General features: G+C 73.2%; 56 protein-coding genes and 1 tRNA gene (2 of these 57 only partly in view). 23 read left to right on the plus strand and 34 right to left on the minus strand.

The annotated features are described in order from the left end of the window. Window positions 1-77: the 3' portion of a hypothetical protein gene (locus ABC795_RS13420; protein ID WP_347057691.1), read on the plus strand. The gene continues 802 nt to the left of window position 1, outside the view; 77 of the gene's 879 nt are visible here — the last part of the coding sequence; its start codon lies beyond the left edge, outside the window; its stop codon occupies window positions 75-77. An 88-nt stretch (window positions 78-165) separates the two neighbouring features. On the opposite strand, the gene ABC795_RS13425 is transcribed toward ABC795_RS13420, so the two are convergent. The 3 genes from ABC795_RS13425 to ABC795_RS13435 form a co-directional block, all read right to left on the minus strand. Then, window positions 166-1,491 (minus strand): dicarboxylate/amino acid:cation symporter, encoded by a 1,326-nt coding sequence (locus ABC795_RS13425; RefSeq protein WP_347057692.1) that lies wholly within the window; start codon window positions 1,489-1,491, stop codon window positions 166-168. A gap of 260 nt (window positions 1,492-1,751) precedes the next feature. Next, a complete protein-coding gene (locus ABC795_RS13430) occupies window positions 1,752-2,522 on the minus strand; it encodes an enoyl-CoA hydratase-related protein (RefSeq protein ID WP_347057693.1) in 771 nt (256 codons plus the stop codon). A 54-nt stretch (window positions 2,523-2,576) separates the two neighbouring features. Next, window positions 2,577-4,595 carry a protein meaA gene (locus tag ABC795_RS13435; RefSeq protein ID WP_347057694.1) on the minus strand — a complete coding sequence of 673 codons (2,019 nt, stop codon included), beginning with the start codon at window positions 4,593-4,595 and terminating at the stop codon, window positions 2,577-2,579. Window positions 4,596-4,689: 94 nt separating this feature from the next. On the opposite strand from ABC795_RS13435, the gene ABC795_RS13440 reads away from it, so the two are divergent. Then, entirely contained in the window at window positions 4,690-5,028 is a 339-nt protein-coding gene (locus ABC795_RS13440; RefSeq protein WP_347057695.1) for a hypothetical protein, read from the plus strand. A gap of 16 nt (window positions 5,029-5,044) precedes the next feature. Here ABC795_RS13440 and murA read toward each other — a convergent pair whose 3' ends face one another. Beyond that, entirely contained in the window at window positions 5,045-6,322 is a 1,278-nt protein-coding gene (gene murA, locus ABC795_RS13445) for a UDP-N-acetylglucosamine 1-carboxyvinyltransferase (protein WP_347057696.1), read from the minus strand. Between the two features lie 68 nt (window positions 6,323-6,390). On the opposite strand from murA, the gene ABC795_RS13450 reads away from it, so the two are divergent. Beyond that, complete coding sequence (locus tag ABC795_RS13450) at window positions 6,391-7,008, plus strand: cob(I)yrinic acid a,c-diamide adenosyltransferase (protein ID WP_347057697.1); 618 nt, start codon at window positions 6,391-6,393, stop codon at window positions 7,006-7,008. Window positions 7,009-7,032: 24 nt separating this feature from the next. Here ABC795_RS13450 and ABC795_RS13455 read toward each other — a convergent pair whose 3' ends face one another. The 23 genes from ABC795_RS13455 to argS form a co-directional block, all read right to left on the minus strand. Beyond that, window positions 7,033-7,434, minus strand: coding sequence for a DUF2550 domain-containing protein (locus tag ABC795_RS13455; RefSeq protein ID WP_347057698.1), 402 nt, complete (start codon window positions 7,432-7,434; stop codon window positions 7,033-7,035). A 22-nt stretch (window positions 7,435-7,456) separates the two neighbouring features. Continuing rightward, a complete protein-coding gene (locus tag ABC795_RS13460; RefSeq protein WP_347057699.1) occupies window positions 7,457-7,846 on the minus strand; it encodes a F0F1 ATP synthase subunit epsilon in 390 nt (129 codons plus the stop codon). Between the two features lie 507 nt (window positions 7,847-8,353). Next, window positions 8,354-9,799 (minus strand): F0F1 ATP synthase subunit beta, encoded by a 1,446-nt coding sequence (gene atpD / locus ABC795_RS13465; protein ID WP_347057700.1) that lies wholly within the window; start codon window positions 9,797-9,799, stop codon window positions 8,354-8,356. A 49-nt stretch (window positions 9,800-9,848) separates the two neighbouring features. Further along, window positions 9,849-10,820 carry a F0F1 ATP synthase subunit gamma gene (locus ABC795_RS13470; protein ID WP_347057701.1) on the minus strand — a complete coding sequence of 324 codons (972 nt, stop codon included), beginning with the start codon at window positions 10,818-10,820 and terminating at the stop codon, window positions 9,849-9,851. A gap of 3 nt (window positions 10,821-10,823) precedes the next feature. Continuing rightward, window positions 10,824-12,461, minus strand: a complete 1,638-nt coding sequence (atpA, locus tag ABC795_RS13475) for a F0F1 ATP synthase subunit alpha (protein WP_347057702.1) — start codon at window positions 12,459-12,461, stop codon at window positions 10,824-10,826. Between the two features lie 49 nt (window positions 12,462-12,510). Next, window positions 12,511-13,383: a F0F1 ATP synthase subunit delta gene (locus tag ABC795_RS13480; protein ID WP_347057703.1), complete on the minus strand. Its 873-nt coding sequence runs from the start codon at window positions 13,381-13,383 to the stop codon at window positions 12,511-12,513. Then, window positions 13,383-13,955 (minus strand): F0F1 ATP synthase subunit B, encoded by a 573-nt coding sequence (locus ABC795_RS13485; RefSeq protein WP_347057704.1) that lies wholly within the window; start codon window positions 13,953-13,955, stop codon window positions 13,383-13,385. Before ABC795_RS13485 ends, ABC795_RS13480 begins: the two co-directional genes overlap by 1 nt. A 47-nt stretch (window positions 13,956-14,002) precedes the next feature. Then, window positions 14,003-14,230, minus strand: coding sequence for an ATP synthase F0 subunit C (atpE, locus tag ABC795_RS13490; RefSeq protein WP_347057705.1), 228 nt, complete (start codon window positions 14,228-14,230; stop codon window positions 14,003-14,005). A gap of 98 nt (window positions 14,231-14,328) precedes the next feature. Further along, a complete protein-coding gene (gene atpB / locus ABC795_RS13495) occupies window positions 14,329-15,156 on the minus strand; it encodes a F0F1 ATP synthase subunit A (protein WP_347057706.1) in 828 nt (275 codons plus the stop codon). Next, window positions 15,153-15,401, minus strand: a complete 249-nt coding sequence (locus ABC795_RS13500) for a hypothetical protein (RefSeq protein WP_347057707.1) — start codon at window positions 15,399-15,401, stop codon at window positions 15,153-15,155. The genes atpB and ABC795_RS13500 overlap by 4 nt, the downstream gene beginning before the upstream one ends. Window positions 15,402-15,493: 92 nt before the next feature. Then, complete coding sequence (locus ABC795_RS13505; RefSeq protein WP_347057708.1) at window positions 15,494-15,976, minus strand: hypothetical protein; 483 nt, start codon at window positions 15,974-15,976, stop codon at window positions 15,494-15,496. Then, a complete protein-coding gene (locus ABC795_RS13510; protein WP_347057709.1) occupies window positions 15,973-17,229 on the minus strand; it encodes an MraY family glycosyltransferase in 1,257 nt (418 codons plus the stop codon). The genes ABC795_RS13505 and ABC795_RS13510 overlap by 4 nt, the downstream gene beginning before the upstream one ends. Window positions 17,230-17,232: 3 nt before the next feature. Continuing rightward, window positions 17,233-18,510, minus strand: coding sequence for a serine hydroxymethyltransferase (gene glyA, locus ABC795_RS13515; protein WP_347057710.1), 1,278 nt, complete (start codon window positions 18,508-18,510; stop codon window positions 17,233-17,235). A 253-nt stretch (window positions 18,511-18,763) separates the two neighbouring features. Continuing rightward, window positions 18,764-19,405: an L-threonylcarbamoyladenylate synthase gene (locus ABC795_RS13520; protein WP_347057711.1), complete on the minus strand. Its 642-nt coding sequence runs from the start codon at window positions 19,403-19,405 to the stop codon at window positions 18,764-18,766. Between the two features lie 23 nt (window positions 19,406-19,428). After that, window positions 19,429-20,286 (minus strand): peptide chain release factor N(5)-glutamine methyltransferase, encoded by an 858-nt coding sequence (prmC, locus tag ABC795_RS13525; protein WP_347060723.1) that lies wholly within the window; start codon window positions 20,284-20,286, stop codon window positions 19,429-19,431. Next, a complete protein-coding gene (prfA, locus tag ABC795_RS13530) occupies window positions 20,283-21,362 on the minus strand; it encodes a peptide chain release factor 1 (protein ID WP_347057712.1) in 1,080 nt (359 codons plus the stop codon). Before prfA ends, prmC begins: the two co-directional genes overlap by 4 nt. Before the next feature lie 88 nt (window positions 21,363-21,450). After that, on the minus strand, window positions 21,451-21,687 hold the full coding sequence (gene rpmE / locus ABC795_RS13535) for a 50S ribosomal protein L31 (RefSeq protein ID WP_347057713.1): 237 nt from the start codon (window positions 21,685-21,687) through the stop codon (window positions 21,451-21,453). A 136-nt stretch (window positions 21,688-21,823) separates the two neighbouring features. After that, window positions 21,824-23,929: a transcription termination factor Rho gene (rho, locus tag ABC795_RS13540; RefSeq protein WP_347060724.1), complete on the minus strand. Its 2,106-nt coding sequence runs from the start codon at window positions 23,927-23,929 to the stop codon at window positions 21,824-21,826. 372 nt (window positions 23,930-24,301) lie between these two features. Continuing rightward, a complete protein-coding gene (gene thrB / locus ABC795_RS13545; RefSeq protein ID WP_347057714.1) occupies window positions 24,302-25,255 on the minus strand; it encodes a homoserine kinase in 954 nt (317 codons plus the stop codon). Continuing rightward, window positions 25,252-26,313, minus strand: coding sequence for a threonine synthase (gene thrC, locus ABC795_RS13550; protein ID WP_347057715.1), 1,062 nt, complete (start codon window positions 26,311-26,313; stop codon window positions 25,252-25,254). The genes thrB and thrC overlap by 4 nt, the downstream gene beginning before the upstream one ends. Further along, a complete protein-coding gene (locus ABC795_RS13555) occupies window positions 26,310-27,608 on the minus strand; it encodes a homoserine dehydrogenase (RefSeq protein ID WP_347057716.1) in 1,299 nt (432 codons plus the stop codon). The genes thrC and ABC795_RS13555 overlap by 4 nt, the downstream gene beginning before the upstream one ends. Further along, the gene (gene lysA / locus ABC795_RS13560) at window positions 27,605-29,098 is read right to left on the minus strand and encodes a diaminopimelate decarboxylase (protein ID WP_347057717.1); all 1,494 of its coding nucleotides are present in this window, start codon (window positions 29,096-29,098) and stop codon (window positions 27,605-27,607) included. The genes ABC795_RS13555 and lysA overlap by 4 nt, the downstream gene beginning before the upstream one ends. Continuing rightward, on the minus strand, window positions 29,095-30,756 hold the full coding sequence (argS, locus tag ABC795_RS13565; protein ID WP_347057718.1) for an arginine--tRNA ligase: 1,662 nt from the start codon (window positions 30,754-30,756) through the stop codon (window positions 29,095-29,097). The genes lysA and argS overlap by 4 nt, the downstream gene beginning before the upstream one ends. Before the next feature lie 160 nt (window positions 30,757-30,916). Here argS and ABC795_RS13570 point away from each other — a divergent pair, with 160 nt between their 5' ends. The 6 genes from ABC795_RS13570 to ABC795_RS13595 all read left to right on the plus strand — a co-directional run bounded on the left by ABC795_RS13570 (window position 30,917) and on the right by ABC795_RS13595 (window position 34,862). Next, complete coding sequence (locus ABC795_RS13570; RefSeq protein ID WP_347057719.1) at window positions 30,917-31,642, plus strand: DUF3105 domain-containing protein; 726 nt, start codon at window positions 30,917-30,919, stop codon at window positions 31,640-31,642. 54 nt (window positions 31,643-31,696) lie between these two features. Further along, entirely contained in the window at window positions 31,697-32,371 is a 675-nt protein-coding gene (locus tag ABC795_RS13575) for a DUF305 domain-containing protein (RefSeq protein ID WP_347057720.1), read from the plus strand. A gap of 70 nt (window positions 32,372-32,441) precedes the next feature. Further along, window positions 32,442-32,516, plus strand: a tRNA-Arg gene (locus ABC795_RS13580). Window positions 32,517-32,775: 259 nt separating this feature from the next. Continuing rightward, window positions 32,776-34,401, plus strand: coding sequence for a sodium-dependent transporter (locus ABC795_RS13585; RefSeq protein WP_347057721.1), 1,626 nt, complete (start codon window positions 32,776-32,778; stop codon window positions 34,399-34,401). After that, on the plus strand, window positions 34,398-34,532 hold the full coding sequence (locus tag ABC795_RS13590; RefSeq protein WP_347057722.1) for a methionine/alanine import family NSS transporter small subunit: 135 nt from the start codon (window positions 34,398-34,400) through the stop codon (window positions 34,530-34,532). The genes ABC795_RS13585 and ABC795_RS13590 overlap by 4 nt, the downstream gene beginning before the upstream one ends. 108 nt (window positions 34,533-34,640) lie before the next feature. Next, window positions 34,641-34,862 (plus strand): hypothetical protein, encoded by a 222-nt coding sequence (locus ABC795_RS13595; RefSeq protein WP_347057723.1) that lies wholly within the window; start codon window positions 34,641-34,643, stop codon window positions 34,860-34,862. Between the two features lie 177 nt (window positions 34,863-35,039). Here the strand turns inward: ABC795_RS13595 and ABC795_RS13600 are convergent, their stop codons facing one another. Next, the gene (locus ABC795_RS13600; RefSeq protein ID WP_347057724.1) at window positions 35,040-35,810 is read right to left on the minus strand and encodes a 3-oxoacyl-ACP reductase family protein; all 771 of its coding nucleotides are present in this window, start codon (window positions 35,808-35,810) and stop codon (window positions 35,040-35,042) included. Between the two features lie 123 nt (window positions 35,811-35,933). Here ABC795_RS13600 and ABC795_RS13605 point away from each other — a divergent pair, with 123 nt between their 5' ends. From ABC795_RS13605 to ABC795_RS13620, 4 genes are read left to right on the plus strand one after another with little or no spacing between them, the layout of a single operon-like run. Further along, window positions 35,934-37,436 carry a long-chain fatty acid--CoA ligase gene (locus ABC795_RS13605; RefSeq protein WP_347057725.1) on the plus strand — a complete coding sequence of 501 codons (1,503 nt, stop codon included), beginning with the start codon at window positions 35,934-35,936 and terminating at the stop codon, window positions 37,434-37,436. Next, the gene (locus tag ABC795_RS13610) at window positions 37,433-37,891 is read left to right on the plus strand and encodes a hypothetical protein (RefSeq protein WP_347057726.1); all 459 of its coding nucleotides are present in this window, start codon (window positions 37,433-37,435) and stop codon (window positions 37,889-37,891) included. Before ABC795_RS13605 ends, ABC795_RS13610 begins: the two co-directional genes overlap by 4 nt. After that, window positions 37,839-38,933 (plus strand): alpha/beta fold hydrolase, encoded by a 1,095-nt coding sequence (locus ABC795_RS13615; protein WP_347057727.1) that lies wholly within the window; start codon window positions 37,839-37,841, stop codon window positions 38,931-38,933. The genes ABC795_RS13610 and ABC795_RS13615 overlap by 53 nt, the downstream gene beginning before the upstream one ends. A 1-nt stretch (window position 38,934) precedes the next feature. Further along, window positions 38,935-39,477 carry a GNAT family N-acetyltransferase gene (locus tag ABC795_RS13620; protein ID WP_347057728.1) on the plus strand — a complete coding sequence of 181 codons (543 nt, stop codon included), beginning with the start codon at window positions 38,935-38,937 and terminating at the stop codon, window positions 39,475-39,477. A 36-nt stretch (window positions 39,478-39,513) separates the two neighbouring features. Here ABC795_RS13620 and ABC795_RS13625 read toward each other — a convergent pair whose 3' ends face one another. The 4 genes from ABC795_RS13625 to ABC795_RS13640 all read right to left on the minus strand — a co-directional run bounded on the left by ABC795_RS13625 (window position 39,514) and on the right by ABC795_RS13640 (window position 43,963). Next, the gene (locus ABC795_RS13625; protein ID WP_347057729.1) at window positions 39,514-41,151 is read right to left on the minus strand and encodes an ABC-F family ATP-binding cassette domain-containing protein; all 1,638 of its coding nucleotides are present in this window, start codon (window positions 41,149-41,151) and stop codon (window positions 39,514-39,516) included. A gap of 70 nt (window positions 41,152-41,221) precedes the next feature. Further along, entirely contained in the window at window positions 41,222-42,301 is a 1,080-nt protein-coding gene (locus ABC795_RS13630; protein WP_347057730.1) for an adenylate/guanylate cyclase domain-containing protein, read from the minus strand. Window positions 42,302-42,315: 14 nt separating this feature from the next. After that, window positions 42,316-42,786, minus strand: a complete 471-nt coding sequence (locus ABC795_RS13635) for a universal stress protein (RefSeq protein WP_347057731.1) — start codon at window positions 42,784-42,786, stop codon at window positions 42,316-42,318. A gap of 10 nt (window positions 42,787-42,796) precedes the next feature. Then, on the minus strand, window positions 42,797-43,963 hold the full coding sequence (locus tag ABC795_RS13640) for an MFS transporter (protein WP_347057732.1): 1,167 nt from the start codon (window positions 43,961-43,963) through the stop codon (window positions 42,797-42,799). 240 nt (window positions 43,964-44,203) lie between these two features. Between ABC795_RS13640 and ABC795_RS13645 the strand changes: the two genes are divergently transcribed. From ABC795_RS13645 to ABC795_RS13675, 7 genes are all read left to right on the plus strand, one after another. Beyond that, window positions 44,204-45,100, plus strand: coding sequence for an ATP-binding cassette domain-containing protein (locus ABC795_RS13645; RefSeq protein ID WP_347057733.1), 897 nt, complete (start codon window positions 44,204-44,206; stop codon window positions 45,098-45,100). Further along, window positions 45,097-45,852 carry an ABC transporter permease gene (locus tag ABC795_RS13650; protein ID WP_347057734.1) on the plus strand — a complete coding sequence of 252 codons (756 nt, stop codon included), beginning with the start codon at window positions 45,097-45,099 and terminating at the stop codon, window positions 45,850-45,852. Before ABC795_RS13645 ends, ABC795_RS13650 begins: the two co-directional genes overlap by 4 nt. Window positions 45,853-45,928: 76 nt before the next feature. Then, window positions 45,929-46,738 carry an ankyrin repeat domain-containing protein gene (locus ABC795_RS13655; protein ID WP_347057735.1) on the plus strand — a complete coding sequence of 270 codons (810 nt, stop codon included), beginning with the start codon at window positions 45,929-45,931 and terminating at the stop codon, window positions 46,736-46,738. A gap of 139 nt (window positions 46,739-46,877) precedes the next feature. Beyond that, entirely contained in the window at window positions 46,878-50,681 is a 3,804-nt protein-coding gene (locus ABC795_RS13660; protein WP_347057736.1) for a multifunctional oxoglutarate decarboxylase/oxoglutarate dehydrogenase thiamine pyrophosphate-binding subunit/dihydrolipoyllysine-residue succinyltransferase subunit, read from the plus strand. 81 nt (window positions 50,682-50,762) lie between these two features. Further along, a complete protein-coding gene (locus tag ABC795_RS13665; protein ID WP_091928837.1) occupies window positions 50,763-50,951 on the plus strand; it encodes a DUF6104 family protein in 189 nt (62 codons plus the stop codon). 216 nt (window positions 50,952-51,167) lie between these two features. After that, complete coding sequence (locus ABC795_RS13670; protein WP_347057737.1) at window positions 51,168-51,290, plus strand: hypothetical protein; 123 nt, start codon at window positions 51,168-51,170, stop codon at window positions 51,288-51,290. A gap of 62 nt (window positions 51,291-51,352) precedes the next feature. Further along, window positions 51,353-52,066 (plus strand): metal-dependent hydrolase, encoded by a 714-nt coding sequence (locus ABC795_RS13675; RefSeq protein ID WP_347057738.1) that lies wholly within the window; start codon window positions 51,353-51,355, stop codon window positions 52,064-52,066. Between the two features lie 12 nt (window positions 52,067-52,078). On the opposite strand, the gene ABC795_RS13680 is transcribed toward ABC795_RS13675, so the two are convergent. Next, window positions 52,079-52,375, minus strand: coding sequence for a hypothetical protein (locus tag ABC795_RS13680; RefSeq protein WP_347057739.1), 297 nt, complete (start codon window positions 52,373-52,375; stop codon window positions 52,079-52,081). A 76-nt stretch (window positions 52,376-52,451) separates the two neighbouring features. On the opposite strand from ABC795_RS13680, the gene ABC795_RS13685 reads away from it, so the two are divergent. Next, entirely contained in the window at window positions 52,452-53,639 is a 1,188-nt protein-coding gene (locus ABC795_RS13685) for an RtcB family protein (protein ID WP_347057740.1), read from the plus strand. Between the two features lie 109 nt (window positions 53,640-53,748). Next, entirely contained in the window at window positions 53,749-55,089 is a 1,341-nt protein-coding gene (locus ABC795_RS13690) for an aminotransferase class V-fold PLP-dependent enzyme (RefSeq protein WP_347057741.1), read from the plus strand. On the opposite strand, the gene ABC795_RS13695 is transcribed toward ABC795_RS13690, so the two are convergent. Continuing rightward, window positions 54,996-56,192, minus strand: a complete 1,197-nt coding sequence (locus ABC795_RS13695) for an NADP-dependent malic enzyme (protein WP_347057742.1) — start codon at window positions 56,190-56,192, stop codon at window positions 54,996-54,998. The genes ABC795_RS13690 and ABC795_RS13695 overlap by 94 nt on opposite strands. 53 nt (window positions 56,193-56,245) lie before the next feature. On the opposite strand from ABC795_RS13695, the gene rfbC reads away from it, so the two are divergent. Continuing rightward, on the plus strand, window positions 56,246-56,578 hold the 5' portion of the coding sequence (rfbC, locus tag ABC795_RS13700; protein WP_347057743.1) for a dTDP-4-dehydrorhamnose 3,5-epimerase. It continues 270 nt past the right edge of the window; 333 of the gene's 603 nt are visible here — the first part of the coding sequence; its start codon is at window positions 56,246-56,248; its stop codon lies beyond the right edge, outside the window.

Genomic DNA, 56,578 nt, shown 5'->3' on the forward strand with positions numbered 1-56,578 from the left:
ACGGGACCCGCTGGTCGGTGCTCCTCCGGCCGCTGCTGCCCCACGAGACGGGCTGCGCGGACCTGATCGCGGGATGACGGCGGGCCCGGACCTTCCGGCGAGGTCCGGGCCCGGCCCCCTGCAGGGCCCCGGCGGGAGCCTGCGAGTGACGGGGCGGGGAGTGCTTCAGGCGGTGGCCGGCTCCCGCAGGTCGGCGTCGACGCCGCCACGGTCCTCGACCGGGGCGAGCGGGTCGATCGTCCTCGTCGAGCGGTACCGCTCGAGGTCGAGGATGCCCTCGCGCTTGGCCACGATCGTGGGCACGAGCGCCTGACCGGCGACGTTCACCGCGGTGCGCCCCATGTCCAGGATCGGGTCGACGGCCAGCAGCAGACCGACGCCGGCCAGCGGCAGGCCAAGGGTCGAGAGGGTGAGGGTCAGCATCACGACCGCACCGGTGACGCCCGCGGTGGCCGCCGAGCCGACGACCGAGACCAGGACGATGAGCAGGTAGTCGGTGATGCCGAGGTCCACCCCGAAGAACTGGGCGACGAAGATCGCCGCGAGCGCGGGGTAGATCGCCGCGCAGCCGTCCATCTTCGTCGTCGCGCCCAGCGGGACGGCGAACGAGGCGTAGGACCGCGGAACGCCCAGGTTCTGCTCGGTGACCCGCTCGGTCACCGGCAGCGTGCCGATGGACGAGCGTGACACGAAGGCCAGCTGGATGGCCGGCCAGGCACCGGCGAACCACCGCAGCGGCGAGAGTCCGTGCAGCCGCAGGAGCACCGGGTAGACGACGAACAGCACCAGCGCCAGACCGGCGTAGACGGCGCCGGCGAAGGCCCCGAGCGAGCCGAGGGACTCCCAGCCGTAGCTGGCGACGGCGTTGCCGATCAGGCCGACGGTGCCCAGCGGCGCCAGCAGGATGACCCACCACAGCACCTTCTGCACGACGGCCAGCGCGGAGCGGACCAGACCGAGGAACGGCTCGGCCGCCTCACCGACCTTCAGCACCGCGATGCCGGTCGCCGCGGCGATGACGATCAGCTGCAGGACGTTGAACGACAGGTCCCCCTCGGCCGACGACTGCAGGCCGAAGACGTTGCCCGGGACGATGCCGCCCAGGAAGTCGAACCAGGAGCCGGTCCGGGTCGGGTCCTCCTGCGCCGCGGCGTCGACCGAGCTGTTGCGACCCGGCTCGGTGAGCAGCCCGAGGGTGATGCCGATGCCGACGGCGATCAGCGCGGTGATGGCGAACCACAGCAGGGTCTGCCCGGCCAGGCGCGCAGCGTTCGAGACCTGCTTGAGGTTGGCGATGCTGACGATCACCGCGGTGACGATCAGCGGCGGGACGAGCGTCTTCAACAGCGTGACGAAGGTGCTGCCGATGGTCTGGAGGGTGCTGGTCAGCCAGTTGGGCGATCCGTCGGCCACGGGGCCGAGGTCGCGGGCGACCAGTCCGAGCGCGATGCCGACCACGAGACCCAGCAGTACCTGGGCCGCGAAGGGCACGCGGCGGAGACGAGCGAGCACGAGGGTGTTTCCGTTCTGGGTGAGGGATGACCGGGCGGGAGGCGGCGTCAGCCGCGACAGCGGTCCACCGTCACGCGGCCGAAGTCGACGGTCCGCCGCCGAGTCAGCCCCCACATGTTCTGCACGGGCAGATCAGTACTCCCGCGGGCCCGGGCATTCCGGCTGTGGCCGGCTTCACCCGTGGCACCGTCCGGGAACTCACCCCGCGCTGCGAAGGGCGAGCCGGACGGGGTCCTCCTTCAGTCGGTCCAGACGGGGCGCCGCTTGTCCAGGAACGAGGCCATGCCCTCGCGGGCACCGGGCAGTTGGCTGGCCGCGGCCATGACCTCGATCGCGGTCGCGTAGGCATCCCGCTCGGGCCGGTCCAGCTGGGCGTACATCGTCTGCTTGCCCCACGCCTTGCTCGCCCGGGAGCCACGGGTGGCCCGGTCCATCAGCTCGTCGACGGCGGTGTCCAGGTCGGCGTCGGGCACCACCCGGTTCACCAGACCCCAGTCCAGCGCCGTCGCCGCGTCGATGACGTCGCCGGTCAGCGCCAGCTCCATCGCCCGCTTGCGGCCGACGTTCCGGGCGATGGCGACCATCGGCGTGTGGCAGAACCAGCCGCCCTTGCCGCCAGGAGCGGCGAAGCCGGCCGACTCCGCCGCGACGGCGAGGTCGCAGGAGGCCACCAGCTGGCAGCCGGCGGCCGTGGCCAGGGCGTGCACCCGTGCGACGACGACCTGCGGCACGTCCTGGAGCGTCTGCATGAGCTCGGTGCACAGCCGCAGCAGGCTGCGGACCTCCGGCAGCGGGGCGCCCGCGACATCGGCGAAGTCGTGGCCGGCGCTGAACACCGGCCCCTCGGCGCCGAGCACGATGCCCGCGGCGTCGCTCCGCCCCGCCCCGGTCACGGCGGCGAGCAGCTGCGTCAGGTGCTCACGGGAGAGGGCGTTGCGCTTCGCCGCGCGTGTCATCGTGATCCGGACGACGTCGCCGTCGCGCTCGATCCGGGGCGCACCGTCAGCCATGCACCGACGCTAGAGGAGATCCGCGGTCGTGACACCCGCGGATCTCCTCCCCGATCACGCCGGAGCGGGGACCAACTCCTGCAGGCCGTTGGCCTCGCGGACCACGTCGACGACCTGGCCCATGATGTCGTTGAGCCCGAAGTCCTTGGGGGTGAAGACGCGGGCGACGCCCTGCTCGCGCAGCCGCCGCGCGTCGCTCTCCGGGATGATCCCGCCGACGACGACCGGGACGTCGTCGAGCCCGGCCTCCCGCAGCCCGCGCAGCACCGCGGGCACGACCTGCAGGTGCGAACCGGAGAGCACCGACAGGCCGACGACGTGCACGTCCTCCTCGACGGCCGCCGAGACGATCTGCTCCGGGGTCAGCCGGATGCCCTGGTAGATGACCTCGAACCCCGCGTCGCGGGCGCGCACGGCGATCTGCTCGGCGCCGTTGGAGTGCCCGTCCAGACCCGGTTTGCCCACCAGGAACCGCAGCCGGCCCCCGATCTCCTCGCCGGTGGCCCGCACCCGCTCGCGGACGCCGGTGAGGTTTCCGTCGGCCGCACCGCCGCCGGCGGCCGCGGCCACGCCCGTGGGCGCCCGGTACTCGCCGAACACCTCGCGCAGCACCCCGGCCCACTCCCCCGTCGTCACCCCGGCCCGGGCGCAGTCGAGCGTGGCGGGCATGAGGTTGCAGTCGGAGGACGCCGCCTCGCGGAGCGCGTCGAGGGCCTTCCGCACCGGGTCCGGTTCCCGCTCGGCGCGCCACCTCTGCACGGCCTCCCGGGCGGCGGCCTCGACGGCCGGGTCCACGACCATGATCGCCGTGTCCAGGTCGGCGGTCAGCGGGTTGGGCTCGGTCGTGTCGAACTTGTTGACCCCGACGACGACGTCCTCGCCGCTCTCCATCCGGCGCCGGCGCTCGGCCAGCGAGGCGACCAGCTCCCCCTTCATGTATCCGGACTCGACGGCCGGAACGGCGCCGCCCATCTCCTGCACGCGGGCGATCTCGCCGCGCGCGCCCTCGACGAGCTCGGCGACCTTCTTCTCCACCACGACGGAGCCGGTGAACAGGTCCTCGTACTCCAGCAGGTCGGTCTCGTAGGCGAGCACCTGCTGCAGCCGCAGCGACCACTGCTGGTCCCACGGACGGGGCAGCCCGAGGGCCTCGTTCCACGCCGGCAGCTGCACGGCGCGGGCGCGGGCGTCCTTGGACAGGGTGACGGCGAGCATCTCCAGCACGATCCGCTGGACGTTGTTCTCCGGCTGCGCCTCGGTCAGGCCCAGGGAGTTGACCTGCACGCCGTAGCGGAACCGGCGGTGCTTGGGGTCCTCGACGCCGTAGCGCTGCTTGGTCAGCTCGTCCCAGAGCTGGGTGAAGGCCCGCATCTTGCACATCTCCTCGACGAAGCGGACGCCCGCGTTCACGAAGAAGGAGATGCGGGCGACGACCTCGCCGAAGCGCTCCTGCGGGACCTGGCCCGAGTCGCGCACCGAGTCCAGGACGGCGATCGCGGTGCTCATCGCGTAGGCGATCTCCTGCACCGGCGTCGCCCCGGCCTCCTGCAGGTGGTAGCTGCAGATGTTGATCGGGTTCCACTTCGGCATGGTCGTCACCGTGTACGCGACCATGTCGGTGATCAGCCGCATCGACGGAGCCGGCGGGAAGACGTAGGTGCCCCGCGACAGGTACTCCTTGATGATGTCGTTCTGCGTCGTCCCCGCGAGCTTGCTGACGTCGTGCCCGTGCTCCTCGGCGACCGCCTGGTAGAGCGCGAGCAGCCACATCGCGGTGGCGTTGATCGTCATCGACGTGTTCATCTCGTCGAGCGGGATGCCGTCGAAGAGAGCGCGCATGTCCCCGATGTGCGTGACCGGGACCCCGACCTTGCCGACCTCACCGACGGCGAGCTCGTCGTCGGGGTCGTAGCCGGTCTGCGTGGGCAGGTCGAAGGCGACCGAGAGGCCGGTCTGCCCCTTCGCCAGGTTGCGGCGGTACAGGGCGTTGGACTCGGCCGGCGAGGAGTGGCCGGCGTAGGTGCGCATGACCCAGGGGCGGTCGCGCTCCTCCGGCGTGTTCGGGAACGGCATACCGGCGGAGTGTAGGGCGGTTACCGATCGGTAGCAGCCCCGCCCGACGAGCGTGTGCGGTGGCACACTCGACCAGGTCGGACGGGAGGGCGCCATGCCGGTGGACGCGGGCAGCATGCACTACGTGATCGGCCCCGTCGTCACGGTCGTCGTCCTCGTGCTCCTGGTGCTGTTCGCGCGCTGGGCGTTCGGCGGCGGCGGCGACGGCGGGCTCGGCCGCGGGGGCGGCGCGGCCGCGGCCGGCAATGACGGGCTGCTCACCCGGGTCGCCACGCTCAGCCGCCGGGAGTCGGCCCTGGCGCTGCGGGCGGTGCTGTCCGACGCCGGCATCCGCTCCACCGTCCGCTTCCCGGGTGCGCACCGCGCCGAGGTGCTGGTCTTCCCGGAGGACGCCGCCCGGGCCCGCGCGCTGGCCGCCTCCTTCGGCGGCTGAGCGCCGGCCGAGGGCCTCAGCCGGGCCGCTGGGTGCGGGTCACCTCGGCTCCCAGGCCGCGCAGCTGGTCGACGAAGTCGGGGTAACCGCGGTCGACGTGGTGCACGTCCTGCACCTCGGTGACCCCGTCGGAGCACAACCCGGCCAGGACCAGCCCGGCACCGGCCCGGATGTCGGTGGCCAGCACCGGGGCGCTGGAGAAGCGCTCCCGGCCCCGGACGACGGCGTGGTGCCCGTCGATGCGGACGTCGGCGCCCAGGCGCACCAGCTCGTTGACGAACATGAACCGGCCCTCGAACACGTTCTCGGTGATCAGCGCCGTCCCGGTGGACACCGCGGCGAGGGCGACGGCCATCGGCTGCAGGTCGGTCGGAAAGCCGGGGAACGGCAGCGTGACGACGTCGACGCAGCGCGGCCGGTCCTCCATCGCCACCCGGATCCCGTCGGGCAGCGCCTCCACGGTGGCACCGGCGTCGACCAGCTTGTCCAGCGCCACGGTGAGGTGCTCGGCCACGGCGCGCTCGACGACGACGTCGCCCCGGGTCATGACCGCCCCGATGGCCCAGGTGCCGGCGACGATCCGGTCGGGCACGGTCGAGTACTCCACCGGCTGCAGGACGTCGACGCCCTCCACGGTGATCGTCGAGGTACCGGCGCCGTCGATCCGCGCGCCCATCTCGCCGAGCATCCGGCACAGGTCGACGATCTCCGGCTCCCGCGCGGCGTTGTCGACCACCGTGGTGCCCTCGGCCAGCACCGCGGCCATGACCAGGTTCTCGGTGGCCCCGACCGACGGGAAGTCCAGCCAGATCGAGGTGCCGGTGAGGCGCGGCGCGGTGGCCACCAGGAACCCGTGCTCGCTGACGATGGTCGCGCCGAGCCGCTCGAGGCCCGAGATGTGCATGTCCAGCCCGCGGGACCCGATGGCGTCGCCGCCGGGCAGGGCCACCCGGGCGCTGCCGCAGCGGGCGACCAGCGGGCCCAGCACGCTGATCGAGGCCCGCATGCGGCGGACGAGATCGTAGTCGGTCTCCGTCGAGGGCTGCTCCGGGACATCGATGGTGAGCCGGCCGCCACCGGTCCCGGGCGTGCGCTCGTAGGAGACGTCGCAGCCGAGCCGGCGCAGCACCTCGCTCATGATCGAGACGTCGAGGATGTCGGGCACCTCGTCGATGGTCGAGCGCCCCGTGGCGAGCAGCGCCGCCGCCATGAGCTTCAGGGCACTGTTCTTGGCACCGGTGACCCGGACCCGGCCCGCGAGCCGCGCGCCCCCGGTCACCTCGAAGCACTCCACCGGAACACCCTACGGCGCCCGCTCCGCGCACCGGCGCCACCGGGCCGGGCGCCGCATAGGCTGCGGGCATGACCGTCCGGCTCACCCGCATCTACACCAAGACCGGCGACGCCGGTCAGACGCACCTGGGCGACATGAGCCGGGTGTCGAAGACCGATCCGCGCCTGGTGGCCTACGCCGACGTCGACGAGGCCAACAGCGCCATCGGGGTGGCGCTCGCGCTCGGCTCGGCCGAGCCGGCGCTCGCCGGCCTGCTGCAGAGCATCCAGAACGACCTCTTCGACGTCGGCGCCGATCTCTGCACGCCGATCGTGGCGGCCCCGCAGTACCCACCGCTGCGGGTGACCGCCGCCTACACCGAGCGGCTCGAGGCGGCCTGCGACACCTACAACGAGGCGCTGCCCAAGCTCAACAGCTTCATCCTGCCCGGCGGCACCCCGCTGGCCGCCCTGCTCCACCAGGTGCGGGTCGTGGTGCGTCGCGCCGAGCGCAGCGTGTGGGCGCTGCTGGAGGCCGAGCCGGAGCGCACCAACGCGGAGACCGCGCGGTACCTCAACCGGCTGTCGGACCTGCTGTTCATCCTGGGGCGCGTGGCCAACCCCGACGGCGACATCCTCTGGGAGCCCGGCGCGCACAGCGGCGCCCACGCCCAGCGCGAGGCGGCCACGGGGGCCGGCTCCGACTGAGCCCACCCGGCGCGGTCCTCCTCCTCAGCTCCCCGGCGGAGCCGACTCCACCCAGGAGAGGAAACCGGTCAGGGTGGAGGGCTCCATGGCGAGCTCGCGCGGGCCCTCGGCCGTGCTGCAGGTGAGCACGACGACGTCGCCGGGCAGTGCGAGGTCGTCGCGCCCGGCCGGTCGCTGGGCCAGCACCCGGAAGCCGGCCCGGCACAGCCGGTGCTGCGGGCGGACCGACAGCGACAGCGCGCGGTACCAGAGCAGCGCGTCGCCGCCGTACCAGGCGACCCCCACCGACCAGCGGGGTGAGCGCTCGGCGCGCGCCCACATGGTGACCGCGCCGAGGCCGGAGAGCAGGAACCGGCGGCGCAGCAGGAAGACCACGACGACCAGCAGCAGCAGGACGCCGAGCAGGACCAGCAGGGCCGTGGTCATCCTGGGCGCTCGCCGGCAGCGGTCAGTCGCCCTGGCCGGCCGCCCTCAGCCGCGACTGCGCACGGCGCGCCGCGGCCAGCGCCTCGGGGGTGTCCCCCTCGCTCTCGGCCCGGCGCAGCGCCTCACGGGCGCGCTCGACGTCGATCTCGGAGGAGATCTCGGCCGTCTCGGCGAGGATCGACACCCCGCGATCGGTGACCGAGAGGAAGCCGCCGTGCGCGGCCACCACCATGTCGTCACCGGACTCCGTGCGGATGGTCACGACACCGCCGTCGGCCAGCTGGCCCAGCATCGGGGCGTGACCGGGGAGGACACCCAGCTCACCCTCGGTGGTGCGGGCGATGACGCGCGTGGCCTCGCCGGACCAGATCTTGCGCTCGACGGCCACCAACTCGACCTGCAGGGTCGCCACGACACTCCTCGAAGTCCACCCCTCCGCCGGAGAGGTGCGGTGCGTACGGGTACGCCGGCCCGGCGGGCCGACGACGGACGGGCCCACTCTAGCGGCGTGTCGCGCGGTGTCCCGAGGGGCGTGCCCGCCGCTGGACCGCGCGGCGGTAGAGAAGGGCTCGGCCGTCCACCCGCACCCAGCGGTGCCGGACACAGGTGGGCGAGGCCCAGGGATCGGTGGCGGAGGCCGTGGTCGGGGCGTCGACCGGCGCGTACGGCGGCCACGTCCAGTCGCCGGATCCGGGCTCCCGGGCGCACGCACCGTGCTGTGCGGCTCCACGTCGCCCCTCACGGGCCGGCAGCCGTTCAGCAGGGCACCCGGAGCAGGTGGTCGGCATCCCCGCGGTCACCCCGCAGCCCGCCACCCGCGAATCACCCCTCCGGGCGACGCCCGGGGTCGCGGAGACGGCGATGGCCGGGCCTCCCCGCAGGGAGACCCGGCCGTCGCGCCGATCCGTGGCGGGTGGGCTCAGGCCCGCCTGAGCTTCTCCGCGTTCTTCTCGAGGTCCTCGAGGCCACCGCACATGAAGAAGGCCTGCTCCGGCACGTGGTCGTAGGTGCCCTCGGTGAGCGCCTTGAAGGCCTCGAGGGTCTCCGACAGCGGTACGTAGGAGCCCGGCTGCCCGGTGAACGCCTCGGCCACGAACATGTTCTGCGAGAGGAAGCGCTCGATGCGCCGGGCCCGGTTGACCGTGACCTTGTCCTCCTCGGAGAGCTCGTCGATGCCGAGGATCGCGATGATGTCCTGCAGCTCCTGGTAGCGCTGGAGGATCTGCTTCACGGTCTGCGCGATCTGGTAGTGCTCCTGGCCCACGTACTGCGGGTCCAGGATCCGGCTGGTGGAGTCCAGCGGGTCCACGGCCGGGTAGATGCCCTTCTCCGAGATCGGCCGCGAGAGCACGGTCGTCGCGTCGAGGTGGGCGAACGTGGTGTGCGGCGCCGGGTCGGTGATGTCGTCGGCGGGCACGTAGATCGCCTGCAGGGAGGTGATCGAGCGCCCCCGCGTCGAGGTGATCCGCTCCTGGAGCTGGCCCATCTCGTCGGCCAGCGTGGGCTGGTAGCCCACGGCCGAGGGCATGCGACCGAGCAGGGTCGACACCTCCGAGCCGGCCTGGGTGAACCGGAAGATGTTGTCGATGAAGAGGAGCACGTCCTGGTGCATCTCGTCCCGGAAGTACTCGGCCATCGTCAGGGCCGACAGGGCCACGCGCAGTCGCGTGCCCGGCGGCTCGTCCATCTGGCCGAACACCAGGGCGGTCGACTCGATGACTCCCGACTCGGTCATCTCCGTGATCAGGTCGTTCCCCTCGCGGGTGCGCTCGCCGACCCCGGCGAACACCGACACACCACCGAACTCCTGGGCGACCCGGCGGATCATCTCCTGGATCAGCACGGTCTTGCCGACCCCGGCACCACCGAACAGGCCGATCTTCCCGCCCGCCACATAGGGCGTGAGCAGGTCGATGACCTTGATGCCGGTCTCCAGCAGCTCGGTGCGGCCCTCGAGCTGGTCGAACCGCGGTGCCTGCCGGTGGATCGACCAGTGCAGGGCATCCGCGGCGTAGCCGGGGGTGTCCAGGCACTCGCCCAGGGCGTTGAACACGTGGCCCTTGGTCACGTCGCCGACCGGCACGCTGATCGGGCCACCGGTGTCGGTGACCTCGGCGCTGCGGACGAGTCCGTCGGTCGGAGCCATGGAGATGGTCCGCACGACGTTCTGGCCCAGGTGCTGGGCCACCTCTAGGGTCAGCGTCTTGCTCAGGTCGGCCAGGGTGACGTCGACCTTCAGGGCGTTGAACAGGTCGGGCATCGCGTCGCGCGGGAACTCGACGTCGACGACCGGCCCGGTGACCCGCACGACCCGGCCGGTGGCCTGGGTGTGCTGGGTGGTCGGACGGTCCTCGGTGACGGTCATCTGTAGTGCTCTCCTGCCCTGGGGCTCGGGGGTCTGCTGTTCGGTGGGGTCAGTCGTTGGCGCCGGACGAGACCAGTGCGTCGGCGCCACCGACGATCTCGCTGATCTCCTGGGTGATCTCCGCCTGGCGTGCCTGGTTCGCCTGCCGCGACAGGTTCTTCGCCAGCTCCTCGGCGTTGTCCGAGGCCGACTTCATGGCCCGGCGGCGTGAGGCCGACTCCGACGCCGCCGACTCGAGCATCGCCGCGTAGATGCGCGTGGTGATGTACTTCGGCAGCAGCGCGTCGAGCAGCCCCTCGGCCGAGGGCTCGAACTCGTACGAGGTCGGGATGCCGCTGTCGCCGGTGCCACCCGCCGCGCGCTCCTCCCGCTCGTAGTCGAACTCGTCGACCTCCTCGACCTCCAACGGAGCCATCCGCTTGGCGACCGGGACCTGCGCGAGCAGGGAGCGGAACTCGGTGTAGACGATGTGCAGCTCGTCCACCCCGAGGACGCCGTCGGCGCCGGCGCCCGCTTCGTCGTCGTCCTCACCCGCGGTGAAGGCGTCGATGAGCTCGCGGCCGACCGCCTGCGCGTCCGTGTAGTTCGGCTGCTCGGAGAAGCCGGTGAAGGTCGCCGTCGTCTCGCGGTTCCGGAAGGAGTAGTAGGTCTCCCCCTTCCGGCCGACCACGTAGAGCAGCGGCTCCTTGCCCTCCTGCCGGAGCAGGGAGAGCAGCTCCTCGGTGCGCCGGAGCACGTTCACGTTGTACGACCCGGCGAACCCGCGGTCGGAAGTGATCACCAGGACCGCGGCCCGCTGCGGGTTCTGCCGCTCGGTCAGGAGCGGGTGGTCCAGCGAGGCCGACGAGGCCAACGCCGAGAGCACCCGCGTGATCTCCCGGGCGTAGGGCTTGGAGGCCTCCACCCGGGCCTGGGCGCGGACGATGCGGGCACCGGCGATCAGCTCCTGCGCCGAGAAGATCTTCTTCGTCGACTGCGTGGAGCGGATGCGGCGCCGCAGCGCGCGGAGAGAACCGGCCATGGGTCAGCTACCCCGCTTGACCTGGACGCGCTCCTGACCCCGCTCCGAGGCGTCCATCGCCTCGGCCTCGGGCTCGTTGACCACCAGCGACTCCCCCTCGGAGGTCGTGAACTGGCCGTAGAAGGCTTCGACGGCCCGCTCCAGGGCGGCGACGGTGTCGTCCTCCAGCTTCTTCGACTGCCGGATGGTGTCGAAGATGCCGTTGTCCCCGCGGCCGACGTAGTCGAGGAACTCCAACTCGAAGCGGCGCACCTCGGAGACCGGCACGCGGTCGAGCTTTCCGGTCGTGCCCAGCCACAGCGAGACGACCTCGCGCTCGACCGGGTAGGGCGAGTACTGCCCCTGCTTGAGCAGCTCGACCAGACGCTGGCCGCGCTCGAGCGTGGCCCGGCTGGAGGCGTCCAGGTCGGAGGAGAAGGACGCGAAGGCCTCCAGCTCACGGTACTGGGCCAGGTCCAGCCGCAGACGGCCGGCGACCGACTTCATCGCCTTGATCTGCGCCGAGCCACCGACGCGGGACACCGAGATGCCGACGTTGATGGCCGGGCGGACGCCCGAGTTGAACAGACCGGTCTCGAGGAAGATCTGCCCGTCGGTGATCGAGATGACGTTCGTCGGGATGTACGCCGACACGTCGTTGCCCTTGGTCTCAACGATCGGCAGACCTGTCATCGAACCCGCGCCGAGCTCGTCGGAGAGCTTGGCGCAGCGCTCCAGCAGCCGGGAGTGCAGGTAGAACACGTCGCCGGGGTAGGCCTCGCGACCCGGGGGCCGCCGCAGCAGGAGGGACACCGCGCGGTACGCCTCGGCCTGCCGGGACAGGTCGTCGAAGACGATCAGGACGTGCTTGCCCTCGTACATCCAGTGCTGACCGATGGCCGAGCCGGTGTACGGGGAGATGTACTTCATGCCGGCGGACTCCGACGCCGGCGCAGCGACGATCGTCGTGTACTCCAGCGCGCCGGCGTCCTCGAGGGACGCGCGGATCGCGGCGATCGTCGAGCCCTTCTGGCCGACGGCGACGTAGATGCAGCGCACCTGCTGCGTCGGGTCACCGGTGGCCCAGGCCTGCTTCTGGTTGATGATCGTGTCGATCGCGATCGCGGTCCGGCCGGTCTGCCGGTCGCCGATGATCAGCTGTCGCTGGCCACGGCCGATCGGGGTCATGGCGTCGATGGCCTTGATGCCGGTCTGCATCGGCTCGTGCACCGACTGCCGCTGCACCACGGTCGGGGCCTGGAGCTCCAGGGCGCGGCGACCGGTGGACGCGATGGGGCCGGCACCGTCGATCGGGTTGCCCAGCGGATCGACCACGCGGCCGAGGTAGCCGTCGCCGACGGCGACGGAGAGCACCTCACCGGTGCGGCGGACCTGCTGGCCCTCCTCGATCCCGGAGAAGTCACCCAGGATGACCACGCCGACCTCACGGACGTCGAGGTTCAGCGCCAGACCGCGGACACCGCTCTCGAACTCGAGCAGCTCGTTGGTCATGACCGAGGGCAGGCCCTCGACCCGGGCGATGCCGTCGCCGGCCTCGGTGACGATCCCGACCTCTTCGCGGGAGACGTCGGGCGAGTACTCCGTGACGTAGTTCTGGATGGCACTGCGGATCTCGTCTGCGGAGATCGTCAGCTCGGCCATGGCTCTGAGTCCTCTTCCCTGCGGGGTCGTGATCTGTGGTGGTGGGCGGTCAGCCGGCGAGCTGCCGGCGGGCGGCTTCCAGCCGGTGGGCGATGCTTCCGTCGATGACCTCGTCGCCCACCTGGACGACGAGTCCCCCGACGATCGCCGGGTCGACGGTCACCTGCAGCCCGATGGTCCGCCTGTAGAGGCGGGAGAGCACGTCGACCAGCCGCTGCTCCTGGGACGGGGTGAGCGGCACGGCGGTCGTCACCCGTGCCACCGACTGACCGCGGCGACGGCTGGCGACCTCCGAGAGCCGCTCGATCGCGACTCCCGCGGTACCGGCGTGCGAGCCGGTCAGGACGTTGCGGAGCAGCAGCTCGGTGACCGGGCTGACCCGCCCCGACAGCAGCCGGTCCAGCAACTCGGTCTTGCCCTGCGCCGATGCGGTGCGGTCGCTGAGCACCCGGGACAGCTCGCGGTCGCCGGTGACGATCCGGCCGAAGCGGAAGAGCTCGTCCTCCACGCCGTCCAGCTCGCCCCGCAGGTCCGCCGCGTCGAGAGCCGCCTCGGTGGCCAGCGTCATGGCTGCCTCGACCAGGTCGAGCGGCCGCGACCAGCGCTGCCGGACGCTCACCTGGACCAGGTCGAGGGCGACCGGGGACAGGCGCTCCCCGAACAGCCGCTGCGCCAGGGCCGCCCGCTCCTCCGGCTTGCCCGAGGGGTCGGACAGCGCCCGGCGCAGCGACGGCTGGGCTTCCAGCAGCCGCGCCACCGCGAACAGCTCCTCGGCCAGCGCGAGCTGCTCGCCGGACTCGGTGGCTCGCGCCTGACCGGTGAGCCGGTCCTTGGCCTTCTCCAGGAGCCCCGAGGGATCGCGGGTCAGCTCCTCCAGCCGCTCCCGGGCGACGACGAGCGCCGCGCGGCTCGACGCATCCATCAGCGGGTGCCCCCGGCGACGGTGCTGCCGCCCCGGCCGTCGGGAGTGCCGGCGGACATGCCGTCGAGCTGGTCGAGGAACCGGTCGACGGTGCCCTGGCGGCGCGCCTCGTCGGCGAGCGACTCGCCCACGACGCGACCGGCGAGCTCGACGGCGAGCGCGCCGATCTGGCCGCGCAGCTCGTTGACCACCTGCAGGCGGGAGGCAGCGATCTGCTCCTCGCCGCGGGCGACGATCCGCGCCGACTCCTCCTGCGCCTGGACCCGCAGCTCCTCGAGGATCTGCTGGCCCTCGGCACGGGCCTGGTCCCGGATCTGGGCGGCCTCGGTACGGGCCTCGGCGAGCTGGGCGCGGTACTGCTCCAGCGATGCCTTGGCCTCGGCCTGCATGGCCTCGGCGCGCTCGATCCCGCCCTCGATCGCTTCCCGACGTGCCTGGAACGCTTGCTCGAACTGCGGCGCGACGAACTTGACCACCACGTACAGCAGAACCGCGAATGCGATCAAGCCGATGATGATCTCGCCGACCGGCGGAAGGAGCGGATTGGGGCTCTCCGCAGCCAGGGTGCTCATGGTCTCACTGTCCCGTCTGGAGTCGGTACCCGTGCTCGGCTACCGGATCAGGTGCCGTAGACGAGAGGGGCGACGAAGCCGATGAGGGCCAGCGCCTCGGCGAGTGCGAAGCCGAGGAACGCATAGGTGCGGGTCAGGCCGGCCGACTCGGGCTGACGGGCCGTCGCCTGGATGTAGGCGGCCCAGACCAGGCCGACACCGATCCCCGGGCCGATGGTGGCGATGCCGTAGCCGACCGAACCGATACTGCCGGAGACCTCTGCCAGAAGATCCATGTGGGGTGTTCCTCCTCTGTCGTCGCCCGGCGGACGCCGGGCGGCTGGCGGGTGGTGCGCTTGCGGACGGCCGGTGGATCCGGCCACCACGACACTGATCAGTGCTGGGCCTCGACCGAACCGTTCAGGTAGGTGCCCATCAGCATCGTGAAGACGTAGGCCTGCAGGAAGATGACCAGCAACTCGAAGAAGGTCATCACGATCGCCATCAGCGCCGAGAGCGGGCCGAAGACGGCGGAGAAGTTGCCGACCGTGAACAAATATGTCGCGCCGAGCGCGAAGGTGACCAGCAGCATGTGGCCGGCGAACATGTTGGCGAAGAGTCGCACCGCCAGGGTGAACGGCCGGACGATGAAGTTCTGCAGGATCTCCAGCGGCGTCACCAGGATGTACGCCGCCTTGGGCACGCCGGGCAGGAAGAGGATGTCGCGGAAGTACGGCCAGGCTCCCTGCTCGCGGATCCCGACCCCGATGTAGACGACCCAGCAGATGAGCGCCAGCACGAGCGGGAAGGCGAAACGCGCCATCGGGGAGATCTGGATGCCCGGGATGATGGCGAGGAGGTTGTTCGCGAGGATGAAGAAGAAGAGCGAGGCCAGGAACGGGGCGAAGGGCAGACCCTTGACCCCGACGACGTCGCGAGCGATCCCGTCCCGCACCAGCGAGTAGCCGCTCTCGCCCAGGTACTGCAGCCGCCCGGGCACGACCTTGGCGTTCCGCGAGGCCATGACGAGGAAGACCGCGACGGCGGCCGTCGCCAGCCACATCGCCAGGATGATCCGGTCGAAGCTGAACTCGATGCCCAGCAATGTGAAGCCGAACAGCTCCTCGGGGAAGAACTCTCCGAGACCCGGAGGCGTGAAACCGCCGCCGGGATCGCTCTCGACAGCGAGCACGCCACCGCGCTCGAGGGCGCCTGAGGTCACCGTTGTCCCTTCTGCGTCCTGGGCCGGCCCTGTCCTCCGCCCGAGGTCCTGCTGGTCTGCCGCTCACCCGGTGGAGGGGTCACGGTGCCGTACTTGACGACCACCACGTAGATGGCCACTGCTACGCCGAGGATGACGCCGACCGGGAAGAACAGACGTGTGTCCGCCCACTGGTCGAGCAGCCACCCGACTCCGCCCCACACGGCCATCCCGGAGAGAATCGTCCCGGTGACGCCCCAGCCCATGTCAGCCCCGCTGGGCTGACGGACCGGTCGTGCTGGGCGTGGTCGGGCACCCCCGCGCTTGGAGGAGTCATCGGCCATCGGTGCGGACCCTATCAGCCGCCCGTTGCGGCGCCTCCCGGGTCCGCCCGTCCGGGCGACACCCGGCCGGTCGGCCGGGGCTCCGGAGGAGGCACGTAGTAGATCTGCCGGGTCCACACCCATCGCAGCTGCACGGCGCTCCACAGCAGAGCACCGGCGACGACGGTCCACGCCAGGGCCCGCCGGTCCAGCCAACCGTCCTCGGGCAGGGCACCGAGCACGGCGAAGAGGACCATCGCCTTGACACCGAAGACCAGCAGGGCGACGGGGAGCGTCAGCGTGTCCCCGATCCGTCCGGCCCACGCCACCACGGCGCCGGACACCACGAAGAACGTCGTCACGACCACGGCGCCGACGAGGACGCCCCAGGCCGTCGGCCAGCCTCCGAGGAGGCCGGCAACCGGCGCGACGGCGGCCGCCAACCCCGCGGTGACGAGCGCGGCCGGCCGGAGGAACGAGACGTCCCACGGGGTGTCGTGGACAGGGGTACGGGTCATCGGGGCCTCGGAGATCCTCCCGCGCGAGCGGCGGGACGGGTGATGGGACCGGCACCTGGAGCGGTCGCCGGAGGCGCCACCCTGCGCGCCGTGGGGTGGTCGGCGCGGCTCCGGCGGCGCTGGGCCTCCAGCTCGGCGGCACGGGCCTCGCGGGCGGCCCGGCGCGCACGGGGGCTCAGGACGACGACCACGCCGACGACCAGCAGGACGGCGATGGCCACGAGCAGCTCGACCCGCCCGCCGGTGATCGACAACCCGACCGCGCCGAAGGACAGCAGCGCGGCCCAGAAGTACATGACCAGGACCGCGCGCGTGTGCGAGTGCCCGATCGACAGCAGCCGGTGGTGCAGGTGCATCTTGTCGGGGGAGAACGGTGACCGGCCCTTGCGGGTGCGCCGCACCACGGCCAGCACCAGGTCGGTGAACGGGATGAAGAGGATCGCGATCGGCACGAGCAGCGGCAGGGTCAGCGGCAGCAGGCTGGCCGCCGAGCCGAACGTCTGCGCGTCCACTCCCCCGGTGGCGGTGACCGCGGCCGCGGAGAGCATCAGGCCGACCAGCATCGACCCCGAGTCGCCCATGAAGATGCGGGCCGGGCTGAAGTTGTGCGGGAGGAAGCCCAGGCAGACGCCGGCCAGCACCGCGGTGACCAGGGTCGGCGCGCTCGCTGCCTCCTCGTACCGCATCTGGCCGAGGTTGTAGCTGTAGGCGAAGAACGCCAGCGCGGCGATCGCGGAGACCCCGGCGGCCAGGCCGTCGAGCCCGTCGATGAAGTTCAGCGCGTTGACCGCGGAGACCGTCAGCAGGATGGTCAACGGCACGCCGACGTCCGGGCCCAGGGACACCGTGCCGATGTCGGCGAACGGGAGGAACAGGAACGCCAGCTGGACGCCGAGCAGCACCATGACGCCGGCCGCGGCGATCTGCCCGGTGAGTTTCGTCAGGGCGTCCAGGCCCCACTTGTCGTCCAGCACCCCCAGCAGGCAGATCAGCCCACCGGCGACGAGAACCGCGTAGACCTGGGTGTCGTCGAACGTCCGCTGCAGCGCCGGCAGTCGCGAGGCCACGAGGACCGCGGCCACCACGCCGAGGTACATGGCCACGCCGCCGCCCCGCGGGGTCGGGATGACGTGCACGTCACGCTCCCGCGGGGCGGCCATCATGCGGAGCCGGATCGCCATCATCCGCACCACCGGCGTGGCCAGGAAGGTGACCAGCGCAGCGGTGAGGAGGACGACGACGTACTCGCGCACGGCTCAGACGGTCTTCGCCGGCTCGGGGTACGCGGGGTGGGCACCGACCAGCTCGCGCACGCCCGCGGCGACCTCGGCCGTGCGGCTGCCGTCGGCGTCGCGGATGGCGGTGCCGATCAGCGAGGCGATCGACTTCATGTCCGACTCGACCATCCCCTGCGTGGTGACGGCCGGGCTGCCGACGCGGATGCCGGAGGCGACCGATGCCGGCTGCGGGTCGAACGGGATCGCGTTCTTGTTGAGGACGATGCCGGCGGCGTCGCAGCGCTTCTCGGCGTCGGCACCCGTCACCCCGGTCTGCTGCAGGTCCAGCAGCGCCAGGTGCGTGTCGGTGCCGCCGGCGACGGGCCGGAGTCCCTCGGCCGCGAGGCCCTCGGTGAGCGCCTGCGCGTTGGCGATGACCTGACGGGCGTAGGCCTGGTATCCCGGCTGCAGGCACTCCCTGAAGTTGACCGCCTTGGCGGCGACGGCGTGCATGAGCGGGCCGCCCTGCATCATCGGGAAGGCCGCCTTGTCGATCGCCTTGGCGTGCTCGGCCTTGCAGACGATCGCGCCACCGCGCGGGCCGCGCAGCACCTTGTGGGTGGTGAAGGTGACCACGTCGGCGTAGGGCACCGGGCTGGGGATCGCCTTGCCGGCGACCAGGCCGATGAAGTGCGCCGCGTCGACCATGAAGATCGCGCCGATCTCGTCGGCGATCTCCCGGAAGGCGGCGAAGTCGATCAGCCGCGGGATCGCCGATCCGCCGGCGACGATGAGCTTCGGCCGGTGTTCGCGGGCCAGGTCGCGCACCTGGTCGTAGTCGATGTGCTCGGTACCAGCGTCCACGCCGTACTGCACGGCGTTGAACCACTTGCCGCTGAAGCTGACCTTCGTGCCGTGGGTCAGGTGGCCGCCGTGCGGGAGCGCCATGCCGAGGAACGTGTCCCCCGGCTTGAGGAAGGCGCCGTAGGCGGCGAGGTTGGCGTTGGCCCCCGAGTGCGGCTGCAGGTTGGCGTGCTCGGCGCCGAACAGCTCCTTGGCGCGCTCGATGCCGATCTCCTCGGCGCGGTCGACGACCTCGCACCCGCCGTAGTAGCGCCGGCCGGGGTAGCCCTCGGCGTACTTGTTCGACAGGGTGCTGCCGAGGGCGGCCAGGACGGCGGGGCTGGTGAAGTTCTCGCTGGCGATCAGCTGCAGCCCTCCGCGCAGCCGGTCCAGCTCACCGGTGACCACGTCGGCGATGTCGGGGTCGAAGGCGGCCAGGGCGTCGAAGTCCGGGCCCCAGTAGGGGGTGCTCATCTCAGGCGCACTCCAGAAGTCGGTGCGGGCGCCCGCGATGCCCGGGCTCGGGCGGCGCGGCGGTCGTCTAACTATGACACTGGGACGAGGCAGTCCTCCGGACTGCACCGCGGCCACATGCCGCCCCCCGGCTGCGCGGAGCGCGTCCGCACGCTCCTCGCCGGGACTCTCCGGGCCCACGTCGTCGGTGCCCTGCCCCCTGCCTGCTGCGGTCGGGCCCTCGTCGACGACCCTCGGCCCGCCCCGGCGGGGGTCAGTCCGTGACCTCCGGGACGACCTCGCGCAGGCGCTCCACGGGGATCGCCCCGACACGCAGCACCCGCGGAGCGGGACCGGTGCAGTCCACGATCGTGCTCGCCGCCGAGTTCGTCCGCGGCCCGTCGTCGAGCACGACCGCCGCATGTGCGCCGAGCTGCATGTCGGCCTGCTGCGCCGAGGTGGCCGCCGGCCGGCCGGACCGGTTGGCGCTGGACACCGCCAGGGGTCCGGTGCGGCGGAGCAGGTCCCGGGTCAGCTCGTCGCCGGGCAGCCGGACGGCCACCGTTCCCTCGGCGTCACCGAGGTCCCAGGCCAGGGACGGCGCGTGCTCCAGCACCAGCGTGAGCCCTCCGGGCCAGAACTTCTGGGCGAGCCGGGTGGCGACCTCCGGCATCTGCAGCACCAGCCCGGCCAGCGTCGACGCCTCGCCGATCAGCACCGGCACGGGCATGGCCCGGCCCCGGTTCTTGGCGGCGAGCAGACGGGCGACGGCGGCAGGGCTGAACGCGTCGGCGGCGACGCCGTAGACGGTGTCGGTCGGCAGCAGCACCAGCTCGCCGCGGGTGATCGCCTCCGCGGCGGCGTGCAGGCCGGCCGCGCGGGTCTCGGGATCGGAGCAGTCGTAGAACTCGGCCACGGAGCAGCAGTGTTCCGCAGACCTCAGCCGGCGCGACGAGCGGTGGTGTACCGGGGCCGGCCGGCGAGGTCCGGGTGGTCGTCCACGTCGGCGAAACCGCCGTGCACGCGCACCAGCGCCGGCAGCGATCCGCCCTGCTGGTCGGCGTGCTCGATGCCCAGCCCACCGCCGGGCCGGAGCAGACGGGCGGCGGTGTCCAGCAGCCCGCGGACGACGTCGAGGCCGTCGGGGCCGCCCCACAACGCCAGCGGCGGGTCGTGGTCGGCGACCTCCCGCGGCACCCGCGCACCGTCGGGCACGTAGGGCGGGTTGCTCACGACCAGGTCGACCCCGCCGTCGAGCTCGCGCAGCAGCTGTGGATCGGTCATGTCACCGGCGAGGACCTCCACAGGGGGGTCCCCCGCCGCCGCGCGGGCGCGCGCGTTGTGCCGCGTCCACTCGATCGCGCCGGGGTCCCGCTCGACCGCCGTCACCCGGGCCCCGGGGTGCTCGCGGGCGATCGACAGCGCGATGGCACCCGAGCCCGATCCGAGGTCGACCACCACCGGCTCGGGCGTGCCGGCCAGTTGCTCCAGGGCCCAGCCCACCAGCTGCTCGGTCTCCGGCCGTGGCACGAAGACGCCCGGCCCCACCGCCAGTTCGAGGTAGCGGAACGGCGCCCGGCCGGTGAGGTGCTGCAGCGGCACCCGGTCGGCCCGCTGCCCGAGCAGGGTCTCGAACCGGTCGGCCGCCCCGTCGTCGACGTCGTCGAGGGTGAGCAGCCGGGTGCGCGGGACGCCGAGCACGTGGGCGAGCAGCAGTTCGGCGTCCACCCGGGGCGACTCCACACCTGCCTCGGCGAGGCGGCGGGCCGCCGCGGCCAGCAGGGCCCGGGCGCTCAGGAGCCGGCCGCCAGCAGCTCGGCGGTGTGCGCGCTGACCAGCGCGTCGATGACGCCGTCGAGGTCGCCGTCGAGCACCTGGTCGAGGTTGTGGGACTTGTAGCCGACGCGGTGGTCGGAGATCCGGTTCTCCGGGTAGTTGTAGGTGCGCACCCGCTCGCTGCGGTCGACGGTGCGGACCTGGCTGCGCCGCTGGTCGCTCGCCGTCGCGGCGGCCTCCTCGCGGGCGGCGGCCAGCAGCCGCGCGCGCAGTACCCGCAACGCCGACTCCCGGTTCTGCAGCTGGCTCTTCTCGTTCTGCGAGCTGACCACGATGCCGCTGGGCAGGTGCGTGATGCGGACGGCGGAGTCGGTGGTGTTGACGCTCTGCCCACCGGGACCCGACGAGCGGAAGACGTCGATGCGCAGGTCGTTCGGGTCGATCCTCACGTCGATCTCCTCGGCCTCCGGCAGCACCAGGACGCCGGCCGCGGAGGTGTGGATGCGGCCCTGGCTCTCGGTGGCGGGCACCCGCTGGACGCGGTGCACGCCGCCCTCGAACTTCAGCCGGGACCAGATGCCCTCGTCCGTACGGGACTTGATCGCGACCGCGACGTCCTTGTAGCCGCCCAGCTCCGCGTCCACGGCGTCGAGCACCTCGGTGGCCCAGCCGCGGCGCTCGGCGTAGCGCAGGTACATGCGCAGCAGGTCTCCGGCGAACAGCGCCGACTCGGCGCCGCCCTCCCCCGCCTTGATCTCGAGGATGACGTCCTTGTCGTCGTCGGGGTCCTTGGGCAGCAGCTGCTCGCGCAGGCGGTCGGTGAGCTCGGCGATCCGCTGCTCGAGGGCGGTGGCCTCCGCGGCGAAGGACGCGTCCTCCGCCCCGAGCTCCCGCGCGGCGCTCAGGTCGTCCCGCGCCTCGTCCAGCGCGCGCGCGGTCTCCACCAGCGGCGCCAGCTGCGCGTAACGCCGGCCCATGCGGCGGGCCCGCGCCTGGTCGGCGTGCACCGCCGGGTCGGCCAGCTCCTGCTCCAGGCGGGCGTGCTCGGCGAGCAGCCCGGCCAGCCGGTCGGGCGCCGACGTCTCGGTGCTGCTCATCGGGATGGTGCCTCTCGGGCTCGCGTCGGGTCCGGACATGACGACGGCGCCCGCCCCACCGAGGTGGGAACGGGCGCCGTCAGGGGTGCTACTGGGCGTCGGTCGCCGCTGCGCCGACGTTGCGCTTGCCGAAGCGCTTCTCGAAGCGGGCCACCCGGCCACCGGTGTCGAGGATCTTCTGCTTACCGGTGTAGAAGGGGTGGCAGGCCGAGCAGACCTCGACGGTCAGCTGACCGCTGGGCGCCGTGCTGCGCGTGGTGAAGGTGTTCCCGCAACCACAGGTCACGGTGGTCTCGTGGTACGTGGGGTGGATGTCGGGCTTCATGCCGATTGCCTCTTCCGAGAAGTCTGGGCGGTTCACGAGGTGGAACGCCGGCCAGCGGGAGGTATTCCGCGCCGACGGCGGGGGCTCGGTCGACCAGTATCCCTGATCGCCGTGCCCCGCCGGCGGGCGGTACCGCTCACTCCCCGCCGGGCCCGAGCGTCGTCTTCTGGATCTGCATGAGGAATTCGACGTTGTTGCGGGTCTTCTTCAGCTTGTCGAGCAGCAGTTCCAGCGCCTGCTGGGGCTCCAGGGCGGCGAGCACCCGGCGCAGCTTGATGACGATGGCCAGCTCGTCGGGCGACATGAGGATCTCCTCCTTGCGCGTGCCCGACGCGTTGACGTCGACCGCCGGGAAGACCCGCTTGTCCGCCAGCCGGCGGTCGAGCTTGATCTCGGCGTTCCCGGTGCCCTTGAACTCCTCGAAGATGACCGTGTCCATCGTGGAGCCGGTCTCGACCAGCGCCGAGGCGATGATCGTGAGCGATCCGCCGTTCTCGATGTTGCGGGCCGCGCCGAGGAAGCGCTTGGGCGGGTAGAGCGCCGTGGAGTCCACCCCGCCGGAGAGGATGCGCCCGCTGGCGGGGGCCGCCAGGTTGTAGGCGCGACCCAGGCGGGTGATCGAGTCCAGCAGGACGACCACGTCGTGGCCCATCTCGACCAGGCGCTTGGCCCGCTCGATGGAGAGCTCGGCGACCGTGGTGTGGTCGGCCGGCGGCCGGTCGAAGGTCGAGGCGATGACCTCGCCCTTCACCGAGCGCTGCATGTCGGTGACCTCTTCCGGACGCTCGTCGACCAGGACGACCATCAGGTGGCACTCGGGGTTGTTCGTCGTGATGGCGTTGGCCAGCGACTGCAGCACCATCGTCTTGCCGGCCTTCGGCGGCGACACGATCAGCGCGCGCTGCCCCTTGCCGATCGGCATGACGAGGTCGATCACCCGGGTGGTGAGCAGGTGCGGCTCGGTCTCCAGCCGCAGCCGGTCCTGCGGGTAGAGCGGCGTGAGCTTGGTGAACTCCGGCCGGTTGCGGGCCTGCTCGGGGTCCAGACCGTTGACCGAGTCGAGCCGGACGAGCGCGTTGTACTTGTCCTTGCGCTCCCCCTCCCGGGGCTGCCGGACGGCACCGGTGATGGCGTCACCGCGGCGCAGGCCGTAGCGGCGGACCTGCGACAGCGAGACGTAGACGTCGTTCGGCCCGGTCAGGTAGCCCGAGGTGCGGACGAACGCGTAGTTGTCCAGCACGTCGAGGATGCCGGCGACGGGCAGGAGGACGTCGTCCTCGCTGACGGTCGGCTCGCCCTGCTCGAAGCGGTCCCGGCCGGTGCCGCGCTTGTTGCGGTCGCGGTACCGGCGCCCGCGACGGCCGCGGCCGCCCTCGAAGTCGTCGTCGTCCTCATCGGTGGACGCGGGACCGCGACCACCGTCGTTGCGGTTGTCGTTCCGGTTGTCCGGACGCCCGCCCCGGTCGTTGCGGTCGCGGTCGGGGCCACGGCTGCCGTCCCGGTTCGCACCGTCGCGGTTGGCGTTGCGCTCGTCGCGGTCGGCGTTCCGCTCACTGCGGTCGGCGTTCCGCTCGTTGCGGTCGCCACCGTCGCGGTTGCTCCGCTCGTTGCGGTCCCCGCCGTCGCGGTTGGCCCGCTCGTTGCGGTCCCCGCCGTCGCGGTTGGCCCGCCCATTGCGGTCCCCGCCGTCGCGGTTGGCCCGCTCGTTGCGGTCGCCACCGTCGCGGTTGGCCCGCTCGTTGCGGTCCCCGCCGTCACGGCCGGCGTTCCGGTCGTCGCTCTCCCGGGCGTCCCCGCGCTCCGTGCGGGTGCGGTCGCGGTTGCGCTGCGGCCGGTCGCCGTCGCGCTGCTCGTCGTCGCGGGGCTCGGTGGTGGTGGCCGGCGCCTCCGCCGGTGCGGCATCGGCCGCGGGGGCCTCCGTCGCGGTGCCGGGCGATCCGGCCGGACGGCTGGCGGCACGACGAGTGCGGGCCGGCGCGGACGTCGCCTCGCCGGTCAGCGGGCCGCCGTTCCCGCCGCCGCTGACCGGGGCCTCGAGGGGGGCGGCGGTCGCGGCGACACCGCGGGCGGCGTCGGCCCCGTCGGTGGTCGCGCTCTCCGTGCGGGGCGCGGGTGCGTCGACCGAGGAATCTCCGCCCACCTGGCGGGCGGAGATGGCGGCGACCAGGTCGCTCTTGCGCATCCGGCCGGTGCCGGAGATGCCCAGCTCGCCGGCCAGGCGCTGCAGCTCGGGCAGCAGCATGCCCGACAGCCCGTTGCCGCGGCGACGGGGGCGGCCCGCCGGCCCAGAAGCGGCAGTGCCCTCGGCGGAGGCGGCGGCATCGGGCGCGCCGGTCACGCCGAGGTCGGTGGTTTCACTCACGTACAGGTCCTTCCCTGCGGTGACCTACGCCGTCTCGGCGCAGGGGGGGCCCGGTCCCCGGCGGGCCGGCCCGAGTACGGGACGGGCGCGCGTCAGGAGACAGGTTGAGAGGTGCGAGGCGGATCAGCGACGAAGAGGTATCGAACGTCTGCTTCGGCCCCGCGCGAGGCACGCCCTCCTGGGCGGCTACGCCGTGAGCCTAGTCGCAGCTCACGGACTGGACAACACCGGATGATCTCGGCGTGTTCCTCGTTACCGAGACGATACCTGGCGCAGCGGGCGGTCGACCCGGGCACCGGTCGGATCGACGTCCAGCGGCAGCACCGACCAACCCTCCGGAGCCAGTTCCCCGATGGCGCGCACCTCGCTCTCACCCGGTCGCTCGTCGGCACCCGTCGGGGTGCGGCGGCCCAGCACGAGCACCGATGGCCCGGCACCGGAGATGACCGCGGCGTGCCCGGCCGCCCGCAGGCCGTCCACGAGCGCCAGCGAGCCGGGCATCGCGGCGGTGCGCTGACGCTGGTGCAGCCGGTCCTCGGTGCCCTCCAGGAGCAGCGTTCCCGAGGTCAGCGCATGCACCAGGAGCGCGGACCGCCCGGCGTTGAACGCGGCATCGGCGTGCGGCACGACGTCGGGCAGCAGCCCACGCGCCAGCTCCGTCGACAGCGTCGCCTGCGGGACCAGGACGACCGGCAGCACGTCCTCGTGCACGGTCAGGCTGTCGGCGCCGACGCCCCCCTCCCCCATCCAGGACAGCGTCAGCCCACCCAGCAGGCAGGCGGCGACGTTGTCGGGGTGCCCCTCCATCGCGGTGGTGAGCCGGAGGACGGCGTCCAGGTCGATCACCTCGACGTCGGGGCACAGCGCCCAGGCGCCCATGACCCCGGCGACGACCGCCGCGGCCGACGACCCCATCCCCCGGCCCTGCGGGATGGCGTTCTCCGCCACCACCCGCAGGCCGGGCGGGGTCCAGCCGAGCTCGGCGCAGGCGGCGCGGAACGCGCGCACGACCAGGTGCGACTCGTCGGTGGGCAGCTCACCGGCCCCCACCCCGCTCACCTCGACGGACAGCCCCCCGGGCTGCACCGAGAACTGGAGCACGTCGTGGTGCTCCAGGGCCAGACCGGCGCAGTCGAACGCCGGTCCGAGGTTGGCGCTGGTGGCGGGCACGCGGACGCGGACCCGGTGGGGGTCGAGGACGCTCACAGGCCCAGCTGCACCGCTGCCGCGGCGGCGTCGACCGGCACGGTGACCGGCGCGGGGGCGCCGGAGATGGCCCACTCCGGGTCCTTGAGGCCGTTGCCGGTGACGGTGCAGACGATGCGCTGCCCCGGCTCGAGCTCCCCGGCGCCGGCGACCTGCAGCAGGCCGGCGACCGAGGCCGCCGACGCCGGCTCGACGAACACCGCCTCGCTGCGGGCGAGCAGCCGGTAGGCCGAGAGGATCGCGCGGTCGGTGACGGCGTCGATGCGCCCGCCCGACTCGTCGCGGGCCGCGAGCGCCTTGGTCCAGGAGGCGGGGTTGCCGATCCGGATCGCGGTGGCGATCGTGCTGGGGTTCTCCACCACCTGCCCGGTGACGATCGGCGCCGCGCCGGCCGCCTGGAAGCCCCACATGCGGGGGGTGCGCGAGGCGATGCCGTCGGCCGCGTACTCGCGGTAGCCCTGCCAGTAGGCGGTGATGTTGCCCGCGTTGCCCACCGGCAGGCAGTGGATGTCAGGAGCGTCGCCGAGCACGTCGACGATCTCGAAGGAAGCGGTCTTCTGCCCCTCGATGCGGAACTGGTTGACGCTGTTGACCAGGCTGACCGGGTAGTCGATCGCCAGCTTGCTGGCCAGCGCCAGGCAGTCGTCGAAGTTGCCCTCGACCTGCAGCAGCCGGGCGCCGTGCACCAGCGCCTGCGCCAGCTTGCCCATCGCGATCTTGCCCTGCGGCACCAGGACGGCGCAGGTCATGCCGGCCCGCGCGGCGTAGGCGGCGGCGCTGGCGCTGGTGTTGCCGGTGGAGGCGCAGATGACCGCCTGCGCCCCCTCCTCGAGGGCCTTGGTGATGGCCATCGTCATCCCGCGGTCCTTGAAGGAGCCCGTGGGGTTCGCGCCCTCGACCTTGAGGTAGACGTCGCAGCCGGTGCGCCGCGACAGCTCGCGCGCCGGCACCAGCGGGGTGGCGCCCTCCTGCAGCGTGACCACCGGGGTGGTGTCGCTGACCGGCAGCCGGGCCCGGTATGCCTCAATCAGGCCCGGCCAGACCGGGGACACGCTCATGACAACCCCTCCACGCGCAGCACGCTGGTGACCCCCCGGACCGCGGGCATCTCCCGCAGCGCGGCAATGGTGGCCGACAGCGCCGCGTCCGGGGCGCTGTGGGTCACGATGACCAGCGTCGCGGCGTCGCCGCGGCCGGTCTGACGGACGGTGGAGATGCTCACCTCGTGCCGCGCGAACTCCTGCGCGACGGCGGCGAGCACACCCGGCTTGTCGGCCACGTCCAGGCTGACGTGGTACCGCGTCGGCGTCTCGGCCATGGGCCGGACGGCGAGGTTGGCGTAACCGGTGACGCCCGGGCCGGGGCCGCCGGTGACCCGGTTGCGGGCGACCGCCACCAGGTCGCCCAGGACGGCGCTGGCCGTCGGCTCCCCGCCCGCCCCCTGCCCGTAGAACATGAGCTGGCCGGCCGCCTCCGCCTCCACGAACACGGCGTTGAACGCGCCGCCCACCGAGGCCAGCGGGTGCGCGGTCGGGATCATCGCCGGGTGCACGCGGACGGCGACCGAGTCGGCGTCCCCGTCCTGGCTCGTGACCCGCTCGCAGATGGCCAGCAGCTTCACCGTGCAGCCGATCTCCGCGGCGCGCGCGACATCGGTCGCGGTGACGGTGGAGATGCCCTCGCGGTGCACGTCGACCGCCGCCACCGGGGTGTGGAACGCCAGCGAGGCGAGGATCGCGGCCTTGGCGGCGGCGTCGAAGCCGTCGACGTCGGCGGTCGGGTCCGCCTCGGCGTAGCCCAGCTCGGTCGCCTCGGCCAGCGCCTCGCCGAAGCCGGCACCGGTCTCGGCCATGCGGGACAGGATGTAGTTCGTCGTCCCGTTGACGATGCCCACGACGCGTGACAGCTGGTCGCCGACCAGCGACTCCCGCAGCGGCCGCAGGATCGGGATGGCCCCGGCGACCGCGGCCTCGTAGTAGAGGTCCACGCCGGCCTCGGCAGCCGCGGCGTGCAGGGCGACGCCGTCCTCGGCCAGCAGCGCCTTGTTGGCGCTCACCACCGACTTGCCGCTCTCGAACGCCGCCAGCATGAGGGAGCGCGCCGGCTCGATGCCGCCGATCACCTCGACGACGAGGTCGACGTCGTCGCGGGTGACCAGGCCGTGGGCGTCGGTGGTCAGCAGGTGCGCCGGGACGTCGGGGTGGTGCGCCGGGCGGCGCACGGCGACGCCGGCCACCTCCACCGGGCGGCCGATGCGGGCGCCGAGGTCGTCGGCCTGCTCCTGCAGCGCGCGCAGCACCGCGCTGCCGACGGTGCCGCAGCCGAGCAGCGCCACCTTGAGGGGTCCGGTCACGAGGTCGCTCCCGCGGGGTGCTCGGGCGCCGGCTGGTCGATGGCCGGCGAGGGGGCGGGGCGGTCGGCGAGGACCGCGTCGAGGGCGAACACGTCGGACAGTGTCTGACGTCGCACGATCTCCGTGGCGGCGCCGTCCCGGACGGCGACCACCGGCGGCTTGAGCAGGTAGTTGTAGTTGCTCGCCATCGACCAGCAGTAGGCACCGGTGGCGGCGACGGCGAGCAGGTCGCCGGGCACGACGTCCGACGGCAGCCACAGGTCGCGGACGAGGATGTCGCCGCTCTCGCAGTGCTTGCCCACCACCCGGCACAGCGCCGGCGGGGCGTCGGAGGTCCGGTTGGCCAGCACGCAGGTGTAGGAGGCGTCGTACAGGGCGGTGCGGATGTTGTCGCTCATCCCGCCGTCGACGGAGACGTAGTTGCGCACCAGCGGCGTCCCCGGCGCACCGGAGGCGCCCAGGCGCACCGGCTTGATCGTGCCGATCTCGTACAGCGTCACCGTGCCGGGCCCGGCGATGGCCCGGCCCGGCTCGACGGCCAGCCGCGGGACCGGCAGGCCGAGCTCCGCGCACTCGGCGGCGACGACGCTGCGCAGCCGGGCGGCGACGTCGACCGGGCTGACCGGGTCGTCGTCCGGGATGTAGGCGATGCCGAAGCCACCCCCGAGGTTCAGCTCGCCGAGCACCTCGCCGGTGGCGTCCCGGACGGCGCCGAGCAGCCCCACCACGCGGTGCGCCGCGGCCTCGAAGCCGGCGGTGTCGAAGATCTGCGAGCCGATGTGGCTGTGCAGGCCGGCCAGGTGGAGGGCCGGCTCGGCGACGACCCGGCGGGCGGCCTCGAGCGCGTCCCCGGTGGCCAGGGAGAAGCCGAACTTCTGGTCCTCGTGCGCGGTGGCGATGAACTCGTGGGTGTGCGCCTCGATGCCGACGGTGGTGCGGATGAGCACCGCCACCGGGGCGCCGCCGGAGGCGACGCGGGCCTCGGCGAGCGGCACCAGCCGGTCGATCTCGTCGAAGGAGTCGAGCACGACGTGCCCGATGCCGGAGTCGACGGCCAGCTCCAGCTCCACCAGCGACTTGTTGTTGCCGTGCAGCGCGATCCGCTCGGCGGGGAACCCGGCGGCCAGCGCGACGGCGAGCTCGTTGCCGCTGCAGGCGTCCAGGTGCAGCCCGTCCTCGGCGATCCAGCGGGCCACCTGGCCGCAGAGGAACGCCTTGGAGGCGTAGTGGACGTCGGCGTCGGCGAACGCGGTCGCGAAGTCGGCGGCGCGGCCGCGGAAGTCCGCCTCGTCGAGCACGAACAGCGGCGTGCCGTGTGCGCGGGCCAGGTCGGTGACGGCCCGGCCGGCCAGGTGCAGCTCGCCGTCGACCCGCTCAGCAGAGCGGGGCCAGACCTGGGGGTCGAGGACGCCGAGCTCGGCAGGCGGGGCGCCGGCGGCCGAGGGCGGCGCCAGACTTCCGTGCAGCGGCCCCGCCGGGTGCGCCCTCACATCCGCTCCGGCGCGGAGACGCCCAGCACGGCCAGCCCGTTGCGCAGGACCACCGCGGTGGCCGCGCACAGCCACAGCCGGGCGGTGGTCAGCGGGGTCGCCTCCTCGTCGCCGCGGGGCAGCACGCGGCAGGAGTCGTAGAACCGGTGGTAGGTGCCGGCCAGCTCCTCGAGGTAGCGGGCCACCCGGTGCGGCGCGCGCAGCTCGGCGGCGGCCGTGACGACCCGCGGGAACTCCCCGAGCGCCCGCAGCAGGGCGTTCTCGCGCTCGTGGGTGAGCTGCCCGGCGTCGACGTCCCCGGCCTCGCCGAGGCCCAGCCCCAGGTCGGCGGCGTTGCGCAGCACCGACGAGATCCGGGCGTGCGCGTACTGGACGTAGAAGACCGGGTTGTCGTTGGTCTGCCGGCTCCACAGGTCCAGGTCCAGGTCGATCTGCTGGTCGACCGAGGCCCGCGCCAGCGCGTACCGGGCGGCGTCGGCGCCGACGGCCTCGACGAGGTCCTCCAGCAGGACGACGGTGCCGGCCCGCTTGCTCATCCGCACCGGCTCGCCGTCGCGGACCAGGTTGACCAGCTGGCCGAGCAGGATCTCCAGGTTCGCCTCGGGGTCGTCGCCCACGGCGGCCGACAGCGCCTTGTACCGGCCGACGTAACCGGCGTGGTCGGCGCCCAGCATGATCACGACCTTGTCGAAGCCACGGTTGCGCTTGTCGAGGTAGTAGGCGCAGTCGGCGGCGAAGTAGGTGGGGGCGCCGTCGCTCTTGATCAGCGGCCGGTCCTTGTCGTCGCCGAAGTCGGTGGTGCGCAGCCACACCGCGCCGTCGGCCTCGTAGACGTGGCCGTTCTCCCGGAGCCGGGTGATGGCCTTCTCCAGGGCGCCGGTCTCGTGCAGGGTCCGCTCGGAGAAGTACACGTCGAAGACCACGCCGAAGCCGGCCAGCGTGCGCTTGATCTCGGCGAACATCAGCTCGACGCCGAGCACCCGGAAGCGCTCCTGCTGCTGGTCCTCCGGCAGCTCGAGCAGGCCCGGCTCGGCCGCGAGGACCTGGCCGGCGATCTCCCCGATGTAGTCGCCGGCGTACCCGTCCTCGGGCACCGGGCGGCCGTGCGCGGCAGCCATGAGGCTCAGCGCGAACCGGTCGATCTGCGAGCCGGCGTCGTTGAAGTAGTACTCCCGCGTGACCGTTGCGCCGCTGGCCTCGAGCAGCCGGCCGAGCGCGTCGCCGACGGCCGCCCAGCGGGTGCCGCCGATGTGCACCGGACCGGTCGGGTTGGCGGAGACGAACTCGAGATTGAGGTTCTGGCCGGCCAGGGCCGTGGTCCGGCCGTACGCCTGCCCTGCCGTCACCGCGTCGACAGCGATCTTGCCGAGCGCGCCCTGGGCGAGGGTGATGTTGAGGAAGCCCGGGCCGGCGACGTCGACGGTGGCGATGCCGTCGTGCGCGCGCAGCTCCGCGGCCAGCAGCTCGGCCACCTGGCGCGGTGGCCGGCCCGCCGGTTTGGCCAGGCGCAGGGCCACGTTCGTGGCGTAGTCGCCGTGATCGGGGTTCTTCGGCCGCTCGACCACGACGTCCGCCGGCACCTCGACGGGCAGCTCGCCTCGCTCGACGACCGCGGCCACGGCGGTACGAACGACGTCCTGCAGCTGCTCCGGTGTCACCCGGCGAGCGTACTGACCCTCTTCCGGAGCCCGGAGGCTCCACCCGGGCGGCCCGGCTCCCAGCCTCCGCACAGGTCCCCGACCTAGACTCCCGCGCGGTGGAGGGGCCGTCCCGGCCCCGCCGCAGCGGCGCGCACGCGCCCCGTAACGAGGAGAGGCCTTGGCCAAGGACCGCACGCCCGACAAGAGCCGAGCCACCGGCGGTGGGGCCTCGCGGGCCGGCGGCCGCGGCACGGGCGGTCGCACCCGGCCGCCGACGCAGGTCGTGGCCCAGCAGCGTCCCTGGGGACTGATCGCCGCCGCCGTCGCCGTCGTGGTGTTCGCCGCGGCCGTGATCACCTACGCCGTGGTGCAGGTGCGCGAGGCCGACGCCCTGAGGGTCGAGTCCATCGACGAGATCGCCGGCGCGCAGACCTACGAGTACGAGGGCGGCCTGCACGACGACGGCCCGATCGAGTACGAGCAGTCCCCGCCGGTGGGTGGCCCGCACGCCAACCTCTGGGCCGACTGCACGGGCACCGTCTACGACGTCGACATCCGCCACGAGAACGCGGTCCACAGCCTCGAGCACGGCGCCGTCTGGATCACCTACAACCCCGACGAGGTGACCGACGCCGACATCGCCACGCTCGCCGAGCTCGTCGACGGCGTGTCCTACCGGATGATGTCGCCCTACGAGGGCCAGGACGCCCCGATCAGCCTGCAGTCCTGGGGGCACCAGCTCAAGGTCGACAGCGCGGACGACGAGCGCGTCAAGCAGTTCGCCGACCTGATGACCGCCAAGGCCGGGGAGTTCCCCGAGCCGGGGGCCACGTGCGAGAGCCCGACCTTCCTGGCCGACCCGCTCGTCGCCGAGGCCGCGTCGGCCGGGACGTCCGCGCCCTGACGTGGCGGCGCCGTCCCCGTCCACTCCCACGCCCGCCCCGCGGAGGCAGCTCGCATGACCAGCACGACAGGTGCCCGGCGTGGCAGCGCAGTGCGCACCGCCCTGCTCGCCGTCATCGCCGTCGGGCTGGTGGTGCTGGGCGGCGGGCTGGCCGTCGCCCTGGGCATCGGCCGGGACGGGACGCCGACGCCCACGGCCGACTCGGTCGACGCGGGGTTCTCGCGGGACATGTCGCGGCACCACCTCCAGGGCGTGGAGATGGCCAACCTCGTCGCCGAGCGCAGCGACGACCCGGAGGTCGAGCAGCTGGCCTTCGACATCTCCGCCACCCAGACCAACCAGGCCGGGCGCATGCAGGGCTGGCTGGCGCTGTGGGGGCTGTCCCTGTCCGGCGAGACCATGACCTGGATGGGCGAGGACGGGCACGCCGCCCACGACATGGGTGGCGTGGGTACCGGCGCCGGCGCGCTCATGCCCGGCATGGCCACCGAGGCGGAGCTGGCCGAGCTGCGGAGCCTGTCGGGCACCGAGTTCGACGTCGAGTTCCTCCGGCTGATGATCCGGCACCACCAGGGCGGCTTCGACATGGCCCGCTACGCGGCCGAGAACGCCGAGGTGGCGGCCGTGCGCGACCTCGCCCGGTCGATCGAGCAGTCGCAGGGCGCGGAGACGACGACGATGACCCGGATGCTCACCGCCCGGGGCGGAACGCCCCTGCCCGAGCCGTGACGCGCGGCCCGGGAGCCGCTTCCCGGGCCGGCGCGTGGGGCTGGTAACTTCTCCCCTGCCCCACCACCGAGCCCCCGTAGCTCAGGGGATAGAGCACCGCCCTCCGGAGGCGGGTGCGCAGGTTCGAATCCTGCCGGGGGCACCACCGGGCGCTGACCGTGGAGCCTTCCGGGGGCCGACCGCCGGTCGCCGGCACAGTGCGACGAGGCCCCACGGGCCCCGACCCCGGGGATCGACGGGCCTCGTGCGCGTTCTGCCCGTGCCACCGCGCCGCGTCCCGGCCCGCGGCGCGACCCTTTTTGCGTCCGGGGGTTTGACGTGACCGGAGTTCTGGCACCTTCCCCCCGCCGGCCCATCGCGCCCCGGTGCCTGCAGGCTGGGCGGAGCACGACGCAGGAGGTCAGATGAGCACGCCAGCTGATCACTCCACCACGCTGTCCCACGAGGAGGGCCGGCGCGGCGCCTTCAGCTCGCGACGCGTCTTCATCCTCGCGGCGATCGGCTCCGCGGTCGGGCTGGGCAACATCTGGCGGTTCCCCTACGTCGCGTACGAGAACGGCGGCGGCGCCTTCCTGCTGCCCTACCTGGTGGCGCTGCTGACCGCCGGCATCCCGTTCCTGCTGCTGGACTACGCGATCGGCCACCGCCACCGCGGATCCGCGCCGCTCTCCTTCGCCCGGCTGCGCCGCGGCACCGAGGGGCTCGGCTGGTGGCAGGTGGCCATCTGCTTCGTCATCGCCGTCTACTACGCGGCGGTCATCGCCTGGGCGCTGCGCTACACCTTCTTCTCGCTCGACCAGGCCTGGGGCGCCGACCCCGAGGCCTTCTTCTTCGGTGAGTTCCTGCAGGCCGGTGACGTCCAGGTCACCGCCGACGTGGTGCCGGGGGTGCTCGTCCCCCTGGCGCTGGTCTGGCTGGCCGTCCTCGTGATCATGGCCCTCGGCGTCCAGCGGGGCATCGGGGTGACCTCGCTGGTCCTGATCCCGGTGCTGGTGCTCGCCTTCAGCGCCCTCGTCGTGCAGGCGCTGCTGCTGCCGGGCGCGGGCGCGGGCCTGGACGCGCTGTTCACACCGGACTGGTCGGCGCTCACCTCAGCCCCCGTCTGGGCCGCCGCGTTCGGCCAGATCCTCTTCTCGCTGTCGGTCGGTTTCGGCATCATGATCACCTACGCGTCGTACGTCCGCCGCCGCGAGGACATGATCGGCTCCGGCCTCGTCGTGGGCTTCTCGAACTCCGGCTTCGAGCTGCTCGCCGGCATCGGCGTGTTCGCCGCCCTGGGCTTCATGGCCGAGGCGAGCGGGGACGCGGTCGGCGACGTGGTCGACGGCGGGATCGGCCTCGCCTTCATCGCCTTCCCGACGATCATCAGCGAGGCGCCGGCCGGCGCCCTCCTCGGCGTCCTGTTCTTCGGGTCGCTCGTCGTCGCCGGCATCACCTCGCTGATCAGCGTGATCGAGGTGGTGATCTCGGCCGTCCGCGACAAGCTCGACACGAGCCGCCTGACCGCGACCCTCGCGGTCGGCGTTCCGGCCGCGGTGCTGAGCCTGGTGCTCTTCAGCACGACGAGCGGCATCTACGTCCTCGACGTCGTCGACCACTTCGTCAACCAGTACGGCATCCTCGTCGTGGCGCTGCTCAGCATGCTGGTCGTCGCCTGGGTGGTCCGTGCCCTGCCCGTCCTCGGCGAGCACCTCAACGTCCACGGCCGTCCCCGGGTCGGCACCGGCTGGCGGGTCCTGACCAGCGTCGTCGCCCCGGCGGGCCTGGCCGTCGTGCTCGTCCTCGCCGTGCGGGACGACCTCGCCGCGCCCTACGAGGACTACCCCACCTGGCTGCTGCTGGTCCTCGGCTGGCTGCTGGTCCTGGCGCTGCCGCTGGTCGGCTTCCTCCTCGCCCGGCTGCCGTGGCGCTCCGGAACCCACCTGGACGGGCCGCCACCCGGCTCCGACCCCGCGGCGCCGCTGCACGCGACCTCCGCGACGGACCCGAACCGCCCGGGAACCGGGCACGACGAGGGAGGCCGGCCATGAGCGCCGAGGCGATCGCGATGATGGTGGTGGCGATGGTCGTGATCTGGGGCGGCCTCGTGCTGGCCGTCGCCAGCCTGCTGCGCCACGGAAACGTCGAGGACCGCGCCGAGAACGGGCGCCGGGACCTCTGACCCGGTGCACGGCGGCCTGCGCCGTGATGATCGGCTCGCCCGACGACTCCTGCCTCGGTCCTCGGCGAGGACATCGTCGGCCTGCTCGACGCCCTGGGGCTGGACCGGGTGCACCTGGTCGGCCCCTCGACGGGCGGGATGGCGCAGCTGGTCGCCATCGCGCACCCGGAGCGGGTGCGCAGCCTCACCTGGATCATGTCGACGACCGGCGCCCGGGCGCCGGTGCGCCGAACGAGGCGGCGATGGGCGTGCTCCTCGCCGCGCCGGCGACCGACCGCGAGGCGCCGTCCAGCGTGTCGTCGACACCTACCCCCCGACGGCGCTGCCTGAAGTGCCCCCGACGGCGCTGCCCGAAGTGCGCCGGCCCGCACAGCGGGTCACCACTGCGAACTGGGCCACCGTCGAGGTCATCGACGGTGGCAGCGCGGCGGCGGGGCGGCGGCGCTCCCGGAGCCCGACCGACTGCGACTGCACCGCCCGCCGACCGCGCCGCCGCCGGAGGCCCGCTCAGCTGGTGAGCATGCCGCCCTCGACCGGGATGGTGGTGCCGGTGACGTAGCCGCCGGCGTCGCTGACGAGGAAGACGAGCGCGGCGGCGAGCTCCTCGGGCTCGCCCTTGCGCCCGACGAGCACCCGGGTGAGCTGCGACTCCAGGTAGCCCTCGGGGTACTGGTCGGTCATCTCCGAGGTGAAGAAGCCCGGCGCCAGGGCGTTGACCCGGATGCCCTTGCGGCCGGTCCACTGCTGGGCCAGGTCGCGGGTCAGCCCGATGAGCCCGGCCTTGCTGGCGGCGTAGGCCGCCTGCGGCAGACCAGCGGTGGTCAGGCCGAGGACGCTGGAGATGTTGACGATCGAGCTGCCCGGCTGCATGACGCGGCCGCACGCCTGGGCCATCCAGTAGCAGCCGTTGAGGTTGACGTCGATGACCTGCCGGAACTGCTCCGGGGTCTCCCGCGTCGCAGGCGCGGCAGTGCCCACCCCGGCGTTGTTCACCAGGACGTCGACCTTGCCGAACTCCGCCATGGCGGCGTCGACGAGCGCCTGGCAGTCCTCCGGCCGGGAGACGTCGGTGGCCACGCTGATCGCGCGCCGGCCGGTCGCCTCCACCGCGCGCTGGGTGTCGGCCAGCCGATCGGCCCTGCGGGCACCGAGGACGACATCGCAGCCGGCCTCGGCCAGGGTCCGGGCGAAGACCGCACCCAGCCCCGAGGAGGCGCCGGTCACGATGGCGACGCGGTCGTCGAGGCGGAACAGGTCGAGGATCGTGCGGTCGGGCATGAGTGGTGTCTCCCTCGGGGGGCGGCGGGCGGTCGCCGTCACCGTATCCGTCCTGTGCGGTACATCACCGGGTGAGCCGGGTAGGGGCCGCCGGTCCAGCCATCGGCCACAGGGAGGACGACCGTGACCAACCTCGCGCAGAACCTGCTCGACTCCGCCGCCGAGGGAGCCGACCGGACGGCCCTCCGGATGGACGAAGCCGAGCTGACCTACGGCCAGTTCCGCGACGCCGCCCTCCGCGTCGCCGCCTCGCTGCAGGCGCGCGGCGTGCAGCCCGGTGACCGCGTCGGGCTGGTGCTGCCGAACGTGCTGGCCTTCCCGGTCGTCTTCTACGGCGCGCTGCTCGCCGGCGCCGCGGTCGTGCCGATGAACCCGCTGCTCAAGGCCCGCGAGGTGCAGTACTTCCTCGAGGACTCCGGTGCGCGGGTCGTCGTCACGCTGGAGACCACCGCCGGCCCCGTGCGCGAGGCGGCGGACGCCGTCGGTGCCGAGGCCGTCGTGGTGGGGCCGGCCTCCCCCACCGAGCTGATGGCCGACGAGCCACTGGGCGCGCCGGTGGAGCGGTCCGACGAGGACCTGGCCGTCGTCCTCTACACCTCGGGGACGACCGGGCAGCCGAAGGGCGCCGAGCTCACCCACGCCAATCTGGGCCGGAATGCGCTGACCACCGCCGACACGCTGGCCGAGAACACACCCGACGACGTGATCATGGGGTGCCTGCCCCTGTTCCACGTCTTCGGACTGACCTGCGGCCTGAACACCTCCGTCCTGCGGGGGTCGCTGCTCACGCTCATCCCCCGGTTCGACGGCGCGAAGGCGCTGCAGGTGATCGAGCGCGACCGGGTGACCATCTTCGAGGGCGTCCCGACGATGTTCGCCGCGATGCTGCACTCCCCCGGCGCCGGCGAGCACGACGTGTCCAGCCTGCGGCTGTGCGTCTCCGGCGGCTCGGCCATGCCGGTGGAGATCATGCGCTCGTTCGAGGAAGGGTTCGGCTGCACGATCCTGGAGGGCTACGGCCTCAGCGAGACCTCCCCGGTCGCCTCCTTCAACCACCCGCACGCCGAGCGGAAGCCCGGTTCGATCGGAACCCCGATCCGCGGCGTGGAGATGCGCCTGGTCGACGACGACGGCAACGAGGTGGGCGCCGGCGAGGTCGGCGAGATCGCCATCCGCGGCGAGAACGTGATGCGCGGCTACTGGGCGCGGCCGGAGGAGACGGCGAAGTCGATCCCCGACGGCTGGTTCCGCACCGGTGACCTCGCCCGCACCGACGAGGACGGTTACTTCTTCATCGTCGACCGGAAGAAGGAGATGATCATCCGCGGCGGTTACAACGTCTATCCGCGGGAGATCGAGGAGGCGCTCTACGAACACCCGGCGGTGGCCGAGGTGGCCGTGGTCGGCGTCGCGCACCCCGAGCTGGGCGAGGAGGTGGCCGCTGCGGTCGCGCTCAAACCCGGCGCCACCGCCGAGGCCGACGAGCTGCGCGAGTTCGTCAAGGCCCGGGTGGCCGCCTACAAGTACCCGCGGCACCTCTGGCTGGTCGACACGCTCCCCAAGGGGCCGACCGGGAAGATCCTGCGCCGCGCCGTGGAGGTTCCGCAGGAGGTGGGAACCCGATGACCCCGCCGCCGGTGCCCCGCACGCCCCCGCCGTCGCCGCCGCTGTGGCGGCAGGCGTTCGACGCCGCCGAACGGGCCGTGGCGCCCCGTGCGGAGAGCCTGGTCCGCACCGAGCACTTCGCCCTCGGCGCCGCGCTGGTCCGGCGGGCGCAGACCCTCGCCGGCCGGTCGGTGCAGGGGCTCAGCGCCCGCGCCTGGCACCTGCTCAACCTGCCCGCGGGCAGCGACATCAGCCGGCTCCGCGCGCAGATCGGCTCCCTGGACCGGGAGGTGCGCCGGTTGACCCTGCAGCTGGAGTCCGAACGGCGACGGAGCGCAGGCTCCGGGCGCACCCGGCCAGCCACGACGACGACAACCCCGACCACGGAGGACGACGATGCCGACGGTTCCCAGCCCGCAGACGGTGCTCGATCGCGTCCGGCGGGACGTCGAGCGCAACGCCCTCCGGGCGCGTAACGGCATCAAGATGGTCGCCGGGGTGGACCGCCCCGGAGTCGGCCTCAGCCCCAAGGACGTCGTCTGGCAGCGCGGCCGCACGCAGCTGTGGCACTACCGCAACGACGACGTGCGGTACGGGCCACCGCTGCTGATCGTCTTCAGCCTGGTCAGCCGCAGCTACATCCTCGACCTGACCCCCGGCAACAGCTTCGTGGAGCAGCTGGTCGACGCCGGCTTCGACGTCTACATGCTCGACTGGGGAGAGCCCGACGAGCGTGATGCCGGCAACCGCCTCGAGGACTACGTCGACGACTACATCCCGGCGGGGATCGACCGCGTCCTCGAGCTTTCCGGCGCCGACGAGGTGAACCTGTTCGGCTACTGCTTCGGCGGGGACCTCGCCCTGCTCCACGCCGCGCACCACCCCGACGCCCCGCTGCGCAGCCTCACCGTGCTGGCCACCCCGGTCGACTTCCGGCGCATGGGGCCGCTGGCCGACATCTTCCGCGTCGGTGGCATGGACGTCGACTCGGTCCTCGGCCCCGACGGCAACGTCCCGCCGTCGGTGGTCGTGCAGGGCTTCCGGACGCTGACCCCCACCTCCGAGGTGACCCGCTACGTCACGCTGTGGGAGCGGCTCTGGAACGACGACTACGTCGCGTCCTACCAGGCCATGACGGGGTGGTCGGACGACCACGTGCCCTTCCCCGGCGCAGCCGCGCGGGAGACGGCGGAGATGCTGGTGCGGGACAACGGCATGGTCAACGACCGGCTCACCGTGGGCGGGGACCCGGTGCACCTCTCCGACATCCGGGTGCCGTTCCTCACCGTGCGGGCCAACCGCGACCACATCGTGCCGCCGGACGCGACCGCGCCGCTGATCGACCTGATCGGTTCCCCCGACAAGCACGAGCTCTGCCTGGACGCCGGCCACATGGGGCTGGTCGTCGGGCGCACCGCGGCCAAGACGACGGTGCCCAGGATCATCGACTTCGTCCGCCGGCGCAGCGATCCGCTGGACGCCGACCGCCCGACCGACACCGCGACACGGGAGGCCTGACATGACGGTGGTCGAACTCGGACCGGAGCGCTGCGACGCCTTGCTGCGCTTCTTCGGCGACCTCCCCGAGGGAGACCTCACCTTCATCGAGGAGGAGGTTACCGATCCCGACACCGTCCGCTCGTGGGTGACCGGCGCCTCCCCCGGCGGCCGCTGGGTCGCCGTCGACGGCGACGTGGTGACCGGGTACGTCGCGATCCGCCCGCTCCCGGGGTGGTCGGACCACGTCGGTGAGCTGCGGCTGGTCGTCGCACCGTCGAGCCGGGGAACCGGGCTGGGCCGGGAGCTGGCCCGTCGCGCCCTCGTCGAGGGGGTCAGGTCGGGGCTGCGCAAGATCGTCGTCGAGGTGGTCGCCGAGCAGGGGCCGGCGCTGGCGCTCTTCAGCGACCTCGGCTTCAGCGGCGAGGCCCTGCTGCGCGACCACATCCGCGACCGCGGGGGCGAGCTGCGCGACCTGTTGGTGCTGGCGCACCACGTGTCCGACACGTGGTCGGGCATGGACACCGTCGGCATCGCCGACGAACTGGGCGCTCCGGCCGGCTGAGCGCCCCGGCGCCCGCCCACTCCGCGCGCGGTCGGCTCACCGCTCGGTGACCCGCCCGCCGTCGACCTCGAGCCGTCGGTCGGTGGCCACGGCCTCGAGCATCCGGCGGTCGTGGGTGACCAGCAGCAGGGTGCCGGTGTAGCCGGCCAGGGCCTGCTCGAGCTGCTCGATGGCCGGCAGGTCCAGGTGGTTGGTCGGCTCGTCCAGCACCAGCACGTTGACGCCCCGGGCCTGCAGCAGCGCCAGGGCCGCGCGGGTGCGCTCCCCCGGCGACAAGGTGAGGGCCGGGCGCAGCACGTGGTCAGCCGTGAGCCCGAACTTGGCCAGCAGCGTCCGCACCTCCGCCGTCGGCCAGTCGGGCACCTCGGCGCCGAACGCGTGGAGCAGCTGCTCGGAGCCGAGGAACCGCCCGCGGGCCTGGTCGATCTCGCCGATCCGGACCGCCGGGCCGAGGCCTCCCGCCCCCTCGTCCAGCGGCACCCGGCCCAGCAGGGCCGCGAGCAGGGTCGACTTCCCGGATCCGTTGGCGCCGGTGATGGCGACCCGGTCACCCCAGTCCACCTGCAGGTCCACCGGGCCAAGGGTGAAGCCACCCCGGCGGACGACGGCGCCGCGCAGCGTGGCCACGACCGCACCGGCCCGCGGCGCGGCGGCGATCTCCATCCGGAGCTCCCACTCCTTGCGGGGCTCCTCGACGACGTCCAGGCGCTCGATCATGCGCTGGGTCTGCTTGGCCTTGGCCGCCTGCTTCTCCGATGACGCCCGGTTGGCGGCCTTGATGTGCCTGTCGCCGTCCTTGGACTTCTTGATCGAGTCGCGGACGCCCTTCGCCATCCAGTTCCGCTGCATCCGCGCGCGTGCCTCGAGCCCGGCCTTGGTGTCGGCGAACTCCTCGTACTCCTCCCGGGCGTGCCGCCGGGCCACCTCCCGCTCCACCAGGTACGCCTCGTAGCCGCCGTCGTGCACCCGCACCAGCTGCTGGGCGAGGTCGAGCTCGACGATCCGGCTGGTGGTCCGGGCCAGGAACTCGCGGTCGTGGCTGACGACGACGACGCCGGCCCGCGCACCGGTCACGAAACGCTCCAGCTGGTCGAGCCCGGCCAGGTCCAGGTCGTTGGTCGGCTCGTCGAGCAGCAGGACGTCGTAGCGCGAGAGCAGCAACGAGGCCAGGCCCACCCGGGCGGCCTGCCCGCCGGAGAGCCCGGTCATCGGTGCGTCGAGCGCGACGCCGGGCGCGACCTCGGCCACCACCTCCTCGGCCCGCTCGTCGAGGTCGGCTCCGCCGAGGGCGAGCCAGCGCTCGAGCGCGTCGCCGTACGCGTCGTCCGCGCCCGCCGCACCGGCGGTGAGGGCGTCGGTCGCGGCGTCCAGGGCCGCCTGGGCGGGAGTGACACCGGTGCGCCGGGCGAGCGCGGCGAGGACGGTCTCCCCCTGCCGCCGCTCGTGCTCCTGCGGGAGGTAGCCCAGGGTGGCCGTCGGCGGGCTGAGCGCGATGCTGCCGGCCTCGGCGGGGATCTCGCCGGCCAGCGTGCGCAGCAACGTCGACTTGCCCGCGCCGTTCACCCCCACCAGGCCGACGACGTCAGCCGGGGCGACGACGAGATCGAGGTCGGAGAACAGCACGCGGGCGCCGTGACCGGCCGCCAGGCCGCGGGCGACGAGGGTGGCGCTCACCCCTACAGCCTGCCAAGCCGGCCCGGCCGACCGACAGCGGAATCCCTTCCGGCGCGCCGCGGCGGGTGGCTCACTCCTCCGCGTCGTCCCCCTCGACGTCGAAGGCGTCCTCGTCGTAGCCGCTGTCGGCGTCCTCCCCCGGCCCGGCGTCGGCTGTCCTGCTCCGGCGGATCAGCCACGGCTGCAGGTGGTCGTAGCCACGCACCGAGACCCGGCGCAGCGGCCGCGCGCGGTAGCCGGGCAGCCCGCGGACCCGGTCGGCCAGCTCGCGGTCGACCAGCAGTGCCCCGGGACGGGCCAGCGAGGTCAGCCGGCTGGCCAGGTTCACCACCGGCGAGTAGACGTCTCCCAGCCGGGTGAGCACAGCGCCGTAGGCCGCTCCGACCCGCAGCGGTGGCCGGTCGGTGGCGTCCCAGGCGTGCGGCAGCTCCAGCCCGATCTCGGCGGCGTCGGTGGCCGACCCGGCGGTGAACAGCACTCCGTCCCCGACCGTCTTCACGACCCGGCCGTGGTGCCGGGCGATGACCTCGGCGGCGGTGCCCTCGAAGTTCTCGACCATCGCGCCCAGCTCGCGGCCGGCCATGCCGCGGCTGCGCGAGGTGTAGCCCACCAGGTCGGCGAACCCGACCGCGAGCTCCCGCCGGTCGCCGGGGCCGGTGGCGGCCAGCAGCCGGTCGACGTTCGCCACGAGGTGCCGGCGCCACACGTAGTCCTGCACCTCGCGCAGCCGGGGCAGCAGCGTCCGCGCCGCCTCCACCGCCCGCTCCGTGGTGTCCGCGGGGCCCTCCCCCTCCGGCGCTCCGCGGAGCAGCACGTCGGCGAGCATGTCGGTCTGCCAGTCGGCCAGCCGGGACAGCGACTGCCCCATGGCCCGGGCGATCGAGGCCTCGCTGTCGGGGTCCACGAAGCCGGAGTCGATGAGCTCGGAGAGCACCCCCAGGGCCGCCACGTCGGCATCGGTGAAGGCCGGGTCGTCGTCGGCGGCGTCAGGGAAGCCGAGGGCCCGCCAGAGCCGCTGGGTGCGCTCGGGCGGCATGCCGGCCAGGCGGCCGACGTCCAGCCGGGTGTACCGGCGGGGGCCGTCGAGCAGCAGCCGCTCCAGCGCCTCGCGGGCGCCGGGGACCGGGCCGTCGCCGCCGGGATAGTCCATGCCCGTCGCGGGCCTCAGTCGGTGGTGTGCACGACGAGCACGTCGCACTCCGCGCGGCGCGTGGCATCGGCCGGCACCGAGCCGAGCAGGCGGCCCTTGATGCTGCTCAGCCCACGGTTGCCGACGACCAGCAGATCGGCGTTCTCCCGGCGGACGACGTCGAGCAGCGTCTCGACCGGTGACCCCATGACCGCGACGGTGCGCACCTTCACGACGCCGGCAGCACCGGCGCGCTCGGCGGCGGTGCGCACGGTCTCCTCGGCCGGGTGCGACCCGACCACCTGGTACGCCTCGTCGCCCAGCACGTCCTGCGCACGAGCCAGCTCGCGGTCGTCGCCCTCGGTGGGGAGGTAGGCGCACACGACGACCAGCGTCGCCCCGCAGGCGCCGGCCAGGGCACCGGCGCGGGCGACCGCGCGGAGAGACGATGCCGACCCGTCGGTTCCGACGACGACCGTGGAGTAGGCGCTCGCGGGCTCGCTCACGGCGCGCACTCTATGGGACCGCGGCCGGCCGTGTGCCCGCGGTCACGCGAACGGGCGCCGTGCGGCCGGCCAGGAGCGCCACCCCGGCGAGCAGCACCGGGAGCAGCCCGAGCGCCGCCGAGAGGCCGACGAGCTCGGCCAGGCCACCGATGACCGGCGGGCCGAGGAGGAAACCGAGGTAGCCGGGCGTGCTCACCGCGGCGAGCGCCGGGCCGGCCTCGGCCTCGCCCTCGGCCGCCGCCGAGAAGACCAGCGGAACGGTGCAGGCCAGGCCGATGCCCAGGGCGGCGAAGCCGGCCAGCACGACGGCGACCGTCGGGCCGGCCACGACCAGCACCCCGCCGGCCGTGGCGACCAACGCGGAGATCCGCACCGTCCGCACCCGGCCCCACGCGGCGACGACCCGGTCACCGGCGAGCCGGCCGGCCACCATCGTGACGCTGAACGCCGTGTACGCCAGGCCCGCGACCCCGGCGGAGGCGCCCAGCTCGTCCCGGAGGTGGACGGCGCTCCAGTCCCCCACCGCCCCCTCGGCGAGCAGGACGACGAGCGCGATGACGGCCAGCGGCAGCAGCCGCCCCCGAGGCCACGCGAACAGCGGCCCCGCCGGTCCCTCGATGCGCTCCTCCCGGAGCAGCGCCGGGAACAGGGGTGCGGTCAGCAGGAACAGCACCAGGCCCGTCCCGCCCAGGTGCGCCGCCAGCCCGAGGTCCATCGCCGCGGCCAGCGACCCGGTCAGCGAGCCCGCCAGCGCCCCGGCCGAGAAGGCCGCGTGGAACGACGACATCACCGGCCGGGCGAGCACTCGTTCGACCGTGACCGCCTGGGCGTTCATGGCGACGTCCAGGCTGCCGAACGCCAGCCCGAAGACGAGCAGCACCGGGACGAGCCAGGGCAGCGACGTGGCCAGCCCCAGGAACACCGGGACGGCGAAGAAGAGGAGGGCGGAGGCGATCGTCGTCGTCCGGCTGCCGAACCGGGCGCTGAGCGCGCCGATCAGCGGCATGGCGACCAGGGCACCGATCGCCGGCACGAGGAGCGCACCACCGAGCGCGGCGTCGGACAGACCGAGGTCGCTCTTCACGGTGGGGATCCGCACGGCCCAGTTGCCGAAGACCGCGCCGTTCGCCGCGAAGACGACGGTCACGGCCAGCCGCGCCCGTCCCGGTGCACCCACCCCGCCAGTCGACCACGCGGTGCCGACGGTCCGCCGGGCGGTTCCCGGACGGCGTCGGGGGAACGCCCCGGTGACCACCGCGCGACGCCCGGCGCGGGGCCCCCCACGGGAGGCCCGGGTGCGCTTGGATGGCCTGGCCACCAGCCCGGACGACGGGAGAACGCCATTTCCAGCGGCACGACCGCGAGGGTCGACCCGGTCGGGGTCGAGATCCGCGGACTCACCAAGTCCTTCACGAGGGTGCGGGCCGTCTCCGACCTCAGCTTCACCGTCGAGCCGGGAACGGTCACGGGCTTCCTCGGCCCCAACGGCGCGGGCAAGACCACCACGCTGCGGATGGTCCTGGGGCTGATGCGGCCCGACGCCGGCACCGCCACGTTCAACGGCACCCCGTACGCGTCGCTGTCCGCGCCGCTGCGCACGGTCGGGGCCGTGCTGGAGACCGCCTTCCACCCCGCCCGCACCGGGCGCAACCACCTCCGGGTCTACTGCCGCGCCGCCGGCATCCCCCTGCGGCGCGCCGACGAGGTGCTGGTCCAGGTGGGGCTCGCCGACGCCGGACGACGACGCGCGGGTGGCTACTCCCTGGGCATGCGGCAGCGGCTCGGGCTGGCGACGGCGCTGCTCGGCGACCCCTCCGTGCTGGTGCTCGACGAGCCGGCCAACGGGCTGGACCCGGAGGGCATCCAGTGGCTGCGCGGGTTCCTGCGCCATCTCGCCCACGACCAGGGCCGCACGGTGCTGGTGTCCAGCCACCTGCTCTCCGAGGTGGAGCAGACCGTCGACCGCGTCGTCATCGTGGGCGCCGGGCACCTGGTGCGCGAGGGCTCGATGGAGGAGCTGCGGTCGGGGGCGGACGGCGCGGGGACGGTGCTCGTGCGCAGCCCGCAGGTCGACCGGCTGGCCGAGGCGCTCCGGGCCGAGGGCACGGGGATCACCCGTGACGGCGACGCGCTCACCGTCACCGGCCGGACGACCGCGGAGATCGGCAGCCGGGCCTTCGCCGCGGGCGTGGAGTTGCACGAGCTGCGGTCGCGCACCAGCGGTCTCGAGGAGATCTACTTCCAGCTCACCGCCGGCCGGGAGCAGTACCGCGCCCCGTCCGCCGACGTGCCGTCCGCGGAGGCCTCGCGATGACCGGACTGATCCGCGCGGAGTGGACCAAGTTGTTCACGACGAAGGTCTGGCTCGGCCTGCTGCTCGGCGCCTGCCTCCTGGTGGCCGGGTTCGCCGTCCTGCTCACCGCGTTCGCCGGGAACCCCGAGTCGGGCATCCCCGCCGTGGGCACCCCGGTGTACGAAGAGCTGGCCATGGCGAACGCCGTGAACGTCAACGTGCTTTTCCTGATCCTGGGCATCATCGGGATGACCCAGGAGTACCGGCACCGCACCGCCACGCCGACGTTCCTGACCACGCCCCGGCGCGGCCGTGTGGTGGTCGCCAAGCTCGTGGCCTACGCGCTGGCGGCGACGCTGTTCGCCCTGGTCGTGCTCGCGGTGAACTACGCGGTGGTCGCCGTGCACGCCGGGGCTCGCGGGGACGCCCCGGCGCTGGGCGCCGACAACCTTGGGACGCTGGGCAGCTCGGGTCTGGCCCTGGTCATCTACGCGGTGATCGGCGTGGGCCTCGGTGCGCTGCTGCGCAACCAGGTCGGCGCCATCGTCGGTGGCCTGGTCTACCTGTTCGTGATCGAGCCGATCATCCGCTCGATCCCGGCCACCTCCGGCGCGTACAAGTGGATGCCGGGCGGCGCCCTGGAAGCGCTCACCGCCACCTTCCAGGGCCCGGACCTGCTCGACGCCTGGCAGGGCGGCCTCCTGCTGCTCGGTTACGGTCTGGTGGCCGCCCTGCTCGGCACGTTCCTGGCCGTCCGTCGCGACATCGTCTGAGGCGCCGGCGGGACCACAGGAGCCTCGCCCCCCACCGGCACGTGCGGGGCGGACCCGAACGGAGAACGGAGAACGCGTGACGACTCGCATGACCTTCCAGCGGCTGGGCCGCCTGATCGTCGACGGGGACGAGGACGGCGTCCGCTCCGCCGTCACCGAGGCGCCGCGCCTGCTCACCGGGACCGTCGACCGGGAGGGCGAGGGGGGCTGGACCCCGCTGCACCTGGCCGTGGCCTGCGACCGGGTCGGCGTCGTCCGGGTCCTGGTCCAGGCGGGAGCCGACCTCGCGGCCCGCACCGAGCAGCACCGCACCCCGCTGCACGTGGCCCTGGAGCACGCCCCCGACCTCGTGCCCGTGCTGGTGGAGCTGGGCGCCGTCGTCGACGCGCCGAGCGCGGCCTACCTCGACGACGTCGACCGGCTCACCGCCGAGCTCGACGGCGGCGCGGCCCTCACCGACCCGACCACCGGGGTGGGCCTGCTCGCGTGGGCCGCCTTCGGTGGTGCGGCCGGCGCGGCGCGGCTGCTGCTCGCCCGGGGCGCCGACCCCGACGGCGGAGCGCTGCACGCCGCGACCGCGGGCGGCAGCGCGGAGGTCGTGCGGCTGCTGCTGGAGGCGGGGGCCGACGTCGACGACCGGGACCCCGACACCGGCCGCACCCCGCTGCACGCCGCGGTGGCGGCCGGCGCAACCGGCGACGCGCCCGAGATCGTGCGGCTGCTGCTGGAGGCGGGCGCCGACGTCGACGCCACCACCCACGACGGGGCCAGCGCGCTGGACATCAGCCGCGTGGCGGCAGCCCGGCACCGGCGGGCCGACGAGGACCGGGCCACGGGCAACGACGACCTCGTCGAACTCCTCGTGGCCCACGGCGCGAGCCACTGATCACCGTGCGGGACGGGTGCACGGTTCCCGCTCCGTGCCGAGTCAGCGGCCCGGCACGGGCGTAGACTCGACATCCGGTCCAGCGACGCCCCTCAGACGCAGCCCCATAACGAAGAAGGCACTCGACCCCGTGTCAAGCGTGAGTTCATCCCGACCGTCGTCCACTTCGTCCCCCGTTGCCGGTTTCGGCACGAACGAGTGGTTGGTAGAGGAGATGTACCAGCAGTTCCTCGCCGACCCGTCCAGCGTCGATCAGGCGTGGCACGAGTTCTTCGCCGACTACCGGCCGGGCACGCCCGCCGGCGGCGACCGGGAGCAGGCGCCGTCCGGCAACGGCGCGCCGGCGGCCCCGAAGCCCGCGGCCCCGAAGCCCGCGGCACCGGAGCAGGCGGCTCCGGAGCAGGCGGCTCCGCGGCGGGCCGCCCCGGCCGTGCCCGCACCCGAGGCCCCGGCCGAGAAGAAGGCCGACGTCCAGCGCCCGGCCGCCGGGCCCCAGCCGACGGGGAGCTCGCCCGTGCAGAAGTCCACCCAGTCCACCACCGCGGCAGCCCCCAAGGCCGCTCCCAAGCCGCCGGTCGGCGACGGCAAGCAGTCCCCGCTGCGCGGCGCCGCCGCTGCGGTGGTCAAGAACATGAACGCCTCGCTGACCGTGCCGACGGCGACCAGCGTGCGCGCGGTGCCGGCCAAGCTCCTGGCCGACAACCGCATCGTCATCAACAACCACCTCGCCCGGGCGCGGGGCGGCAAGATCTCCTTCACCCACCTGATCGGCTACGCGCTGGTCCGGGCGCTCGACGCGTTCCCGAACATGAACAGCGCCTTCGCCGAGGTCGACGGCAAGCCGGTGCTGGTGCAGCCGGAGCACGTCAACTTCGGGCTGGCCATCGACCTGCCGAAGCCCGACGGGTCGCGCTCGTTGGTGGTCGCGTCGATCAAGGGCGCCGAGGAGATGGACTTCGCCGGCTTCTGGGCCGCGTACGAGGACATCATCCGCCGTGCCCGGAACAACAAGCTGACGATGGAGGACTTCTCCGGCACCACGATCAGCCTGACCAACCCCGGCACCATCGGCACCAACCACTCGGTGCCCCGGCTGACCGCCGGGCAGGGCGCGATCATCGGCGTGGGCGCGATGGAGTACCCGGCCGAGTTCCAGGGGATGAGCCCCGAGGTCCTCACCGAGATGGGCGTCTCGAAGATCATCACGCTCACCTCGACCTACGACCACCGGATCATCCAGGGCGCGGAGTCCGGCGACTTCCTGCGCAAGCTCCACTCGCTCCTGCTGGGCGAGGACGGCTTCTACGACGAGGTCTTCCGCTCGCTGCGGATCCCCTACGAGCCGGTGCGCTGGATGCCGGACGTGCGGATCACGCGCGAAGGGCAGATCGACAAGGAAGCCCGCGTCATCGAGGTCATCGAGTCCTACCGGCGCAACGGCCACCTGATGGCCGACACCGACCCGCTCGAGTTCAAGGTCCGCACCCACCCGGACCTGGACATCCTCCAGCACGGGCTGACCCTGTGGGACCTCGACCGGAAGTTCCCGGTCGGCGGCTTCGCCGGTGAGCGACTCATGACGCTCCGGGACATCCTCGGCGTGCTGCGCAACTCCTACTGCCGCAGGGTCGGCGTGGAGTACATGCACATCACCGACCCCGAGGAGCGCCAGTGGCTCCAGCAGCGGATCGAGGTCAAGCACGAGCAGCCCGACCGCGAGAAGCAGAAGCACGTGCTCGGCCGGCTCAACGCCGCCGAGGCGTTCGAGACCTTCCTGCAGACGAAGTACGTCGGGCAGAAGCGGTTCAGCCTCGAGGGCGGCGAGTCGCTGATCCCGGTGCTCGACGAGGTGCTGCTGGCCGGCACCGACCACGGGCTCGACGAGGTCGCCATCGGCATGCCGCACCGCGGCCGGCTCAACGTGCTGGCCAACGTGCTGGGCAAGAGCTACGCCAAGATCTTCGGCGAGTTCGAGGGGAACATCGACCCCGGCACGGTGCAGGGGTCCGGTGACGTCAAGTACCACCTGGGCGCCACCGGGACGTTCCGCAACCCGTTCCGCGACGACGCCGAGATCGCCGTCTCCCTGGCCAGCAACCCGAGCCACCTGGAGACGGTGAACCCCGTCCTCGAGGGCATCGTCCGGGCCAAGCAGGACATGATCGACAAGGGCGAGCAGGGCTTCACCGTCCTGCCCGTCCTGCTGCACGGCGACTCCGCCTTCGCCGGCCAGGGCGTCGTGCAGGAGACGCTGAACCTCTCCCAGCTGCGCGGCTACCGCACCGGCGGCACCGTGCACGTCGTCGTCAACAACCAGGTCGGCTTCACCACCAGTCCCGGCTCGGCGCGGTCGACCCTGTACTCGACCGACGTCGCGCGGATGGTCAACGCCCCGATCTTCCACGTCAACGGCGACGACCCCGAGGCCTGCGTCCGGGTGGCCCGGCTGGCGGTCGAGTACCGGCAGCAGTTCAAGAAGGATGTCGTCATCGACCTCGTCTGCTACCGCCGGCGCGGGCACAACGAGGGCGACGACCCATCGATGACCCAGCCGCAGATGTACGACATCATCGACCGCAAGCGCTCGGTGCGGAAGCTGTACACCGAGGCGCTGGTCGGCCGCGGGGACATCACGCTCGAGGAGGCCGAGGAGGCCCTCAAGGACTACCGCGGCCAGCTGGAGCGGGCCTTCGCCGAGACCCACGACGCACAGGACTCCTCCAAGCCCGAGCCGGTCATGGACCCGCGCACGCCGCAGGAGTCGACGGTCCGGACGGCGGTCACGCAGGAGGTCCTCAAGACCATCGGCGACGCGCACGTCTCCTTCCCGCCGGACTTCACCCCGCACCCGAAGCTGCAGAAGATGCTGGAGAAGCGGGCCGCGATGGCCAGCGAGGGCGGCATCGACTGGGCCATGGGCGAGCTGCTGGCCTTCGGGTCACTGCTGATGGAGGGCGTGCCGGTCCGCCTGGCCGGCCAGGACTCCCGCCGCGGCACGTTCGTGCAGCGCCACTCGGTCCTGATCGACCGGGAGAACGGGGCGGAGTACACCCCGCTGGCCAACCTGACCGAGGAGCAGGCGAAGTTCTTCGTCTACGACTCGCTGCTCAGCGAGTACGCGGCGCTCGGCTTCGAGTACGGCTACTCGGTGGCCAACACCAAGGCCCTGGTGCTGTGGGAGGCCCAGTTCGGCGACTTCGTCGACGGGGCCCAGATGGTCATCGATGAGTTCATCAGCTCCGGCGAGGCCAAGTGGGGGCAGCGCTCCGGCGTCGTCATGCTGCTGCCGCACGGCATGGAGGGGCAGGGCCCCGACCACTCCAGCGGCCGGATCGAGCGGTTCCTGCAGCTGTCGGCGGAGAACAACATGACCGTTGCCAACTGCACCACCCCCGGCAACTACTTCCACCTCCTCCGCCGCCAGGCGCTCTCCGACGTGCACCGGCCGCTGGTCGTCTTCACGCCGAAGTCGCTGCTGCGGGCGAAGGCCGCGGTCAGCCCGGTCGCCGACTTCACCGAGCAGAACTTCCGCTCGGTGCTGCCCGACACCGGTGTCGGCGGCGAGCCGCTGGAAGCCTCCACGGTGAAGCGCGTGCTGCTCTGCAGCGGCAAGGTCGCCTACGACCTCATGGCGCAGCGCGAGTCCGACGGCCGCGCCGACACCGCGATCGTGCGGGTCGAGCAGCTGTACCCGCTGCCGGCCGAGCAGATCCGTGCCGAGCTGGAGCGCTACTCGAACGCGACGGACGTGGTGTGGGTGCAGGAGGAGCCGGCGAACATGGGCGCCTGGCAGTTCATGGCGGTCAACCTGCCCGAGGAGCTCCCGGAGGGCCGGAAGCTGCGGCGGGTGAGCCGCCGGGCGTCGGCCAGCCCGGCGGTCGGCTCGGCGAAGGTGCACGAGGTCGAGCAGCGCAAGCTGGTCGCCGAGGCCTTCGCCGACTGACCCGGTCGACCGACGGCGGATCCACCGACCGACGCCCGGCCCCCGATCACCTCGGGGACCGGGCGTCGTAGGTTCTCCGGCATGTACTTCACGGACCGGGGCCTGGAGGAGCTGGCCGAGCGGCGGGGCGGGGAGCAGGTCACCCTGGCCTGGCTGGCCGACCAGATGCAGGCGTTCGTCGACCAGCACCCCGACTTCGAGGTGCCCGTCGAGCGGCTGGCCACCTGGCTGGCCCGCGGCGGCACGGACGACGACGACCTCGACGACTGACAGAGGATCCCCTGACCCCACCACTGGCGAGCTGGTGGCGGGACACTGCAGGGGGCCCGGCAGTGCCTGCTGACCTGCCGCTGGCGCGGGTACAGGTCCGTGCCGACGCCACCGATCCCGATGCCTGGTTCTGGGAGCTGCCGGGCGTCGCGGCGACCGGCTCGCAGGTCCCGCTGGCCACCCACTCCCCCGTGCTCGCCGCGCTCCCGGGCGCCCGTGTACGAGCTCGACGAGGCGGGGTCCACCGAGCGCTCGTGGGCCGGCCTGGACCTGGTCCGCGACTGGCGGACGTTCTGCGACGCGCCCGAGCGGCTGCTGCGCCACCTGCCCGATGACTGAACGAGGGGGACACGCCGCAGCACCTGCCCGCGCGGGCCGCGGCGCGGCTGCACGCTGAGCTCATGCTCGGTCACTCCCACGCGCTCTCCGGCCTCGCCGCCGGCGCCGCGACCCTGCCGTGGGCCCCGGCCCAGGGAGCGGTCGGCCAGGCAGCGTGGGTCGCCGCCGTCGGCGGGATGGCGATGCTGCCCGACCTCGACCACCGCGACTCCACGGTCTCGGACATGTGGGGCCCGGTCACCGACGTGCCCGCGGGCGCGATCGGGGCGCTCGCCGGCGGGCACCGCTGGGGGACCCACGACGCGATCCTCGCCCCGCTGGCGTTCGGTGCGCTCGCCGTCCTCGCCTCCGGTGCCTTCTGGTCCAGCCTCCTGCTGCTGGCCCTGGCCATCGGCCTGGCGCTGCGGGCCCTGCACTTCGTCATCCCCGGACGCACCGAGACGACGATCCTGGGCAACCTCCTGCTGTCGTGGGGCGGCGCCTGGCTGGTGCTCGACCACACGACCACGCCGTCCTGGCTCCCCTGGGCGGTCGCCGCAGGCGTGCTGACCCACATCGCCGGCGACGCGATCACCACCGCCGGGGTACCGGTGCCGCTGCTCTGGCTGGTCCGCCGGAAGCGGCTGGCCCTCTCCCCCATCCGCACCGGCGCGGCCGTGGAGAAGGTGGCCCTGGTGCCGCTCTTCGTGGTGGCCACCGTCGTCCTCGCCTACACCAACACCGACCTGCACCTCGCCGTCGACCCGCTGGTGGACCGGCTGCTCAGCTCCGGCTGAGACCGCCCGCCGTCACGGGCGGGGGTTGGTCCTGGTCCAGCCGCGGTCGTCCCGGCGGGCGCCCTGTGCCGCGCGGCAGCGGCGGCAGACCTCCTGCACCTCCTCGGCGTGCCGGCCGGACTCGGGCTGCACGTCGGGCCAGGCGACGTGCGGGAAACGCGTCAGCCGTGACCGGCTCAGGGACAGCCCGCAGGCGGTCTCGTTGCGCCCGCGCTCCCAGGCGTGCACCTCACCGGCCGGGTACCGGATGCCGTCGTCGGGGTCGACCCACTGGCCCGTGGCGGCGACCGCCGCCCTGCTGGCTGCCATGCGCCCCTCGATACCCGCGATCCGGCCCCGGGACAAACCGTTCGCCGCGATCGGCCGGAGCCCGCAGACTCGAGGGGTGGAGAGACTGTCGGACAAGCTCCTGAACTGGGCGAGCATCCTCGACGAGGAGACGCTGAAGCAGGCCGAGCGCACCGCCTCCCTGGACATCGTCGACCCGCACGTGGCCCTCATGCCCGACGCACACCTGGGCAAGGGCGCCACCGTCGGCTCGGTGCTGCCGACGCGCGGGGCGATCATCCCGGCGGCGGTCGGCGTCGACATCGGCTGCGGCATGATCGCCGTCCGGACCCCGTGGTCGGTGGACCAGGTGCGGGCGCGGGGCCCGCTGGCGCCGCTGCGCGGCGACATCGAGCGGGCGGTGCCCCTCTCGGCCGGCCGGTACAACAAGAAGCTCACCGAGTCGGCGCGGCGCCGGGTCGCCGAGCTGGAGGCGAAGGCCGAGGAGCTGGGCGACCGGGTCCTGCACTCGGTGACGACGACGGCGCCGAACTGGGCGTTGCAACTGGGCAGCCTCGGCTCGGGCAACCACTTCATCGAGGTGACCGCGGACGAGCGCGACCGCGTATGGCTGTTCCTGCACTCCGGCAGCCGCGGGGTGGGCAACAGGATCGCTCAGAAGCACATCGCGATCGCCCAGGAGCGGGCCCGCCGCGACGGCCTGCACCTGCCCGACCGGGACCTGGCCTGGCTCGACGAGGGCACCCCGGAGTTCGACCGGTACATCGCCGAGCTGCGGTGGGCGCAGCACTTCGCGCTGCTCAACCGCGAGGAGATGATGGACCGGGTCGCCGACTGCCTGGCCCGGCACATGCGCGCCGACGCGACGCCGGAGCTCGAGCGGGTCAACTGCCACCACAACTTCACCCAGCACGAGAAGCACTACGGCGCCGATCTCTGGGTGTCCCGGAAGGGCGCCATCCAGGCGAGGAAGGGGCAGCCGGGGCTCATCCCGGGGTCGATGGGGACGGCGAGCTACGTGGTCACCGGGCTCGGCAACCCCGAGTCGCTGAACTCCTCACCGCACGGCGCGGGGCGGGTGTTCTCGCGGACCAAGGCCCGCAAGACCTTCACCCGGGCCCAGCTGGAGGAGTCGATGCGGGGCATCGAGTGGCGGCACAGCGACGCCTTCCTCGACGAGATCCCCGGGGCCTACAAGGACGTCGACCAGGTCATGGCCGACGCCGCGGACCTCGTGGAGGTCCGGCACACGCTGCGCCAGCTGGTCAACGTGAAGGGGGATTGACCCGACCTACGTCTACGACTCCGGTCGGGCCGACGTCGACGGGCTCGCCGCGGCCGCGCAGGCGGCGTTCCAGTGGACGAACGCCCTGGACCCGACCGCCTTTCCCAGCGTGGCGCGGATCGAGAACGACCTCGTCGGGGCGGCCCTGGCGCTGCTCGGCGGCGGCCCGGAGGCGGTGGGCACGCTGACCAGCGGCGGAACCGAGAGCTGCCAGCTCGCCGTCCTGGCCGCCCGCGAGCGCTGGCGGGCGGCGGGCGGCACCGGCCGGCCGGTGCTGCTGCTGCCGGTGACGGCGCACGCCGCGTTCCGCAAGGTCGCCCACCTGTTCGACGTCGAGGTGCGCGACGTGCCGGTCGACCCGGTCACCTGCCGGGTGGACCCCGCGGCGGTGGTCCGGCTGCTGGACGAGCGGACGGTGCTGGTGGTGGTCAGCGCGCCGTCCTACCCGCACGGCGTGCTCGACCCCGTGGGGGAGATCGCCGGGCTGGCGGCCGTGGCCGGGGTGCCGTGCCACGTCGACGCCTGCATCGGGGGCTGGGTCCTGCCGTTCCTCGAGGACGTCCCGGAGCGCTTCGACCTCTCGGTGTGGGGCGTGACCTCGCTGTCGGTGGACCTGCACAAGTACGGCTACGCACCCAAGGGCGTCTCGGTGCTGCTCACCGCCACGCCGGAGCTGCGGCACGCGCACTGGTTCTCCACGGCGGGCTGGCCCGGCTACCCGGTGGTCAACCCGACCCTGGCCGGCACCCGGCCGGCCGGTGCCATGGCCGCCGCCTGGGCGGTGCACCGGTGGCTGGGCACCGAGGGCTACCGCGAGCTCGCCCTCAGGGCTCGGGACGCCACCGTGCGGCTCGCGGACGGGATCGACACGATCGACGGCTTGCGGGTCATCGGCCGCCCGGCGGCGACGCTCGTCGCGGTCGCGGAGGACCGACCGGAGGGCGTCGACGTGCTGAACCTGGCCGACGAGATGACCGCCCGCAGCTGGCTCATCCAGCCGCAGCCGCCCTTCGCCCAGGAGCGCGGGGACCTCCCCGCCACGGTGCACCTGACCGTCACGGCGGCGACCGCCGACCGGGTGGACGCGCTGCTGGCCGATCTGCGGGACGGCGCACGGTCGGCCACCGCGCTGCCCCGGCCCGTGCCGGACCCGGACCTGGTGGCCGCGGCCGCCACCATCGACCCGGCGGCGCTGACCGTCGCCGACGTCGATTCGCTGCTGGAGCTCGCCGGGCTCTCCGGCGGATCGCTCCCCGCGCGCATGGCCGCCGGTGCACGCGCTGGTCGCCGCGCTGCCCCGACCGGTCGCCGAACGGCTGCTCGCGGGCGTCCTCGGTCGCGTCTACCGGCCGACGCTCAGCGGGTGACGCGCTGCTCCCGCGCGCACCCCGCCACGGCGTCGGCGACGGCGGTCGCGACCCGGCGGTCCAGTGGGCTGGGCACGATGTAGTCGGCCCGCAGGTCCTCGCCGACGACGTCGGCGATCGCCGTGGCGGCCGCCAGCTTCATCTCCTCGGTGATGCTGGTCGCCCCGGCGTCGATGGCGCCGCGGAAGACGCCCGGGAAGGCGAGCACGTTGTTGATCTGGTTGGGCAGATCGCTGCGCCCCGTGGCGACCACGGCGGCGTACCTCGCCGCCACCTCCGGGTCGACCTCGGGGGTGGGGTTGGCCAGCGAGAACACGATGCAGTTCTCGGCCATCGACGCGATCGCCTCCTCGGGCACCGAGCCGCCGGACACCCCGAGGTAGACGTCCGCCCCCCGCAGCGCCGAGACCATGGAGCCGGCGAAACCGGACTCGTTGGTGTTCTCGACCAGCCACTGCTTCGTGCCGGTCAGCGCCTCCCGGCCGGCGTGCAGGACGCCCTGCGAGTCGGCGACGGCGATGTCGCGCACGCCCGCCTCGAGCAGGATCTTGGTGCAGGCGACCCCCGCCGCCCCGGCGCCGGAGACCACGACCCGCAGGTCGCCGAGCTCCCGCCCGACCACCGTCGCCGCGTTGCGGAGCGCCGCGAGCACGACGATCGCCGTCCCGTGCTGGTCGTCGTGCATGACCGGGATGTCCAGGCGCTCGCGCAGCCGGGCCTCGATCTCGAAGCAGCGGGGGGCGCTGATGTCCTCGAGGTTGATGCCGCCGAAGGAGGGGGCGATCGCGGCGACGGTCTCGACGATCTCCTCGACGTCGGTCGTGGAGAGCACGATCGGCACCGAGGAGAGGCCGGCGAACTCGCTGAACAGGCAGGCCTTGCCCTCCATCACCGGGAGCGCGGCGGTGGGGCCGATGTCGCCGAGCCCCAGCACGGCCGTGCCGTCGGAGACGACGGCGACGACCCGGGGCGCCCAGGTGAACCGGCGGGCGAGCTCGGGCTCGGCGGCGATCGCGCTGGACACCCGGGCGACGCCGGGGGTGTAGGTGAGCGCGAGGTCGGCGATCGAGCCGATGGAGCGGGTGGAGGCCACGGAGAGCTTGCCGCCCTCGTGCACCGCGAACGCCGGGTCGGCCGCGAAGCGGTCGCTGCTGACGTGGTCCCCGGGCGCCGGATTCCCGCTCATGGGCACAGCAGCGTAACCGGGTGCAGCGATCGCGTTGCGGTTACGGTACGACCGTGCAGATCCGCGAGCTCGCCGTGCCCGACAGCTACGCGCTCGACCTGGTGCCGCACGGCGACACGCGCGGCCGGTTCACGGAGTGGTACCGGGCCGACGTGCTGTCCCGAGCCGTGGGTCACAGCCTCCCGCTCGCCCAGGCGAACCACAGCGTCTCCGCACGGGGCGTCCTCCGCGGTGTCCACTTCGCGCTCGTGCCCCCCGGCCAGGCGAAGTACGTCTACTGCCCGGCCGGCCGGGTGCTCGACGTCGTCGTCGACGTCCGGGTCGACTCGCCCACGTTCGGCGTGCACGACGCGGTGGTCCTGGACAGCGAGCAGCCGAGCGCAGTC

Source organism: Blastococcus sp. HT6-30 (assembly GCF_039729015.1).
Taxonomy (GTDB): domain Bacteria; phylum Actinomycetota; class Actinomycetes; order Mycobacteriales; family Geodermatophilaceae; genus Blastococcus.

Coding starts and splice junctions, on each gene's coding strand:
- ABC795_RS13500 (WP_347057707.1), bottom strand. CDS start 15,401: ATGGGCTGGGGCGTCACCGGGACGATTCTCTCCGGGATGGCCGTGTGG.
- ABC795_RS13455 (WP_347057698.1), bottom strand. CDS start 7,434: ATGACCACGGCCCTGCTGGTCCTGCTCGGCGTCCTGCTGCTGCTGGTC.
- ABC795_RS13650 (WP_347057734.1), top strand. CDS start 45,097: ATGACCGGACTGATCCGCGCGGAGTGGACCAAGTTGTTCACGACGAAG.
- ABC795_RS13600 (WP_347057724.1), bottom strand. CDS start 35,810: ATGCCCGACCGCACGATCCTCGACCTGTTCCGCCTCGACGACCGCGTC.
- ABC795_RS13450 (WP_347057697.1), top strand. CDS start 6,391: ATGACCGTCCGGCTCACCCGCATCTACACCAAGACCGGCGACGCCGGT.
- rpmE (WP_347057713.1), bottom strand. CDS start 21,687: ATGAAGCCCGACATCCACCCCACGTACCACGAGACCACCGTGACCTGT.
- ABC795_RS13680 (WP_347057739.1), bottom strand. CDS start 52,375: ATGGCAGCCAGCAGGGCGGCGGTCGCCGCCACGGGCCAGTGGGTCGAC.
- ABC795_RS13430 (WP_347057693.1), bottom strand. CDS start 2,522: ATGGCTGACGGTGCGCCCCGGATCGAGCGCGACGGCGACGTCGTCCGG.
- ABC795_RS13665 (WP_091928837.1), top strand. CDS start 50,763: ATGTACTTCACGGACCGGGGCCTGGAGGAGCTGGCCGAGCGGCGGGGC.
- ABC795_RS13630 (WP_347057730.1), bottom strand. CDS start 42,301: ATGGACTATCCCGGCGGCGACGGCCCGGTCCCCGGCGCCCGCGAGGCG.
- atpE (WP_347057705.1), bottom strand. CDS start 14,230: ATGGATCTTCTGGCAGAGGTCTCCGGCAGTATCGGTTCGGTCGGCTAC.
- ABC795_RS13485 (WP_347057704.1), bottom strand. CDS start 13,955: ATGAGCACCCTGGCTGCGGAGAGCCCCAATCCGCTCCTTCCGCCGGTC.
- glyA (WP_347057710.1), bottom strand. CDS start 18,510: ATGAGCACCCCCTACTGGGGCCCGGACTTCGACGCCCTGGCCGCCTTC.
- ABC795_RS13590 (WP_347057722.1), top strand. CDS start 34,398: ATGAGCGCCGAGGCGATCGCGATGATGGTGGTGGCGATGGTCGTGATC.
- atpA (WP_347057702.1), bottom strand. CDS start 12,461: ATGGCCGAGCTGACGATCTCCGCAGACGAGATCCGCAGTGCCATCCAG.
- ABC795_RS13440 (WP_347057695.1), top strand. CDS start 4,690: ATGCCGGTGGACGCGGGCAGCATGCACTACGTGATCGGCCCCGTCGTC.
- prfA (WP_347057712.1), bottom strand. CDS start 21,362: ATGAGCAGCACCGAGACGTCGGCGCCCGACCGGCTGGCCGGGCTGCTC.
- ABC795_RS13470 (WP_347057701.1), bottom strand. CDS start 10,820: ATGGCCGGTTCTCTCCGCGCGCTGCGGCGCCGCATCCGCTCCACGCAG.
- atpD (WP_347057700.1), bottom strand. CDS start 9,799: ATGACCGTCACCGAGGACCGTCCGACCACCCAGCACACCCAGGCCACC.
- ABC795_RS13435 (WP_347057694.1), bottom strand. CDS start 4,595: ATGCCGTTCCCGAACACGCCGGAGGAGCGCGACCGCCCCTGGGTCATG.
- ABC795_RS13620 (WP_347057728.1), top strand. CDS start 38,935: ATGACGGTGGTCGAACTCGGACCGGAGCGCTGCGACGCCTTGCTGCGC.
- ABC795_RS13610 (WP_347057726.1), top strand. CDS start 37,433: ATGACCCCGCCGCCGGTGCCCCGCACGCCCCCGCCGTCGCCGCCGCTG.
- ABC795_RS13505 (WP_347057708.1), bottom strand. CDS start 15,976: ATGACCCGTACCCCTGTCCACGACACCCCGTGGGACGTCTCGTTCCTC.
- thrC (WP_347057715.1), bottom strand. CDS start 26,313: ATGAGCGTGTCCCCGGTCTGGCCGGGCCTGATTGAGGCATACCGGGCC.
- ABC795_RS13585 (WP_347057721.1), top strand. CDS start 32,776: ATGAGCACGCCAGCTGATCACTCCACCACGCTGTCCCACGAGGAGGGC.
- ABC795_RS13695 (WP_347057742.1), bottom strand. CDS start 56,192: ATGAGCGGGAATCCGGCGCCCGGGGACCACGTCAGCAGCGACCGCTTC.
- rho (WP_347060724.1), bottom strand. CDS start 23,929: ATGCTGCTGCCCGAGCTGCAGCGCCTGGCCGGCGAGCTGGGCATCTCC.
- ABC795_RS13675 (WP_347057738.1), top strand. CDS start 51,353: ATGCTCGGTCACTCCCACGCGCTCTCCGGCCTCGCCGCCGGCGCCGCG.
- ABC795_RS13575 (WP_347057720.1), top strand. CDS start 31,697: ATGACCAGCACGACAGGTGCCCGGCGTGGCAGCGCAGTGCGCACCGCC.
- ABC795_RS13480 (WP_347057703.1), bottom strand. CDS start 13,383: ATGGATGCGTCGAGCCGCGCGGCGCTCGTCGTCGCCCGGGAGCGGCTG.